The following is a 55,964-nucleotide window of genomic DNA, read 5'->3' as shown; positions in this document are numbered from 1 at the left end:
AAGAAGTCGGCGACCGGTGTCCTGCCGACGCCGTACGGTCAGCCGCACGACTGGACGCTGGCGGCGGGTATCCTGCCCACGCCGTACACGCAGCCGCACGTGCAGAAGCCTGCGGGTCGCGGCTTCGCGCCCGTCGCGGTCTGACGTGTTCCCGAGGCCCCCGGCGCGCCGCGCGCCGGGGGCCTCGTCGCGCGTCTGTCGCGTGCCGCGGTTTGGAGCACCCGCCGTCGTCCCGTACGATGGGCGTGTACCCAAGACCGCCGGTCGTCCGACGCTGCCCGCAGACTCCGTCTGCAGGACGTGACGGATCGAAGTCCCACCACGAGGTGGAGGCCAGCGCAGGTAGCGAATCGACGACGTCCGCCCGGCCCCGCCGTGCGTGCGACTGCGAGCCCCGCGCCTGCGCGGGGCTCTTTCTCGTTCCGGGACGGACGCCGGTGGTACCACCACCGGAAGGATTGCCATGGCGAGGCCGGACAAGGCAGCCGCAGTCGCCGAGATCTCGGACAAGTTCCGCGACTCGAACGCTGCCGTGCTGACCGAGTACCGCGGGCTCACCGTCGCGCAGCTCAAGCAGCTGCGTCGGTCGCTCAGCGGCAACGCAACCTACGCCGTGGTGAAGAACACGCTGACCGCTATCGCGGCCAAGGAGGCCGGTGTCGAGGGACTCGACGCCGACCTGCAGGGCCCGTCGGCAATCGCCTTCGTCACCGGGGACCCGGTCGAGGCTGCCAAGGGTCTGCGTGACTTCGCCAAGGCGAACCCCGCGCTGGTCATCAAGGGTGGTGTCCTCGACGGGCGCCCCCTGACCGCCGCGGAGGTCACGAAGCTCGCGGACCTCGAGTCCCGCGAGGTCCTGCTGGCCAAGGCGGCCGGCGCGATGAAGGCCAAGCTCTTCCAGGCTGCCTACGTCTTCACCGCGAACACCGCCCAGGCCGCCCGCGTCATCGATGCCCTGCGTCAGAAGCAGGAATCGGAGGGCGCTGCCGCCTGATCCCGCGCCCGGGGCTCGCCCCGGTCTCGTGATCCACGCAGCGCAAGCACACACCCCGCTTCTGGCAGGCCCGCACCGGGCCGCTGCCGAGCACCGACCGAAAGGAACGCCATCATGGCGAAGCTCAGCACCGACGAGCTCATCGAGCAGTTCAAGGAGCTCACCCTCATCGAGCTCAACGAGTTCGTGAAGGCCTTCGAGGAGACCTTCGAGGTCACCGCCGCCGCCCCCGCCGCCGTCGCGGTCGCCGCCCCCGCGGGTGGCTCGGGCGACGCCCCGGCCGAGGAGGAGAAGGACGAGTTCGACGTCATCCTCGAGGCTGCCGGCGACAAGAAGATCCAGGTCATCAAGGAGGTGCGCGCGCTCACGTCCCTCGGCCTGAAGGAGGCCAAGGACCTCGTGGACGGTGCCCCGAAGCCGGTCCTGGAGGGCGCGAACAAGGAGACGGCCGAGAAGGCCAAGGCTGCCCTCGAGGGCGCCGGCGCCACGGTCACCCTCAAGTGATCTCGCCGGTCCCGTCCTGACGGGACCGGTCAGCACGCCGCACGACGGCGTGGGTGGGCCGGGGAGCGCGGTGCAGACGTGGACGTGCACGTCGTCGGGCACCCGGGCGGGCGCACCGGCTTCACGGAACGGCCACGAGTGTGCCACCATGTGCGGGTCGACGACGCAGGACAGCGAGGTCGACGGCAGCAGGTTCGCGACCCGCGAGACGGGTCGGAGGCGGGCGACGAGGCCCGCACGAGTACCGGCGGGGCGCGCAGGCGTCTGGGGCCGGGCGGGGGAGTGCGCCCCGGGGTTGTGTGGCGACGCCTTCTTGGGGTATGCTCACGCTTTGCGCTGTCCTGTGCCCCCGATCTCAGATACCCCCGACCCCCTCGTCGACGTACGTGCGCGTCCGCGAGGTGTCGTGGCGGCGGTGATCGTGTCCAGCCCGGCGGTGCAGCGTTCTTTCGATCTGCAGGGAAGGACCCCTCTTGGCTGCCTCGCGCACCCCTTCTGCTCCGACCGCCGACGCCATCGCGAACCGCACCGCATCGCGTCGCCTCTCCTTCGCCAAGATCTACGAGCCCCTCGAGGTCCCCGACCTGCTGGGCCTCCAGACCGAGAGCTTCGACTGGCTCCTCGGCAACGAGGCGTGGCAGGCGCGTGTCGCCGCCGCGGCCGCGGCCGGCCGCCAGGACGTGCCCTCGACGTCGGGTCTCGAGGAGATCTTCGAGGAGATCTCCCCGATCGAGGACTTCGGGTCCTCGATGTCGCTGTCGTTCTCCAACCACCGTTTCGAGCCGCCGAAGTACACGGCCGACGAGTGCAAGGAGAAGGACTTCACGTACGCCGCGCCCCTCTTCGTCACCGCGGAGTTCGTCAACTACAACACCGGTGAGATCAAGAGCCAGACGGTCTTCATGGGCGACTTCCCGCTCATGACCGAGCGCGGCACCTTCATCATCAACGGCACCGAGCGCGTCGTCGTCTCCCAGCTCGTCCGCTCGCCCGGCGTCTACTTCGAGCGCGCGGCCGACAAGACGAGCGACAAGGACATCTTCTCCGCGAAGATCATCCCCTCGCGCGGCGCCTGGCTCGAGTTCGAGATCGACAAGCGCGACGCCGTCGGCGTGCGCGTCGACCGCAAGCGCAAGCAGTCCGTCACGGTGCTGCTCAAGGCGCTCGGTCTGACCGAGTCGGAGATCCGCGAGCAGTTCGCCGACTTCCCGTCGGTGCTCGACACGCTCGAGAAGGACCACGTCCACACCCAGGACGAGGCCCTCGTCGACCTGTACCGCAAGATCCGCCCGGGCGAGCCGCCGACCGTCGAGGCCGGCCGCGCGCTGCTCGAGAACTTCTACTTCAACCCCAAGCGCTACGACATGGCGAAGGTCGGGCGCTACAAGGCGAACAAGAAGCTCGGCATCGACGCGCCGCTCACGGACTCCACGCTCTCCGTCTCGGACGTCGTCGCGACGATCAAGTACCTCGCGGCCCTGCACGCCGACCACGCGTCCATCCCGGGCACCCGGAACGGCGAGGCCGTCGAGGTGCGCGTCGAGACGGACGACATCGACCACTTCGGCAACCGTCGCATCCGCGCCGTCGGCGAGCTCATCCAGAACCAGGTCCGCACGGGCCTGTCCCGGATGGAGCGCGTCGTGCGCGAGCGCATGACGACGCAGGACGTCGAGGCGATCACGCCGCAGACGCTCATCAACATCCGCCCGGTCGTGGCGTCCATCCGCGAGTTCTTCGGCACGTCGCAGCTCTCGCAGTTCATGGACCAGAACAACCCGCTCGCGGGCCTGACGCACAAGCGTCGTCTCTCGGCCCTCGGCCCGGGTGGTCTGTCGCGCGACCGCGCCGGCATGGAGGTCCGTGACGTCCACCCGTCGCACTACGGCCGCATGTGCCCGATCGAGACCCCTGAAGGCCCGAACATCGGTCTGATCGGCTCGCTCGCGTCGTACGGGCGCATCAACCCGTTCGGCTTCATCGAGACGCCGTACCGCAAGGTCGAGGCGGGCAAGGTCACCGACGAGGTCGTCTACCTCACGGCCGACGACGAGGACCGCCACGTCATCGCGCAGGCGAACCAGGTGCTCAACGTCGACGGCTCCTTCGCGGACGAGCGCGTGCTCGTGCGCACCAAGGGCGGCGAGGTCGAGATCGTGCCCGGCGCGCAGGTGGACTACATGGACGTCTCGCCGCGCCAGATGGTGTCGGTCGCGACCGCGCTCATCCCGTTCCTCGAGCACGACGACGCCAACCGCGCCCTCATGGGCGCCAACATGCAGCGCCAGGCCGTGCCGCTGGTCCGTTCCGAGGCCCCGCTCGTCGGGACCGGCATGGAGTGGCGCGCGGCGGTCGACGCGGGCGACGTCGTCGTCGCGACGAAGCCCGGTGTCGTCACCGAGGTCTCGGCCGACCTCGTGCTCGTCGCGAACGACGACGGCACGACCGGCAGCTACCGCATCGCGAAGTTCCGCCGCTCCAACCAGGGCACGAGCTACAACCAGCGCGTGCTCGTCGACGAGGGCCAGCGCATCGAGCCCGGCTCCGTCCTCGCGGACGGCCCGGCGACGGACGAGGGCGAGCTCGCGCTCGGCCGCAACCTGCTCGTGGCGTTCATGTCGTGGGAGGGCCACAACTACGAGGACGCGATCATCCTCAGCCAGCGTCTCGTGCAGGACGACGTGCTCTCCTCGATCCACATCGAGGAGCACGAGGTCGACGCGCGCGACACCAAGCTCGGCCCCGAGGAGATCACGCGGGACATCCCGAACGTCTCCGAGGACGTCCTCGCGGACCTCGACGAGCGCGGCATCATCCGCATCGGTGCCGAGGTCGGCGCGGGCGACGTCCTGGTCGGCAAGGTCACCCCGAAGGGCGAGACCGAGCTGACCCCGGAGGAGCGCCTGCTCCGCGCGATCTTCGGCGAGAAGGCGCGCGAGGTGCGCGACACGTCCCTCAAGGTGCCCCACGGCGAGTCCGGCACGGTCATCGGCGTGCGCGAGTTCAACCGCGAGGACGGCGACGAGCTGCCCGCGGGCGTGAACCAGCTCGTGCGCGTCTACATCGCGCAGCGCCGCAAGATCACGGACGGCGACAAGCTCGCCGGCCGTCACGGCAACAAGGGCGTCATCTCCAAGATCCTGCCCGTCGAGGACATGCCGTTCCTCGCGGACGGGACGCCGGTCGACGTCGTCCTCAACCCGCTGGGCGTCCCCGGTCGTATGAACGTCGGCCAGGTCCTCGAGACGCACCTCGGGTGGGTCGCGAAGCAGGGCTGGGACATCTCGCTGGCCGAGGGCAAGGACCTCTCCTGGCGGGAGAACGTCCCGGAGATCGCCGCGACGTCCGAGCCCGGTCGCCCCGTGGCGACCCCGGTGTTCGACGGCGTCCACGAGGACGCGCTCACGGGCCTGCTCTCGACGACGATCCCGAACCGCGACGGCGACCGCATGGTCGGCGCCGACGGCAAGGCGCGCCTCTTCGACGGCCGCTCCGGCGAGCCGTTCCCCGAGGCCGTGTCGGTGGGCTACATGTACATCCTCAAGCTGCACCACCTGGTCGACGACAAGATCCACGCGCGCTCGACCGGACCGTACTCGATGATCACGCAGCAGCCGCTGGGTGGTAAGGCGCAGTTCGGTGGACAGCGCTTCGGCGAGATGGAGGTGTGGGCCCTCGAGGCGTACGGCGCGGCCTACACGCTCCAGGAGCTCCTCACCATCAAGTCGGACGACGTCCCCGGCCGCGTCAAGGTCTACGAGGCGATCGTCAAGGGCGAGAACATCCCCGACTCGGGCATCCCGGAGTCCTTCAAGGTCCTCCTCAAGGAGATGCAGTCGCTGTGCCTGAACGTCGAGGTGCTCTCGAGCGACGGCGTGTCCATCGAGATGCGGGAGTCGGACGACGACGTGTACCGCGCAGCAGAAGAGCTCGGCATCGACCTGTCGCGCCGCCCCAACGCGGCGTCCAGCGTCGACGAGATCTGATCTCGGGCAGGCGGGAGCGGGTCACCCCGCTCCCGCCGACGACCCCCACACCAACCGTCTTTATGGCGTCGGCACCGGCCCCGGCCGGTCCCGGCAGACGAAGGAAGTAGGACAACTTGCTCGACGTCAACGTCTTCGACGAGCTGCGCATCGGCCTGGCCACGGCCGACGACATCCGTGCGTGGTCGCACGGAGAGGTGAAGAAGCCCGAGACCATCAACTACCGCACCCTCAAGCCCGAGAAGGACGGACTCTTCTGCGAGAAGATCTTCGGCCCCACCCGGGACTGGGAGTGCTACTGCGGCAAGTACAAGCGCGTGCGCTTCAAGGGCATCATCTGCGAGCGCTGCGGCGTCGAGGTGACGCGCTCGAAGGTGCGTCGTGAGCGCATGGGCCACATCGAGCTCGCCGCGCCCGTCACGCACATCTGGTTCTTCAAGGGTGTGCCCTCGCGCCTCGGCTACCTGCTCGACCTCGCCCCGAAGGACCTGGAGAAGGTCATCTACTTCGCGGCGTACATGATCACGTCGGTCGACGACGAGGGTCGTCAGGAAGACCTCCCCAACCTCCAGAACGAGATCGACCTGGAGAAGAAGGAGATCGCGGACGCTCGCGACAACGACATCAACTCGCGTGCCCAGAAGCTCGAGGCCGACCTGGCCGAGCTCGAGGCCGAGGGTGCCAAGGCCGACGCGCGCCGCAAGGTCCGCGACTCGGCCGAGCGCGAGATGGCGCAGATCCGCAAGCGCGCGGACGCCCAGCTCGACCGCCTCGACCAGGTGTGGGACCGCTTCAAGAACCTCAAGGTCGCCGACCTCGAGGGCGACGAGATGCTCTACCGCGCCCTCCAGGACCGCTACGGCACCTACTTCGAGGGCTCGATGGGCGCCGCGGCGATCCAGAAGCGTCTCCAGGACTTCGACCTGGAGGCGGAGGCCGAGTCCCTGCGCGAGACCATCCGCTCGGGCAAGGGGCAGCGCAAGACGCGTGCCCTCAAGCGCCTCAAGGTCGTCAACGCGTTCCTCACGACGACGAACTCGCCCACCGGTATGGTGCTCGACGCCGTCCCGGTCATCCCGCCGGACCTGCGCCCGATGGTGCAGCTCGACGGTGGCCGCTTCGCGACGAGCGACCTGAACGACCTGTACCGCCGCGTGATCAACCGGAACAACCGCCTCAAGCGCCTGCTCGACCTGGGCGCCCCGGAGATCATCGTCAACAACGAGAAGCGGATGCTCCAGGAGGCCGTGGACTCGCTGTTCGACAACGGCCGTCGTGGTCGTCCGGTCACGGGCCCGGGCAACCGCCCGCTGAAGTCCATCTCGGACATGCTCAAGGGCAAGCAGGGTCGTTTCCGTCAGAACCTGCTCGGCAAGCGCGTCGACTACTCGGGCCGTTCGGTCATCGTCGTCGGCCCGCAGCTCAAGCTGCACCAGTGCGGCCTCCCGAAGCAGATGGCGCTCGAGCTGTTCAAGCCGTTCGTCATGAAGCGGCTCGTGGACCTCAACCACGCGCAGAACATCAAGAGCGCCAAGCGCATGGTCGAGCGTGCTCGCCCGGTCGTGTGGGACGTGCTCGAAGAGGTCATCACCGAGCACCCCGTGCTGCTCAACCGTGCGCCGACGCTGCACCGCCTGGGCATCCAGGCGTTCGAGCCGCAGCTCGTCGAGGGCAAGGCGATCCACCTGCACCCGCTCGTGTGCGCCGCGTTCAACGCGGACTTCGACGGTGACCAGATGGCCGTCCACCTGCCCCTGAGCGCGGAGGCGCAGGCCGAGGCCCGCATCCTCATGCTCTCGAGCAACAACATCCTCAAGCCGTCGGACGGTCGTCCGGTGACCATGCCCTCGCAGGACATGATCATCGGCCTGTACCACCTGACGAGCGACCGCAAGGGTGCCGAGGGCGAGGGTCGTGCGTTCGGCTCGGTCGCCGAGGCGATCATGGCGTTCGACCAGGGCACCCTGGACCTGAACGCCGAGGTGAAGATCCGCACGACGGACCTCGTCCCGCCGGTCTCCGGCTTCGAGGCTCCCGAGGGCTGGGAGGAGGGTCAGCCGATCCTCTTCGACACCACGCTCGGTCGCGCGCTGTTCAACGAGACGCTCCCCGTCGACTACCCGTACGTGAACTCGGTGGTCGACAAGAAGCGCCTCTCGGCGATCGTCAACGAGCTCGCGGAGCGCTACCCGAAGGTCGAGGTCGCGGCGTCGCTCGACGCGCTGAAGGCCGCCGGCTTCCGCTGGGCGACCCGCTCGGGCGTCACGATCGCGATCTCCGACGTCGCCACCCCGGCGGCGAAGGCGGAGATCCTCGAGCAGCACGAGGAGCGTGCGCTCAAGGTCCAGCAGCAGTACGACCGTGGTCTCATCACGGACGACGAGCGTCGTCAGGAGCTCATCGAGATCTGGACCCAGGCGACGGACAAGGTCGCCTCCGTCATGCGCGAGAACCTCGAGGCGAACGACCGCAACACCGTGTACCGCATGGTCGGCTCGGGTGCCCGTGGTAACTGGATGCAGGTCCGTCAGATCGCCGGTATGCGCGGTCTCGTGGCGAACCCGAAGGGCGAGATCATCCCGCGCCCGATCAAGTCCAACTACCGCGAGGGCCTGTCCGTCCTCGAGTACTTCATCGCGACGCACGGTGCCCGCAAGGGTCTGGCGGACACCGCGCTGCGGACCGCCGACTCGGGCTACCTCACGCGTCGTCTCGTGGACGTGTCGCAGGACGTCATCGTCCGCGAGGAGGACTGCGGCACCGAGCGCGGCCTGACCCTGCCGATCGCGGAGGAGCTCGGGGGCATCCTCGTGCGTCACCCGAAGGTGGAGACGAGCGTCTACTCGCGCACCCTGGCGGCCGACCTGGTCGACCCCGACGGGAACGTCGTCGGCAAGGCCGGCGACGACGCGGGCGACGTCCTCATCGACGCCGCGGTGGCCGCGGGCGTGCGCGAGGCCAAGGTGCGCTCGGTCCTCACGTGCGAGTCGCGCGTCGGCACGTGCGCCAAGTGCTACGGGCGCTCGCTCGCCACGGGCAAGCTCGTCGACATCGGCGAGGCGGTCGGCATCATCGCCGCCCAGTCGATCGGTGAGCCGGGCACCCAGCTGACGATGCGTACCTTCCACACGGGTGGTGTGGCCTCCGCGGACGACATCACGCAGGGTCTGCCGCGTGTCACGGAGCTCTTCGAGGCCCGCACCCCCAAGGGTGAGGCGCCCATCGCGGAGTTCTCGGGCCGCATCGCGATCGACGACTCGGAGCGCTCGCGCCGTCTGGTCCTCACGCCCGACGACGGCTCGGAGGAGATCGCGTACCCGGTGACCAAGCGTGCCCGCCTGCTCGTGCAGGACGGCGACCACGTGAACGTCGGCACGCAGCTCGTCCAGGGTGCGGTGGACCCCAAGAAGGTCCTGCGCATCCTCGGCCCGCGCGCCACGCAGAAGCACCTGGTGGACGAGGTCCAGGAGGTCTACCGCTCGCAGGGCGTGGACATCCACGACAAGCACATCGAGGTCATCGTGCGGCAGATGCTGCGTCGCGTGACCGTGCTCGACTCGGGCGACTCGCACCTCCTGCCGGGCGAGCTCGCCGAGCGCGGCCGCTTCGAGGACGCGAACCGTCGCGCGGTGGCGGAGGGTGGCCAGCCGGCCTCCGGCCGTCCCGAGCTGATGGGCATCACGAAGGCGTCGCTCGCGACGGACTCGTGGCTGTCGGCGGCCTCCTTCCAGGAGACGACGCGCGTGCTCACCGAGGCGTCGATGAGCGGTCGTCGCGACCCGCTCCTCGGCCTCAAGGAGAACGTCATCATCGGTAAGCTCATCCCGGCCGGTACCGGTCTGCCCCGGTACACCAAGGTCCAGGTCGAGCCGACCGAGCAGGCCAAGACGGAGCTCTACCCGAGCTTCGGCTACGACGAGATCGACTTCCCGGCGCTCGGCATGGGCTCCGGCGAGGCGATCCCGCTCGAGGACCTGGACTTCGGCGACTACCGCTGACGTTCCTCGACAGCCGGACGGGTGCCCGACGGCGTCCCGCACCTCGGGTGCGGGCGCCGCGTGGCACCCGTTCGGCGTCCCGGGGGAGCGCACCGCCCACCGACGGCGGGCGGTGACCTGCTCCTTTGACTACCTGCCGGGCGGCAGGTAACCTGGTAAACCGTGCCCGCGCCGTCGGGCCCTCCGTGATGTCCCTGGCGGGGCGGTGTCAGCGAGCGATCGCTCCCACCTCCGCGCAGCGGGCTCCGGACGGGCCGATGTGAGTGCCCGGGCACTCCGGATCCCGGTCCATGCGGCGCCTTCGTGCCCGCGGGCGGGGGACGGACCATCGAGCCGGTGGTAGGTGGCTGCTGCAGCGTGTCTCGCGCTGCGGGTGCCTCGTGCGATCGGCTCCAGCAGCCAGCACGACCACCATCGGGGATAGCCCCGGTAGCTCGAGAAGACACGGAGACGTAGTGCCTACGATCCAGCAGCTCGTCCGCAAGGGGCGGACCTCGAAGGTGGGGAAGTCGAAGACCCCCGCCCTCAAGGGCTCCCCGCAGCGGCGCGGTGTGTGCACGCGCGTGTACACCACCACCCCGAAGAAGCCGAACTCCGCGCTGCGCAAGGTCGCTCGCGTGAAGCTCTCCTCCCAGGTCGAGGTCACGGCCTACATCCCCGGCGTCGGCCACAACCTCCAGGAGCACTCCATCGTGCTCGTGCGCGGCGGTCGTGTGAAGGACCTCCCGGGTGTGCGCTACAAGATCGTGCGCGGCGCGCTCGACACGCAGGGCGTGAAGAACCGCAAGCAGGCCCGCAGCCGCTACGGCGCCAAGAAGGAGAAGAGCTGATGCCTCGCAAGGGCCCGGCCCCGAAGCGGCCGCTCATCGTCGACCCCGTCTACGGGTCGCCCGTCGTCACGCAGCTCATCAACAAGGTGCTGCTCGACGGCAAGAAGTCCACCGCCGAGTCGATCGTCTACGGCGCCCTCGAGGGCGTCCGGGCGAAGACCGACGGCGACCCGGTCGTCGTCCTCAAGCGTGCGCTCGAGAACGTCCGCCCCGCGCTCGAGGTCCGCTCGCGCCGCGTCGGTGGTGCGACCTACCAGGTCCCCGTCGAGGTGCGTCCCGCGCGTGCCACGACGCTCGCGCTGCGCTGGCTCACGGACTACTCGCGCGCGCGTCGTGAGAAGTCGATGACGGAGCGCCTCATGAACGAGATCCTCGACGCGAGCAACGGCCTCGGCGCCGCGGTCAAGCGTCGCGAGGACATGCACAAGATGGCGGAGTCCAACAAGGCCTTCGCCCACTACCGCTGGTAGTCCGCCCGACCGGCCTCGGGGACCTCACGGTCCCCGGGGCCGTCGGCGGGTCTCCGGCCGGCCACCCCGGTCCGAGCAGCGCCCCCGACTCAACCCACCTAGCGAGGGAAACAGACCGTGGCACTTGACGTGCTGACCGACCTGAACAAGGTCCGCAACATCGGCATCATGGCCCACATCGATGCCGGGAAGACCACGACCACCGAGCGCATCCTGTTCTACACGGGTGTGAACTACAAGATCGGTGAGACGCACGACGGCGCGTCGACGATGGACTGGATGGAGCAGGAGCAGGAGCGCGGCATCACGATCACGTCGGCCGCGACGACCTGCTACTGGAAGAACAACCAGATCAACATCATCGACACGCCCGGCCACGTCGACTTCACGGTCGAGGTCGAGCGCTCCCTGCGCGTGCTCGACGGCGCCGTCGCCGTCTTCGACGGCAAGGAGGGCGTGGAGCCGCAGTCGGAGACGGTGTGGCGCCAGGCGGACAAGTACAACGTGCCGCGCATCTGCTTCGTCAACAAGATGGACAAGCTCGGTGCGGACTTCTACTTCACCGTCGACACCATCATCAACCGCCTCAAGGCGAAGCCGCTGGTCATCCAGCTCCCGATCGGCTCGGAGAACGACTTCACCGGCGTCGTCGACCTGCTCGAGATGAAGGCCCTCGTCTGGCACGGGGAGACCAAGCTCGGCGAGGCGTACGACACCGAGGAGATCCCGGCCGACCTTCTCGAGAAGGCCGAGCAGTACCGCAGCGAGCTCATCGAGGCCGTCGCGGAGGCCGACGAGGAGCTGCTCGAGAAGTACCTCGGTGGCGAGGAGCTGACGATCGCGGAGATCAAGTCCGGGATCCGCAAGCTCGTCATCGCCGGCGAGGCCTTCCCGGTCCTGTGCGGGTCCGCGTTCAAGAACAAGGGCGTGCAGCCCATGCTCGACGCGGTCATCGACTACCTGCCGTCGCCGCTCGACGTCCCCGCGATCGAGGGCCACGACGTCAAGGACGAGGAGAAGATCGTCGAGCGTCACCCCGACGCCACCGAGCCCTTCTCCGCGCTCGCGTTCAAGGTCGCGTCGCACCCGTTCTTCGGCAAGCTCACCTACGTCCGCGTCTACTCGGGCAAGGTCGCGCAGGGCGCCCAGGTGCTCAACTCGACCAAGGGCAAGAAGGAGCGCATCGGGAAGCTCTTCCAGATGCACTCCAACAAGGAGAACCCGGTCGAGGAGGCGAGCGCGGGTCACATCTACGCGTTCATCGGCCTCAAGGACGTCACGACGGGTGACACGCTGAGCGCGCTCGACGCGCCCGTGATCCTCGAGTCGATGACCTTCCCCGAGCCCGTCATCGACGTGGCGATCGAGCCGAAGACGAAGGCCGACCAGGAGAAGCTCTCGACGGCGATCCAGAAGCTCGCCGAGGAGGACCCGACGTTCCGCGTCAAGCTGGACGACGAGACCGGCCAGACCGTCATCGGCGGCATGGGCGAGCTCCACCTCGACATCCTCGTCGACCGCATGCGTCGCGAGTTCAAGGTCGAGGCGAACGTCGGCAAGCCGCAGGTCGCGTACCGCGAGACGATCCGCCGCAAGGCCGAGAAGATCGAGTACACGCACAAGAAGCAGACCGGTGGTTCCGGGCAGTTCGCCAAGGTCCAGGTGACCTTCGAGCCGCTCGACACGGCCGAGGGCGAGCTCTACGAGTTCTCCAACGCCGTCACCGGTGGTCGCATCCCGCGCGAGTACATCCCGAGCGTCGACGCCGGTATCCAGTCCGCGATGGAGCTCGGCGTGCTCGCCGGCTTCCCGCTGGTCGGGGTCAAGGCGACGCTGCTCGACGGCGCCTACCACGAGGTCGACTCCTCGGAGATGGCGTTCAAGATCGCCGGCTCGATGGTCCTCAAGGAGGGCGTCAAGCGGGCGGACCCGGTTCTGCTGGAGCCGGTGATGGCGGTCGAGGTGCGTACGCCCGAGGAGTACATGGGCGACGTCATCGGCGACCTGAACTCACGTCGTGGAATGATCCAGTCCATGGAGGACGCGACGGGTGTGAAGGTCGTCCGGGCCCAAGTACCGTTGTCAGAGATGTTCGGGTACATCGGTGACCTCCGGTCCAAGACCCAGGGTCGTGCCGTGTACTCGATGCAGTTCGACAGCTACGCCGAGGTTCCTCGGAACGTTGCCGAAGAGATCATCAAGAAGACCCGGGGCGAGTGAGTCCCCACAGGTCGAAGACCCGCACAACCATCAACCTGTAGGAAAACCGCAACGCCCCGCGGATGTAGGATCTCTCGGTCGACATTCGCAACGTTCGGCACATCTACCCAAGTCCCAGGAGGACCCCAGTGGCTAAGGCCAAGTTCGAGCGGACCAAGCCGCACGTCAACATCGGCACCATCGGTCACGTCGACCACGGTAAGACGACGCTGACGGCGGCGATCTCGAAGACGCTCGCGGACACGTACCCGGACCTGCCGGCGAACGTCCAGCGCAACTTCGACGAGATCGACGCGGCTCCCGAGGAGAAGCAGCGCGGTATCACGATCAACATCGCGCACATCGAGTACGAGACGCCGAAGCGCCACTACGCGCACGTCGACGCCCCGGGTCACGCCGACTACATCAAGAACATGATCACCGGTGCCGCCCAGATGGACGGCGCGATCCTCGTGGTCGCCGCGACCGACGGTCCGATGGCCCAGACGCGCGAGCACGTCCTGCTCGCCCGCCAGGTCGGCGTTCCCTACCTGCTCGTCGCGCTGAACAAGTCCGACATGGTCGACGACGAGGAGATCCTCGAGCTCGTCGAGATGGAGGTGCGCGAGCTCCTCTCCTCGCAGGAGTTCGACGGCGACAACGCGCCGGTCGTGCGCGTGTCGGGTCTCAAGGCGCTCGAGGGCGACCCCGAGTGGACCTCGAAGATCATCGAGCTCATGGAGGCCGTCGACGAGAACGTGCCCGAGCCCGTCCGCGAGCTCGACAAGCCGTTCCTCATGCCCGTCGAGGACGTCTTCACGATCACCGGTCGTGGCACCGTCGTCACCGGCAAGGTGGAGCGTGGCACGCTCGACCTCAACTCGGACGTCGAGATCGTCGGCATCCGCTCGCCCCAGAAGACCACGGTCACGGGCATCGAGACGTTCCACAAGCAGATGGACCAGGCGCAGGCCGGCGACAACACCGGTCTGCTCCTGCGCGGCATCAAGCGCGAGGACGTCGAGCGCGGCCAGGTCGTCGTGAAGCCGGGCTCGATCACCCCGCACACGCAGTTCGAGGCGCAGGTCTACATCCTGGGCAAGGACGAGGGTGGCCGTCACAACCCGTTCTACTCGAACTACCGTCCGCAGTTCTACTTCCGTACGACGGACGTCACCGGCGTCATCACGCTGCCCGAGGGCACCGAGATGGTCATGCCCGGCGACAACACCGAGATGACGGTCGAGCTCATCCAGCCGATCGCCATGGAGGAGGGCCTCGGCTTCGCCATCCGTGAGGGTGGCCGCACCGTCGGCTCGGGCCGCGTCACCAAGATCCTCAAGTGATCTGACGCTGCCTCCGCAGCACTCGTCGAAGGCCCGGTCCCGTCCGCGGGGCCGGGCCTTCGGCCTGCACCGTCCCTGCGGTCACCGTCACAGTGCCCGTCCCGGTCTCGACTTGGCCCGGGCGGCCTTCGTGTGGCAGACTGTTCAGGTTGCCTGTTACGGGTGCGCTCTTTCACGTGTCGAACAGTGTGTTGAACCGGTCCTCTCGAGGAGGACCAGGACCCCGGGGCCTCGTCCCGGGTCTGCGGGTTGAGCTCTCTGTCGCCATGGATCGAGTACCCCGCGGAACACATGTTCCGACCAGGCTCGCACAAACGTTGTGGTCCGCTCCGCGGAGCCGTGCGTCAGCACGGTGCGGACGGTGGATCACATATCCAACGGCCCTGCGCCTCTCGGCGTGTGCGCCCAGGTGCGTCGCGACTACGCGACACGCCCGAGCGCGGGGGTCGGACAGCTAGCGGTTCGAGAGAGAGAGTCAGACGACGCCATGGCGGGACAGAAGATCCGCATCCGGCTCAAGTCCTACGACCACGAGGTCATCGACAGCTCGGCGCGCAAGATCGTCGACACGGTGACGCGCGCTGGTGCAACGGTCGTGGGTCCGGTGCCGCTGCCGACGGAGAAGAACGTCTTCTGCGTCATCCGGTCGCCTCACAAGTACAAGGACAGCCGCGAGCACTTCGAGATGCGCACGCACAAGCGGCTGATCGACATCATCGATCCCACGCCGAAGGCCGTCGACTCGCTCATGCGTCTCGACCTGCCTGCCGACGTGAACATCGAGATCAAGCTCTGAGGCTGGAGGACATCATGACTATTCCCCAGCAGAACGCGCGTCCGGTCACCGCGGTGCTCGGCACGAAGCTCGGGATGACGCAGCTCTGGGACGAGGCCGGTCGCCTCGTGCCCGTGACCGTCGTCGCCGTCGGCACGAACGTCGTGACGCAGGTGCGCACGGCCGACGCCGACGGGTACGCCGCCGTGCAGCTCGCCTACGGGCAGATCGACCCGCGCAAGGTCACGAAGCCGCTCAAGGGCCACTTCGAGAAGGCCGGCGTCACGCCGCGCCGCCACGTCGCCGAGGTCCGCACCACCGACGCCGCCGAGTACGCGCTCGGCCAGGAGATCACCGCGGAGGCCTTCGAGGCCGGCGCCGTGGTCGACGTCGTGGGCACGACCAAGGGCAAGGGCACCGCCGGTGTCATGAAGCGCCACGGCTTCTCCGGCGTGGGCGCCTCGCACGGTGCGCACCGCAACCACCGCAAGCCGGGCTCGATCGGTGGGGCCTCGACCCCGTCGCGCGTGTTCAAGGGCCTGCGCATGGCCGGTCGCATGGGCAACGCCCGCCAGACCACCCAGAACCTGACCGTCCACGCGGTCGACGCCGAGAAGGGTCTGCTGCTCGTCAAGGGCGCGGTTCCCGGCCCCAAGGGCGGCGTCGTCCTCGTGCGCAGCGCCGCGAAGGGAGCGTGAACACCATGTCCGCTCTGACCGTTGACGTGCTGGACCCCAAGGGCAAGAAGGCCGGCACCGCCGAGCTCCCCGCCGAGGTGTTCGACGTCGAGCTCAACGTCCCGCTGATCCACCAGGTCGTCGTCGCCCAGCGTGCCGCTGCACGCCAGGGCACCCACGACACCAAGAGCCGCGGCGAGGTCCGCGGTGGTGGTCGCAAGCCGTACAAGCAGAAGGGCACCGGCCGCGCCCGCCAGGGTTCGACCCGTGCGCCGCAGTTCGCCGGCGGTGGCACCGTCCACGGCCCGACGCCGCGCTCGTACGACCAGCGGACGCCCAAGAAGATGAAGGCCGCCGCGCTCCGCGGTGCCCTCTCGGACCGCGCCCGCAACGGCCGTGTCCACGTCGTGACCGGCTTCGGCGTCGACGGCCTGCCGTCGACCAAGACCGCCGTCTCGACGCTCGCCAAGCTCTCCGAGCGCAAGCACGTCCTGGTCGTCACCGAGCGTGGCGACGAGCTGACGATCAAGTCGCTGCGGAACGTCGAGCAGGTCCACCTCCTGGTGGCCGACCAGCTCAACACCTACGACGTGCTCGTCTCCGACGACGTCGTCTTCACGCAGGGCGCGCTCGACGCGTTCCTGGCGGGCCCGGCCACGGGTCGCTCCGCGAAGGCCGTCGCCACCTCCACCGAGGCGGACGAGACTGCTGCCGAGGAGGCCGCGAAGTGACCACCGTGACCAAGGACCCCCGTGACGTGATCCTCGCGCCGGTCGTCTCCGAGAAGAGCTACGGCCTGCTCGACGAGGGCAAGTACACGTTCGTCGTCGACCCGCGGGCCAACAAGACCGAGATCAAGATCGCCGTCGAGCAGATCTTCTCGGTCAAGGTCGCCTCGGTGAACACGATCAACCGCAAGGGCAAGACGCGTCGCACGCGTTTCGGCCTGGGCAAGCGCAAGGACACCAAGCGTGCGATCGTCACCCTCCGCGAGGGCACGATCGACATCTTCGGCTGAGCCGACGAGAGCAGATTGAGGACAGATCCCCATGGGAATCCGTAAGTACAAGCCGACGACGCCCGGCCGCCGCGGCGCGAGCGTCGCCGACTTCGCCGAGATCACGCGCTCGCAGCCGGAGAAGTCTCTGGTCCGCCCGCTCTCGAAGAGCGGCGGCCGCAACAGCTCCGGCCGGATCACCACCCGTCACAAGGGTGGTGGCCACAAGCGTGCGTACCGCGTGATCGACTTCCGTCGCCACGACAAGGACGGCGTGCCCGCCAAGGTCGCGCACATCGAGTACGACCCCAACCGCACGGCGCGCATCGCGCTCCTGCACTACGCGGACGGCGAGAAGCGCTACATCATCGCGCCGGCCAAGCTCAAGCAGGGCGACGTCGTCGAGAACGGTGCGGGCGCGGACATCAAGCCCGGCAACAACCTGCCGCTGCGCAACATCCCGACCGGTACGGTCATCCACGCCATCGAGCTCAAGCCCGGTGGCGGCGCGAAGATCGCCCGCTCGGCCGGTGCGTCCGTGCAGCTCGTCGCCAAGGACGGGCCGTACGCGCAGCTGCGCATGCCCTCCGGCGAGATCCGCAACGTCGACCTGCGCTGCCGCGCCACGGTCGGCGAGGTGGGCAACGCCGAGCAGTCGAACATCAACTGGGGCAAGGCCGGCCGCATGCGCTGGAAGGGCAAGCGCCCGACCGTCCGTGGTGTCGCCATGAACCCGATCGACCACCCGCACGGTGGTGGTGAGGGCAAGACGTCCGGTGGTCGCCACCCGGTGAGCCCGTGGGGCCAGCCGGAGGGTCGTACCCGCCGTCCGAACAAGCCGAGCGACAAGCTGATCGTGCGTCGTCGCCGTACCGGCAAGAAGCGCTGATAGGAGCCTGGAGACATGCCTCGTAGCCTGAAGAAGGGCCCCTTCGTCGACGGCCACCTGCAGAAGAAGGTGGACGCTCAGAACGAGAAGGGGACCAAGAACGTCATCAAGACCTGGTCCCGTCGGTCGGTCATCACGCCCGACTTCCTCGGTCACACGTTCGCCGTGCACGACGGTCGCAAGCACACGCCGGTGTTCGTCACCGAGTCGATGGTCGGCCACAAGCTCGGCGAGTTCGCTCCCACGCGGACCTTCCGCGGCCACGTGAAGGACGACAAGAAGGGTCGTCGCCGCTGACCCCCGGGTCAGTCTGGTGACGACCTGGACGGTCAAGAGACAAGAAGGCAGGACAGCAATGGAAGCCAAGGCGCAGGCGCGGTTCGTCCGTGTCACGCCCCAGAAGGCCCGGCGCGTCGTGGACCTCATCCGTGGCAAGCAGGCCTCCGAGGCCGTCGCGGTGCTGAAGTTCGCACCGCAGGCGGCGAGCGAGCCCGTCCGCAAGGTCGTGGAGAGCGCGATCGCCAACGCCCGGGTGAAGGCAGACCGTGCGAGCGAGGCGTTCGAGGAGCAGGAGCTCGTCGTGCGTGAGGCGTTCGTCGACGAGGGCCCGACCCTCAAGCGTTTCCGCCCGCGGGCCCAGGGCCGTGCGAACCGCATCCTCAAGCGCACCAGCCACATCACCGTGGTCGTCGCTCCGCGTGAGAACACGAAGGGAAGTGCCCGATAGTGGGACAGAAGGTTCACCCGCACGGGTACCGCCTCGGCATCACCACCGACCACCGGTCGCGCTGGTTCGCCGACAGCACCAAGCCCGGACAGCGGTACCGCGACTACGTCCGCGAGGACGTCCAGATCCGCAAGCTCATGAGCACCGGTCTCGAGCGCGCAGGTATCTCCAAGGTCGAGATCGAGCGCACCCGTGACCGCGTCCGCGTGGACATCCACACGGCACGCCCGGGCATCGTCATCGGCCGCCGTGGCGCCGAGGCCGACCGCATCCGCGGCGAGCTCGAGAAGCTCACGGGCAAGCAGGTGCAGCTCAACATCCTCGAGGTGAAGAACGCCGAGACGGACGCGCAGCTCGTCGCTCAGGGCATCGCCGAGCAGCTCGCGAGCCGCGTCTCGTTCCGTCGTGCGATGCGCAAGGGCATCCAGTCGGCCCAGCGCGCCGGTGCCAAGGGCATCCGCGTGCAGGTCGCCGGCCGCCTCGGCGGCGCCGAGATGAGCCGGTCGGAGTTCTACCGCGAGGGTCGTGTGCCGCTGCACACGCTCCGTGCGTACATCGACTACGGCTTCTTCGAGGCCCGCACGACCTTCGGCCGCATCGGCGTGAAGGTCTGGATCTACAAGGGCGACGTCACCGAGAAGGAGTTCGCCGCGCAGCAGGCCACGGCCGCTCCGCGCCAGGGCCGTGGCGGCCCGCGCGGTGAGCGCGGCGGCGACCGTCGTGGTGGTGGCCGTCGTCCCGAGCGTTCGGCCGAGCGGACCCCCGCGTCCGAGTCGCCGGCGGCGCCCGAGCAGGCTGCTCCCGCCGCAGAGGCGAAGGCCCCTGAGACCGGAACGGAGGCCTGAGTCATGCTGATCCCGCGCAGGCTCAAGCACCGCAAGCAGCACCACCCGTCGCGTTCCGGCGCGGCGAAGGGTGGCACGCAGATCGCGTTCGGCGAGTACGGCATCCAGGCTCTCGAGCCGGCGTACGTGACGAACCGCCAGATCGAGGCTGCTCGTATCGCGATGACCCGCCACATCAAGCGTGGCGGCAAGGTCTGGATCAACATCTACCCGGACCGTCCCCTGACCAAGAAGCCTGCCGAGACCCGCATGGGTTCCGGTAAGGGTTCGCCCGAGTGGTGGGTCGCCAATGTCAAGCCGGGCCGGATCGTCTTCGAGCTGGCCGGTGTCCCGGAGGACCTGGCTCGCGAGGCGATGCGCCGCGCGATCCACAAGCTCCCGATGAAGTGCCGTTTCGTGGTGCGCGAGGGTGGTGGCAACTGATGGCAATCGGAACGAAGGGGCTCGCCCCCGTCGACCTCGACGCCATGGACGACGAGACGCTCGTCGCCGAGCTCAAGAAGGTCAAGGAGGAGCTCTTCAACCTCCGCTTCCAGTCGGCCACCGGCCAGCTGGAGAGCCACGGGCGCCTCAAGGCCGTCCGCCGCGACATCGCGCGGATCTACACGATCCTGCGTGAGCGCGAGCTCGGCATCCGTACCGCGCCGAGTGCCGAGTGAGTGAGGCTGGAATGAGCGAGAACGCAACGAACGCACCCGAGGCGGCCGAGGAGCGCGCGAACCGCAAGACGCGCCGCGGCTACGTCGTGAGCGACAAGATGGACAAGACCGTGGTGGTCGAGGTCGAGGACCGGGTCAAGCACCCGCTCTACGGCAAGGTCATCCGCCGCACGAGCAAGGTCAAGGCGCACGACGAGCAGAACTCTGCCGGCGTGGGCGACCTGGTGCTCATCATGGAGACCCGCCCGCTGTCCGCGACCAAGCGGTGGCGCCTCGCGGAGATCCTCGAGAAGGCCAAGTGATCCACCGGTCGTGACGGGCGGGCCCCGGCTCGCTCGTCACGACCGCTCTCGTGCCGCACCGCGGTGCGGCAACCAGTGAGGACAGGTCGGGCGGGTCCACCGCCCGGTCCTGGCCGGTTCACCCGCGAGGGACCCGGCACTGACAGCTATCCGTTCGGCAAGGCTCGCCTCGCGCGAGAACCGGCTCGACGACAGGAGTTCATTACATGATCCAGCAGGAGTCGCGACTTCGTGTCGCCGACAACACGGGTGCCAAGGAGATTCTCTGCATCCGTGTTCTCGGTGGCTCGGGCCGTCGCTACGCCGGAATCGGCGACGTCATCGTCGCAACCGTCAAGGACGCGATCCCGGGCGGCAACGTGAAGAAGGGCGACGTGGTCAAGGCCGTCGTCGTCCGCACCGCCAAGGAGCGCCGTCGTCCGGACGGTTCCTACATCAAGTTCGACGAGAACGCCGCCGTGATCCTCAAGAACGACGGCGAGCCGCGCGGGACGCGCATCTTCGGCCCGGTCGGGCGCGAGCTGCGCGACAAGCGGTTCATGAAGATCATCTCGCTGGCTCCGGAGGTGCTCTGACCATGGCCAAGATCAAGAAGGGCGACCTCGTCGTCGTCATCGCCGGCAAGGACAAGGGCAAGCAGGGCCGCGTCCTCGAGGTGCTCACCGACCGTGACCGCGTCATCGTCGAGGGCGTCCAGCGCGTCACCAAGCACACCAAGGTCGGCCAGTCGCAGCGCGGCACGCGGACCGGTGGGATCGAGACCGTCGAGGCCCCGATCCACATCAGCAACGTGATGGTCGTCGACCCGGAGACCAAGAAGGGCACCCGCGTCGGGTACCGCACCGAAGAGGTCGAGCGTGACGGCCGCAAGCGCACCGTGCGCGTGCGTGTCGCCAAGCGCTCCGGGAAGGACATCTGATGAGCACCGAGATCGTCGCCCCCGAGGTGCCCCGTCTGAAGCAGCGCTACCGCGAGGAGATCGTCTCCGGTCTGCGCGAGGAGTTCGGGCACGAGAACGTCAACCAGGTCGCCCGCGTCACGAAGATCGTCGTGAACATGGGTGTCGGTGACGCCGCCAAGGACTCGAAGCTCATCGAGGGCGCCATCCGCGACCTGTCCGCGATCACCGGCCAGAAGCCGCAGGTGACCAAGGCCCGCAAGTCCATCGCGCAGTTCAAGCTGCGTGAGGGCATGCCGATCGGTGCGCACGTCACGCTGCGCGGCGACCGCATGTGGGAGTTCCTGGACCGTCTCCTGTCGATCGCCCTGCCGCGCATCCGCGACTTCCGCGGCCTGTCGCCCAAGCAGTTCGACGGGCACGGCAACTACACGTTCGGTCTCACGGAGCAGTCGATGTTCCACGAGATCGACCAGGACAAGATCGACCGTGTCCGCGGTATGGACATCACGATCGTGACCACGGCGACGACCGATGACGAGGGCCGCTCCCTGCTGCGCCGTCTCGGCTTCCCCTTCAAGGAGAACTGACATGGCGAAGAAGGCCCTGATCAACAAGGCGGCCGCCAAGCCCAAGTTCGCGGTCCGCGCCTACACCCGGTGCCAGAAGTGCGGTCGTCCGCACTCGGTGTACCGCAAGTTCGGCCTGTGCCGCATCTGCGTGCGCGAGATGGCCCACCGTGGTGAGCTTCCCGGCGTCACCAAGAGCAGCTGGTAACAACTACGTCGTAGGTCCTGGCGGAGCGCGCCGCACGGCGCGCCTCCGCCCGGATACCACGTCGAGGAAGGGCTAGAGCCCGATGACGATGACCGACCCGATCGCAGACATGCTGACGCGTCTGCGGAACGCGAACTCGGCTTACCACGAGACGGTGACCATGCCGTACTCGAAGCTGAAGTCGCACATTGCCGAGATCCTCCAGGCCGAGGGCTACATCTCCGGCTGGAGCGTCGAGGACGCGACGGTGGGCAAGAACCTCACCATCCAGCTGAAGTTCGGCCCGAACCGTGAGCGCAGCCTCGCCGGCGTGCGCCGCGTGTCCAAGCCGGGCCTGCGCAAGTACGTCAAGTCCACCGAGCTGCCGAAGGTTCTCGGCGGCCTGGGCGTGGCGATCCTGTCCACGTCCTCCGGCCTGCTCACCGACAAGCAGGCCGCCACGAAGGGCGTGGGCGGCGAAGTCCTCGCCTACGTCTGGTAATCGGAAAGGAGATACGCCATGTCTCGAATCGGCAAGATCCCCGTTCCGGTTCCCGCCGGAGTGGACGTCACCATCAGCGGCGCGCTCGTGACCGTGAAGGGCCCCAAGGGCTCGCTCGAGCACCACGTGCCCGCCCCCATCCAGGTCGCCCAGGAGGACGCCACGCTCGTGGTGTCGCGCCCGGACGACGAGCGCGAGTCCCGCGCGCTGCACGGCCTCACGCGCACCCTCCTGGCGAACATCGTCGAGGGCGTGACGCAGGGCTACGAGAAGAAGCTCGAGATCGTCGGCACCGGTTACCGCGTGACGGCCAAGGGCTCGGACCTCGAGTTCGCCCTCGGCTTCAGCCACCCGGTCGTCGTGACGCCGCCCGCGGGCATCACGTTCGCGGTCGAGAGCCCGACGAAGTTCTCGGTCTCCGGCATCGACAAGCAGCAGGTCGGCGAGGTCGCAGCGAACATCCGCAAGATCCGCAAGCCCGAGCCGTACAAGGGCAAGGGTGTGCGTTACGCCGGCGAGGTCGTCCGCCGCAAGGTCGGAAAGGCTGGTAAGTAACGATGGCTCTGAAGGTTCTCGGCAAGGGCAAGGCCGTCGCGCGTCAGCGCCGCCACCTGCGCCTGCGCAAGAAGATCAAGGGGACCGCCGCTCGTCCGCGCCTCGTGGTGACGCGCTCCACGCGCCACATCACGGCCCAGGTCGTGGACGACACGATCGGTCAGACGGTTGCGTCGGCCTCGTCGCTCGAGGCGGACCTGCGTGCGCTCGACGGCGACAAGAGCGCCAAGGCCCGCAAGGTCGGCGAGCTCGTCGCCGAGCGTGCGAAGGCCAAGGGCGTCGACGCGGTCGTCTTCGACCGTGGCGGCAACAAGTACCACGGTCGGGTCGCTGCGGTCGCCGACGGCGCCCGCGAGGGCGGTCTGTCCCTGTGACGACGCCGACCATCCCCACACGGAAGCAAAGGATTCTCTGATGGCTGCAGGGCAGCGCAGCAACACCGGCGCCCCCACGGGTGCCGCCAACGAGTCGAGCGACCAGAACGCGCGCGGGGGGCGCCGCGACGACCGTCGCGGTGACCGTCGCGACGGTCGCCGTGGCGACGCAGCCGAGAAGAACGCCTTCGTCGAGCGCGTCGTCACCATCAACCGCGTCTCCAAGGTCGTCAAGGGCGGCCGCCGCTTCAGCTTCACCGCGCTGGTCGTGGTGGGCGACGGCGACGGCACCGTCGGTGTCGGCTACGGCAAGGCGAAGGAGGTGCCCGCGGCGATCGCCAAGGGTGTCGAGGAGGCCAAGAAGAACTTCTTCAAGGTCCCGCGCATCCAGGGCACCATCCCGCACCCCATCCAGGGTGAGGCCGCCGCCGGCGTCGTGTTCCTCCGCCCGGCCGCTCCCGGTACCGGTGTGATCGCCGGTGGTCCGGTGCGCGCCGTGCTGGAGTGCGCGGGCATCCACGACGTGCTGAGCAAGTCGCTCGGCTCGTCCAACGCGATCAACATCGTGCACGCGACCGTCGAGGCCCTGCGCAACCTGGAGCAGCCTGAGGCTGTCGCCGCGCGCCGTGGTCTCCCGCTCGAGGACGTGGCCCCGGCCGCGCTCCTGCGTGCCCGTGCTGCGGGGGTGAACGCCTGATGGCCAGGCTCAAGGTGACCCAGACGAAGTCCGCCATCGGCGGCAAGCAGAACCAGCGCGACACGCTGCGCACTCTGGGCCTCAAGCGGATCGGCGACACCGCCGTGAAGGAGGACCGCCCGGAGATCCGCGGCATGGTCGCGACGGTGGCGCACCTCGTCACCGTTGAGGAGGTCGAGTGACCATGGCTGAGAAGGCCACCAAGGAGACCGCCGAGGCTCCGAAGAAGAAGGCTGCTGCGAAGGCCCCCGCGAAGGCGGAGTCCGCGACTGCTGCGAAGCAGTCGGGCAAGCAGACCGAGGGTGCCGGCGGCACGCTCAAGATCCACCACCTGCGTCCGGCTCCCGGCGCCAAGAAGGCCAAGACCCGCGTGGGTCGTGGTGAGGCGTCGAAGGGTAAGACGGCGGGCCGCGGTACCAAGGGTACGAAGGCTCGTTACCAGGTTCCCGAGCGCTTCGAGGGCGGGCAGATGCCTCTGCACATGCGCCTCCCGAAGCTGCGCGGCTTCAAGAACCCGTTCCGCACCGAGTACCAGGTCGTGAACCTGGACAAGCTCGCGGCGCTGTACCCCGAGGGTGGCCAGGTCACCGTCGAGGACCTCGTCGCGAAGGGCGCGGTCCGCAAGGGCCAGCTCGTCAAGGTGCTCGGCACGGGCGAGATCACCGTCAAGCTCGAGGTCGCGGTCGACGCCCTCTCGGGCGCCGCTCGCGAGAAGATCCTCGCGGCCGGCGGTTCGGTCTCGGAGGACTGACACCCCTGGACAGGGCCGATGGCGCGCTCGCGCCGTCGGCCCTGTCCGCGTCTGGGGAGGCCCTCCCGCACGACCCGTGGTCCGTCCGGCAGCGCGCCACGGTTAGACTCTCCGACGGTTGTCTCCCCGCACCCCCGGGGTGACCGCCGTCACTCGCAGGTCCGCGGTCGGTCCGTCCGGTCGTCGGGACCGACTTGCCGTTCGACGCGGCGCTACGGCTAGGGTGCCTCTTGGCGCCGGTGCCGTGCGTCACACCTCGCCGGGCCTCCCGGCGACACGACATCCCGCCTCGGCGGGCCAGGAGGATAGGTGCTCAGCGCATTCGCCCGGGCTTTCCGGACGCCCGACCTGCGGCGCAAGCTGCTGTTCACGATCGCGATCATGGCGATCTTCCGGGTGGGGTCGTTCATCCCCACGCCGGGTGTGGACTACCCCAACGTGCAGCAGTGCATCGCGGAGACCGCCGACGGCAACGACCTGCTCGGCCTCGTCAACCTCTTCAGCGGCGGCGCACTGCTCCAGCTGTCGATCTTCGCGCTCGGCATCATGCCGTACATCACCGCGAGCATCATCGTCCAGCTGCTGCGCGTCGTGATCCCTCGCTTCGAGGCGCTCCACAAGGAGGGCCAGTCGGGCCAGGCGAAGCTGACGCAGTACACGCGCTACCTGACGATCGCGCTCGCCATCCTCCAGTCGACGACCGTCATCACGACGGCGCGCAACGGCCTGCTCTTCCAGGGCTGCTCGGTCGACGTCATCCCCGACGGCAGCTTCGTGACGATGGCGCTCATGGTCATCACCATGACCGCGGGCACCGGGCTCATCATGTGGCTCGGCGAGCTCATCACCGAGCGCGGCGTCGGCAACGGCATGTCGCTCCTCATCTTCACGTCGATCGCCGCGAGCTTCCCGACCGCGCTGTGGTCGATCGCCGGTGGTGCGAACGGCGCGACGAACTTCATCATCATGATCGCGGTCATCGTGGTCGTCATCGGCCTGGTCGTGTTCGTCGAGCAGTCCCAGCGCCGCGTGCCGGTCCAGTACGCCAAGCGCATGGTCGGGCGCCGCATGTACGGCGGCTCGAGCACGTACATCCCGATCAAGATCAACATGGCCGGCGTCATCCCGGTGATCTTCGCGGCCTCCCTGCTCGCGGTCCCGGGCCTCATCGCGCAGTTCGGCGACCAGAGCGCCGACTGGGTCATCTGGGTCAGCACGAACCTCGCCGACCCGGCCGCGCCGCTGCACATCGTGCTGTACGTGCTGATGATCCTGTTCTTCTGCTTCTTCTACACGTCGATCACGTTCAACCCGGACGAGGTCGCGGACAACATGAAGAAGTACGGCGGCTTCATCCCGGGCATCCGTGCCGGCCGGCCGACCGCCGAGTACCTCGACTACGTCATCACCCGCATCACGTCCGCGGGCTCCATCTACCTCGCGCTCGTCGCCCTGCTGCCGACGCTGGTCCTCATCGGGCTCGGCGTGAGCACGAACATCCCGTTCGGTGGCTCCTCGATCATCATCGTCGTCGGCGTCGGCCTGGAGACGGTCAAGCAGATCAACTCCCAGCTGCAGCAGCGCCACTACGAAGGGTTCCTCCGTTGAGCAACGCCACCGACGGCCAGTCCGCCGCGCGTCCCGCGCGCCTCGTCATCATGGGCCCGCAGGGCGCGGGCAAGGGGACGCAGGCCGCCCGGCTCGCCGAGCAGCTCGCCATCCCCGCGATCTCGACCGGAGACATCTTCCGGGCGAACATCAAGGGCGGCACGGAGCTCGGCCGGCTCGCGCAGGAGTACACCGCGAAGGGCGACCTGGTCCCCGACTCGGTGACGAACGCGATGGTGCGCGACCGCCTCGCCCAGGACGACGCGGCGCAGGGGTTCATCCTCGACGGCTACCCGCGCAACGCTGCCCAGGTCGTCGAGCTCGACACGATCCTCACGGACCTGGGCGTCGCCCTGGACGGCGTCGTGGAGCTCACGGCGGACCGCGACGAGCTCCTCGCCCGGCTGGCGAAGCGTGCGGAGATCGAGGGCCGCGAGGACGACACCGAGGAGGCCATCGCGCGCCGCCTCGACATCTACGCGGAGCAGACGGCACCGCTCACGTCCGCGTACGACGAGCGCGGCCTCCTCGTCCGTGTCGACGGCATCGGCGACGTCGACGAGATCACCGGGCGCATCGTCACGGCGCTGACCGCGCTCGTCGGCTGAGCGCCGGTCGTTCGTCCGTCAGGTTCTGGGGAGCAGCAGGGTGTTCGGTCGCGAGCGCATCGAGTACAAGACGCACGACCAGGTCCGGTCCATGCGCAGTGCCGGTCTCGTGGTCGCGCGAGCGCTCGAGACGGTCCGCGAGACGGTCCGTCCGGGCATGACGACGTCCGACCTGGACGCGCTCGCCGCGGCGGTGATCGCGGACGCCGGCGCGACGCCGTCGTTCCTCGGCTACGAGGGTTACCCGGCGTCGCTGTGCGTGTCGGTGAACGACGAGGTCGTGCACGGCATCCCCGGTCCGCGTGAGCTGCGCCCGGGCGACATCGTCTCCGTCGACTGCGGGGCGATCGTCGACGGCTGGCACGGCGACTCGGCCGTCTCCTTCGTCCTCGGCGAGGGCGAGCCGCGGGACGAGGCCCTCGTGGAGGCCACGCGGCGTGCGATGTGGGCGGGTATCGCCGCGCTCGCGACGAGCGAGCGGCTCGGCGACGTCGGTGCCGCGATCGAGGACTCGGTCCGGGTCTCGGGCGAGGCCGACGGCGTCTCCTACGGGATCGTCGAGGAGTACGTGGGCCACGGTATCGGCTCCGCGATGCACCAGCCGCCCGACGTCCCGAACTACCGCACGCGCGAGAAGGGCCCGCGGCTGCGCCCGGGCATGTGCCTCGCGATCGAGCCGATGCTGACGCTCGGCGACCGGTTCACCGAGGTCTGCGAGGACGACTGGACGGTCGTGACCGACGACGGTGCTCGTGCTGCGCACTGGGAGCACAGCGTCGCGATCCTCGACGAGGGGATCTGGGTCCTCACCGCACCCGACGGCGGGGCGGCCGAGCTCGCGGAGCTCGGCGTCCGTGTCGCACCGCTCGCGGCCTGAGCTCTCGGTTCGCCCGACGCGTCGGCCCGCCCCGGGCCCGGCGGGGGAGTGACGCGACGCACGGTTCCCGACGCACGCCCCGGTTTCGCGACTCTTGTCGGATGCCGTAGGATGGTCCGTCGGGTGTAGTCCGTGCACGTCGTTCAACCGGCCCCCGTCCCTCGGGACCCGGGCGACCGACCCCGCACGCGGCTCCACGCACCTCCCACGAACGGACGACCCGCGGGTCGGTCGTGCGCGGGAGTACCAGCAGTTCAGACGAGAGTTAGCGGAGGACATGGCAAAGAAGGACGGTGTCATCGAGATCGAGGGCAGCGTGGTCGAGGCCCTGCCGAACGCGATGTTCCGCGTGGAGCTGGCCAACGGTCACAAGGTTCTCGCGCACATCTCGGGCAAGATGCGCCAGCACTACATCCGGATCCTCCCCGAGGACCGGGTCGTGGTCGAGCTGAGCCCGTACGACCTGTCCCGCGGCCGGATCGTCTACCGCTACAAGTAGTCGCCACGCGTCCACCCACTCACCCGCCTCGCCACCCGGATCCCGGGACCGCTCGTCGGTCGCGCCCGGAGCGGGGCACCACTGAGGGAACGAAGATGAAGGTCAAGCCCAGCGTCAAGAAGATCTGCGACAAGTGCAAGGTGATCCGCCGGCACGGTCGCGTCATGGTGATCTGCGACAACCTGCGGCACAAGCAGCGCCAGGGCTGAGCCCGCGCCTGCGCCACGGGTGACGGTCCCTCGGGACCGCGGTCACCAGGCCGCCCGTCACGACGACGGCCGGCCACCAGCGCACCACCACGAACCTGCTCGGCACCCCGGACGCGAGTCCGGGAGGAGAACGCCACAGGCAGGGGAACCCCCGGCTCGGAGGCCGGGGCCCACGGAGCTCCCCGTGGGAGGGCGGTGCGACAGACCTCCGACGAAGCACGAGGAGCCGAAAGGCACATGGCACGTCTCATCGGCGTCGACCTCCCCCGCGACAAGCGGCTCGAGGTCGCGCTCACCTACATCTACGGCGTCGGCCGTACCCGCGCCCAGCAGACGCTGGCCGCGACCGGCATCAGCCCGGACGCGCGCGTGAAGGACCTCGGCGACGCCGAGCTCGTCGCGCTCCGCGACTACCTCGAGGGCAACTACAAGCTCGAGGGTGACCTCCGTCGTGAGGTGGCCGCCGACATCCGCCGCAAGGTCGAGATCGGCACCTACCAGGGCCTGCGTCACCGCCGCGGCCTGCCCGTGCGCGGTCAGCGCACCAAGACCAACGCGCGTACGCGCAAGGGACCCAAGCGCACCGTGGCCGGCAAGAAGAAGGCCCGCTGAGCCAGTCCGCAGGGCGGGCCCCGCTCGGGCGCTGACGTCGGCCGTACGGTCCACGTCGTCCCGGTCGGAGATCCCCGCGGTCAGACCACCTCAGACCAGGAGAGAAACGAAAGATGCCTCCCAAGACTCGCGCCGCCGCTGGGCGCAAGCCTCGCCGCAAGGACAAGAAGAACGTCCCCGCCGGCCAGGCGCACATCAAGAGCACGTTCAACAACACGATCGTGTCGATCACGGACCCGTCGGGCGCCGTGATCGCGTGGGCCTCCGGCGGCGACGTCGGCTTCAAGGGCTCGCGCAAGTCGACCCCCTTCGCCGCCGGCCTCGCGGCCGAGGCTGCTGCCCGCAAGGCGCAGGAGCACGGCATGAAGAAGGTCGACGTCTTCGTCAAGGGCCCGGGCTCCGGTCGCGAGACCGCGATCCGCTCGCTGCAGTCGGCCGGCCTCGAGGTCGGCTCGATCCAGGACGTCACGCCGCAGGCGCACAACGGGTGCCGCCCGCCCAAGCGTCGTCGCGTCTGACCCTCGTCGTCGGCGTGCCGTCGACGGGCCGCCCGGTCACCGACCGGCCGAGCCCGTCGACGGCGCCCGTCACGGGGCAGACGCCTCCTGACGGGGTCGACGCACCCTCCCGGCCGGGTGGACAGAGTCCCGGCCGGGGCCGCGTGCCGCAGGCGCGCACCTCGCCTTGAACCGTGCAGCGTCATATGGCGGACGCTCGCCGAAAGGAAACCACCAGTGCTGATCGCACAGCGCCCCACCTTGACCGAAGAGGTCATCTCGGAGAACCGTTCGCGCTTCTCCATCGAGCCGCTGGAGCCCGGCTTCGGCTACACGCTCGGCAACTCGCTGCGTCGCACGCTGCTGTCGTCCATCCCGGGCGCGGCGGTCACCTCCATCCGCATCGACGGTGTGCTCCACGAGTTCACCACCGTGCCGGGTGTGAAGGAGGACGTGACCGAGGTCATCCTCAACATCAAGAACCTCGTCGTCTCCTCGGAGAACGACGAGCCCGTCGTGATGTACCTGCGCAAGCAGGGTGCTGGTGCGGTCACCGCGGCGGACATCGTCCCGCCCGCGGGTGTGGAGGTCCACAACCCCGAGCTGCACATCGCCACGCTCAACGACAAGGGCAAGCTCGAGATCGAGCTCACCGTCGAGCGCGGCCGTGGTTACGTCTCGGCCTCGCAGAACAAGTCGTTCGACGCCGAGATCGGGCGCATCCCGGTCGACTCGATCTACTCGCCGGTCCTCAAGGTGACCTACAAGGTCGAGGCGACGCGTGTCGAGCAGCGCACGGACTTCGACAAGCTGGTCGTGGACGTCGAGACGAAGCCGGCGATCTCGCCGCGCGACGCGCTCGCGTCGGCGGGCAAGACGCTGGTGGAGCTCTTCGGCCTGGCCCGTGAGCTCAACGTCGAGGCCGAGGGCATCGAGATCGGCCCGTCGCCGACGGACGCGGCTCTCGCCGCGGACCTGGCGCTGCCGATCGAGGAGCTCAACCTCACGATCCGCTCGTACAACTGCCTCAAGCGCGAGGGCATCCACCAGGTGGGCGAGCTCGTCGCACGCAGCGAGGCGGACCTGCTGGACATCCGCAACTTCGGTGCGAAGTCCATCAACGAGGTGAAGGAGAAGCTCGCCGAGCTCGGCCTGTCCCTCAAGGACTCGCCGCTCGACTTCGACCCGTCGGCCGCCGCGTACTACGACGGCGACGACGACGAGGCGACGTTCTCGGACACCGAGCAGCAGTACTGAGCCTGCGGCTCTAGACACCTCAGCGCGTCCGGGTCCGCACCTGCGGCGCGAACACTTCCCAAGGAGCACATCCCATGCCTACCCCCGCCAAGGGCCCCCGGCTCGGCAGCGGACCGGCTCACGAGCGTCTGATGCTCGCGAACCTGTCCACCCAGCTCTTCGAGCACGGCCGCATCACGACCACCGAGACCAAGGCGAAGCGCCTGCGCCCGGTGGCCGAGCGCCTCATCACGTTCGCGAAGCGTGGCGACCTGCACGCGCGTCGTCGCGTCCTGCGCGTCGTGCGCGACAAGTCCGTCGTGCACACGCTGTTCACCGAGATCGCCCCGCAGATGGCGGAGCGTGAGGGCGGCTACACCCGCATCACGAAGGTCGGCACGCGCAAGGGCGACAACGCGCCCCTCGCCGTGATCGAGCTCGTGACCGAGCCCGTCAGCCCCAAGCAGGCCGTCGTCCGCGAGGCGGAGAAGGCCGCGGAGAAGGCGAGCAAGAAGAAGGCTGACAAGCCGGCCAAGAAGGCCGACGCGGTCGAGGACGCGCCCGTCGAGGACGCTCCCGCCGCCGTCGAGGACGCTCCCGCCGAGGACGTCCAGGACGCGCCCGTCGAGGACGCCGCCGAGGAGAAGAAGGAGGCCTGAGCCTCCTCGATCGACTCTCGGGGTCCTCCGCGACCCCACGCCGCAGGGCCCGGGACCGTACGGTCCCGGGCCCTGCGGCGTTCTGCCGTCCCGACGGCTTCCGCGTGCGTCCGGCCACGAGGGCGGCCGCGTGAGATCGACCCGCACGACCGAGATCGACCTTCAGAGGGCCGATCTCGCGACGTACGGGTCGATCTCGCGGCGGGGAGGGCCTACCGTCGAGACGTGACGAGTGTCGACTCCTCCCTGGCCGCGTGGCCGCCCGTCGTCCTCGTGCACGGGTCGCGCACGTCGCGGTCGATGTGGCGCGACCAGCTCGCGGCCCTGCGCCGTGCGGGGGTCGGCGCCCTCGCCGTGGACCTGCCGGGGCACGGGGCGCGGCGCGGCGAGGCGTTCACCCTGGACGGTGCCGTGGAGGCCGTCGCGGCCGGGATCGACGACGTGGGCGGTCGCGCGCTCGTCGTCGGTCTGTCGCTGGGCGGCTACGTCGCGATCGAGACGCGGGCGCGGCACCCCGAGCGCGTCGTCGGCCTCGTGGCTGCCGCCTGCTCGACCCCGCCTGCCACGCGGCTGCGCGGGGGCTGGCTCCTCGTCGCGCGCGGCATCGAGCGGCTGCCCGACGGCGGAGCGGGGCTCAACCAGGCGCTCGTCGACCGCGCGCTCACGCCGCAGGGCGCGGCCGACCTCGCGGCGGGCGGCTTCGCGCTCGACGTGATGAGCGCGATCCTGCGCGAGGTCGAGGCGGTCGACCCCGTGACGGCCCTCGCCGCCACGGACTCGCCCGTCTGGCTGGTCAACGGCCGGTGGGACCACTTCCGGTTCGGCGAGCGCGGCTTCGTGGAGGCGGCCCGGCGCGGGGGAGCGCCCGTGCGGCTCGTGGTCGTCCCGGGCGCTCGGCACCTCGTGAGCCTCGACGCGCCCGTCGCGTTCAACCGGGTCCTGCTCGACGCCCACCGCGCGGTCGCGACGGGTGGTCCGGCGCCCGGGGCTGATGGGCCGGCGCCCGCGGGGGTCGCGCCGCGCCGCGCCGTCGCGCGCTGAGGCGGTCAGGCCGGCGGCAGCTCCCAGGCGCGTGCCCCGCCGACGAGCGCCGCCGAGTTGGGCACGACGACGACGTCGTCGCCGAGGCGGTCGAGGACGCTCGGGGTGATCTGGCGCGAGTTCCCGCCGCCCAGGTACAGCCGGTCCCACCAGAAGACGGGCCGCAGTCCCTCGACGACCGCGAGCACGCGCCGCGACCAGAGCCCGTTGCCGAGCCGGCGCCGCTCGGGCTCGCCGACGTACTCGTCGTAGGTGGTGCCGCGGCGCACCGGTGCGCGGGACCACTCGAGGTGCGGCGCGAGCCGTCCGCCGTGGAACAGCGCCGAGCCCAGCCCCGTCCCGAGCGTCAACACGAGCTCCAGCCCCGACGCCGCCACGACGCCGGCGCCGTGCACCTCGGCGTCGTTGAGCACGAGCGCGGGCACGCCGAGGCGTGCGGCCACCGCGGCCTGGACGTCGAAGCTCGTCCAGGCCTCGAGGAGAGCCGGGTCCACGCGCGAGCGCGGGCCGCTGCGCGTGACGTAGTGCGGCGTGTGCACGACGACGCCGCGCCGGATCATGCCGGGCATGCCGACGGTGACCCGGTCGGCCGGGGGCAGCGCGGCCGCGATCTCGGCGATCGTCTCGACGAGCAGCTCCGGCGGTAGCGGGTACGGCGTCGGGACGCGGACGGCGGCGGCGTGCGCGGTGCCCGACGCGTCGAGCACGTTCGCCTTGATCCCGCCGCCGCCGCAGTCCACGGCGAGGGTGCGGACGTCTGCGCGGTCGCCGGTCATGGGCGGCAGCGTAGGCACGACGGCGAGCGCGCCGCACGGCCGGGCGACTACGGTGAACTCCCGTGAGCGACGCCCCTGCCCCCGACGCACGCCCCGACGACCCCGCACCCGACGCGCCGGGCGGGGACGCGGCCTCCGGGTCGAGCGTGCGGCAGGACCCGCCCGACGGCGTCGTGCGCGTCCGCCTCGACCTCGCCTACGAGGGAACGGAGTTCGCCGGCTGGGCCCGCCAGCCCGCGCTGCGCACCGTCCAGGGCGCGATCGAGGACGGCCTGGCGACGCTCCTGCGCGGCCCGGCGCCGCGCCTCACCGTCGCGGGGCGCACGGACGCGGGGGTGCACGCGCGCGGGCAGGTCGCGCACGTCGACCTCACGCTTGACCAGTGGGCGGCCCTCCCCGGGCGCTCCGACCGCGCCCCCGGCGACGCACTCGTCGCGCGGCTCGGCGGGGTGCTCCCGGGGGACGTCGTCGTCCACCGCGCGGCGCCCGCGCCCGCGGGCTTCGACGCGCGGTTCTCCGCGCTGCACCGCGCGTACACGTACCGGGTCGCGGACGACCCGACGCGGCGCGACCCGCTGCGGCGGGCGTGGGTCCTGTGGAACCGGCGCCCGCTCGACGTCGCCGCGATGGACGCCGCCGTGCGGCCGCTGCTCGGGGTGCGCGACTTCGCCGCGTTCTGCAAGCCCCGGCCCGGGGCGACGACGATCCGCGAGCTCCAGCACCTGTCGTGGTCGCGGCCGGTCGACGGGCCCGACGCGGGCCTCGTCGTCGCGCACGTCCGCGCGGACGCGTTCTGCCACAACATGGTGCGCGCGCTCGTCGGCGCGTCGCTCGCCGTGGGGGAGGGCCGACGCGGGGTCGACTGGCCCGCGCAGCTCCTCGCGAGCCGCCGTCGCGACGCGGGGGCCGGCGTCGTCCCCGCCCACGGGCTCGTGCTCGAGGAGGTCACGTACCCGCCCGACGACGAGCTGGCCGCCCGGGCCGACCGGATCCGCGCGGTCCGGAACGAGGAGGACGTCTGGGACGAGGGCGCGTCGCGCGACCCGGGCTGACCACCGCGGGACTACGCCGTCACGGCTCCTCGACGACGTGCACGGCGGCCTCCTCGGCGCCCGCGGCGCCCCCGGAGATGCCCTCGTCGTCCGCGTAGGTGTCGTTCTGGCGGCCGTCCAGCGCGTCGGGGTCCGCCACGAGGCGGCCCGAGCGGGTCGCGTCCGGTCGGTCGAGCGGGTCCCGGTCCCACTCCTCGGGCTCCTCCTCGGCGAGGCGCTGGTCGAGCGTCTCGCCGTGCACCTCTTCCCACGGCGTCTCGCCGAAGTGGTTGGTGCGGGGGCGGTCGGGCGGGGAGTACCCCTCGTCGAGGACGTCGTCCACGCCGCGGTCGAGCAGCGTGTCCTCGGCCTGGAGCTGGTCGTTGTCGCCCTCGGCGCCGGTCTCCGGGTCCGGGCTGGTGCCGGTGGTGTCTTCGCTCATGCGTCCACAGTGGCACCTCGTGCGGTCGGACGCAGCATCTGCGCGCCGACCTGCACCGACGTGCCGCCGGCGATACCGTGGGACGGGTCGCGTGCGCCGCGGCCACCACGTGAACGAGCCCGAGAACCGAGGACCACCATGGCCGGCATCGACGACATCCTGTCCACCATCCCGCTCGACCAGCTCGCCGGCCGGCTCGGCGTCGACGAGGCGACGGCGCAGCAGGCCGTGGGCGCGGCCCTCCCCGCCCTGCTGGGCGGGCTCCGGGCGAACGCGCAGGACCCTGCGGGCGCGGCGTCGCTCGGCAAGGCCCTCACGCAGCACGACCCGTCGCTCGTCGAGGGCGGCGTGAACCTCGACGACGTGGACACGGCCGACGGCGAGAAGATCGTCCGCCACGTGTTCGGGTCGAACGAGGAGGCCGTCGTCGCGCAGCTCGCCGACTCGACGGGCACGCAGCAGGGCCTGCTGTCGAAGGTGCTGCCCGCGCTCGCGCCGATCGCGCTGGCGTTCCTCGCGAAGCAGCTCGGGGGCAAGGACTCCGGCGCGGGGTCCGCCCCGGCGGCGCAGGAGGGCGCAGGCGGCGCACTGGGCGACCTGCTCGGCGGTCTCCTGGGCGGCGGCTCCGGCGGCTCCGGGGGCGGCCTCGGGGACCTGCTGGGCGGCCTGGGCGGCCTCCTCGGGGGCGGCCGGCGCTGAGACCGGGGTCGACGACGGTCCTCCCGCTCGGGGCGCGTCGACGTCGGAGCGGTCGGGCGCGCGCGGAATCCGCGTGACCCGGCGGGTCCGGCCGGGAGACGATGGCCTCGTGGGACACCTCGACCTCAGCGACGTCACGTATCACCTGCCCGACGGGCGCACGCTCCTCGACGGCGTGAGCCTGCGCGTCGCGGACGGCGCGCGGGTCGCGCTCGTCGGGCCGAACGGCGTCGGCAAGTCGACGCTGCTGCGCATCGTCACGGGCGACGTCGCGCCGCACGGCGGGGCGGTCGTGCGCAGCGGGGGCCTCGGCGTCATGCGGCAGGACGTGGGGCGCATCGACGACGACCGCACGGTGCGCGACCTGCTCGTGGAGCTCGCGCCGGCCGCGGTCAAGGAAGCGGCGCTCGAGCTCGCCGCGGCGGAGCACGGCATCATGACGGTCGACGACGAGCCTGCCCAGCTCCGGTACGCCCAGGCGCTCGTCGACTGGGCCGACGTCGGGGGCTACGACGCCGAGACGGCGTGGGACGAGGTGACCGACGAGGTCCTGTCCGTCCCGTTCGAGAAGGCGCAGTGGCGTGACGTGCGCACGCTGTCCGGCGGCGAGCAGAAGCGCCTGGCGCTCACGGCGCTGCTCCGCGGGCCCGAGGAGGTCCTGCTGCTCGACGAGCCCGACAACCACCTCGACGTGCCGACCAAGCGCTGGCTCGAGGAGCGGCTCGTCGCGTCGCCCAAGACGGTCCTCTACGTCTCGCACGACCGCGAGCTGCTGTCCCGCACGGCGACGCAGGTGGCGACGCTCGAGCCGACGCCGGGCGGCGGGACGGTCTGGGTGCACGGCGGCGGGTTCGCGACCTACGGGCAGGCGCGCGCCGACCGGCGCGAACGGCTCGCCGAGCTCGCGCGGCGCTGGGACGAGGAGCACGCCAAGCTGCGCGAGCTCGTGCAGACGCTCAAGACGAAGGCCGCCTACAACGACGGGCTCGCGAGCCGGTACCAGGCGGCGAAGACGCGCCTGCGCAAGTTCGAGGAGGCGGGCCCCCCGGAGGTGCTCGCGCGCGAGCAGCGCGTCACCGTGCGTCTCGCGGGCGGGCGCACGGCGAAGCGTGCCGTGACGTGCCGGTCGCTCGAGCTCACGGGGCTCATGAAGCCGTTCGACCTCGAGGTGTTCTTCGGCGAGCGCGTCGCGGTGCTGGGCTCCAACGGGTCGGGCAAGTCGCACTTCTTGCGGCTCCTCGCCGCGGGCGGGAGCGACCCCGAGCCCGGGGTGGTGCCCGACCCCGCGACTTCCGACGGCGTCCGGCCCGACCCGGTGGCGCACACGGGTCGCGCGGTGCTCGGCTCGCGCGTGCGGCCCGGCTGGTTCGCCCAGAACCACGACCACCCGGAGCTGCGCGGGAGGACCCTCCTGGAGATCCTCCATCGCGGCGACGGGCACCGGGCCGGCATGGGCCGCGAGGGCGCGAGCCGCGCGCTCGACCGCTACGAGCTCGTCGGCCAGGCGGAGCAGCGCTTCGAGACCCTCTCGGGCGGGCAGCAGGCGCGGTTCCAGATCCTCCTGCTCGAGCTCGACGGCGCGACCCTCCTGCTGCTCGACGAGCCGACGGACAACCTCGACCTGCACTCGGCCGAGGCGCTCGAGGCCGGTCTCGCGGCGTTCCAGGGCACGGTGCTCGCCGTGACGCACGACCGGTGGTTCGCGCGCGGGTTCGACCGCTACCTGGTGTTCCGTGGGGACGGCGAGGTCGTCGAGGCGTCGGAGCCGGTCTGGGACGTCGAGCGCGTGCAGCGGGCGCGCTAGCCGCCGCGTGCTGGGGGCGGGCACCGCCGTCCCTATCCTGGTGGGCATGGCCGTCCACAAGATCGTGCTCTTCTACGCCTTCACGCCGCTGCCCGACCCCCGCGCGGTGCAGCTCTGGCAGCGGGCGCTGGGGGAGCGGTGGAACCTCACGGGACGCGTGATCGTCGCCGAGCACGGGATCAACGCGACGCTGGGCGGGACGGTCGAGGACCTCAAGCAGTACGTGAAGACGACCCGGCAGTACCCCGGGTTCGCGGGCATCGACGTCAAGTGGTCCGACGGCACGGGCCGGGACTTCCCGCGCCTGTCCGTGAAGGTGCGTCCCGAGCTCGTGGCGTTCGGCGTCCCCGACGAGGTCGTGGTCGACGAGAGCGGCGTCGTGGGAGGCGGCACGCGGCTGAGCCCGCAGGCCCTGCACGACCTCGTGGCCGAGCGGGGCGACGACGTCGTGATGTTCGACGGCCGGAACGCGTTCGAGGCGGAGATCGGACGTTTCCGCGGGGCGGTGGTGCCCGACGTCGCCACGACGCGCGACTTCGTCGCCGAGATCGACTCGGGCCGCTACGACGACCTCAAGCAGCGGCCGGTCGTCACGTACTGCACCGGCGGCGTGCGGTGCGAGGTGCTGTCCGCGCTCCTGACCGCCCGCGGCTTCGAGGAGGTCTACCAGCTCGACGGCGGCGTCGTGCGGTACGGCGAGGCGTTCGGGTCGCAGGGGTTGTGGGAGGGATCCCTCTACGTGTTCGACGAGCGCATGCACGTCGACCTCGGCCCGGGGTCGACCCCGCTCGGTGCGTGCACGGGGTGCGGGGCGGCGACGGCGAAGTACGAGAACTGCGTCGACCCGAGCTGCCGGACGCTGCGCCTGTACTGCCCGGACTGCGTGCACGTCGCGCGCTCGACGCGGTGCGAGACGTGCGTAGGTGAGCGCCCCGCCGCCGACCTGCGCACCAGCCCGGCCGCTTTGACCGGTGGCCTGCCCCGCGGGTAGTCTGGTGAGTCGTTGTGCTCATCTCACGACGCCCGTGTCGCTAGCGCGCCCACTCGCTGCCGGCCAAGGAGCGGGTGTCGACCGAGCCCGCCGCGCAACGACCTGCCCTCTCGGCCGCACGCTTCAGCGGCCGAAGAAGACATTCTGAGACAGAAACGAAGGCTACGACCGTGCGTACGTACACCCCGAAGCCCGGCGACGTCCAGCGCGACTGGTACGTCATCGACGCGACCGACGTCGTCCTGGGCCGCCTGGCCACCCACGTGGCCACCCTGCTGCGCGGCAAGCACAAGCCGACCTTCGCTCCGCACGTCGACGGCGGTGACTTCGTCATCGTCATCAACGCCGGCAAGGTCGCCCTGAGCGGCAACAAGCGCGAGCAGAAGATGGCCTACAACCACTCCGGGTACCCGGGTGGTCTGCGTGCCGTCGCCTATGGCGACCTGCTCGACAAGCACCCCGAGCGTGCTGTGGAGCGGGCCGTGCGCGGCATGCTCCCCAAGACCACCCTCGGTCGCGCCCAGTTCGGCAAGCTCAAGGTCTACGCGGGTGCCGAGCACCCGCACGCCGCGCAGCAGCCGAAGCCGTTCGAGATCACCCAGGTCGCGCAGTAATCGCCGCCCAGGCGTAGCGCACAGAGAGACGCGAGGACACCACCCGTGGCCGAGACCACCGTCGACACCGACACCCTGGGCGACGAGACGCCCAGCACCTACACCTCTGAGTCCGCTGCCCCCACGGGCCGCGGCCAGAGCATCACCGCCCCCGGCCAGGCCCTGGGCCGCCGCAAGGAGGCCGTGGCGCGCGTGCGCCTCGTCCCCGGGACCGGGCAGTGGAAGATCAACGGGCGCTCGCTCGAGGACTACTTCCCGAACAAGGTTCACCAGCAGCTCGTGAACTCCCCGCTGAAGCTGGTCGACGTCGAGGGCCGCTTCGACGTCGTCGCCCGCATCAGCGGCGGCGGCACCTCCGGCCAGGCCGGTGCGCTGCGCCTCGGCATCGCGCGTGCGCTCAACGCGATCGACGCCGAGCACAACCGCCCCGCGCTGAAGAAGGCCGGCTTCCTCACTCGCGACGCCCGCGTCGTCGAGCGCAAGAAGGCCGGTCTCAAGAAGGCCCGTAAGGCACCGCAGTACTCCAAGCGCTGATCCGCGCTGTGCGCTCGTCGGCCCCGGTGGACCTCGTCCACCGGGGCCGACGTCGTTTGTGAGGGACGGTGACCAAGCCCCGTCGAGGGCGTGGCAGGGCAGGCGGTCGTACGGTCGACGTACGGCCGGTCGAGGAAGGACTTTCCATGGGACGGCTTTTCGGCACCGACGGGGTGCGCGGGCTGGCGAACGGCAACGTGACGGGCGAGCTCGCGCTCGACCTCGGCGTCGCGGCGGCTCGCGTGCTCGCGAGCGGGCAGGAGGAGGGGCACCGTCCGCGCGCGGTGGTGGGGCGTGACACGCGGGTCTCGGGCGAGTTCCTGGGCGCGGCGCTCATCGCCGGGCTCGCGAGCGCGGGCGTCGACGTGAAGGACGTGGGCGTGCTGCCGACCCCGGCCGTCGCGTACCTGACGAGCACCATGGACGTCGACTTCGGCGTCGTGATCTCGGCCTCGCACAACCCGATGCAGGACAACGGGATCAAGTTCCTCGCGCGCGGGGGCGTCAAGCTCGACGACGCGGTCGAGGACCGGATCGAGAGCCTGCTCGGGCAGGAGTGGCAGCGCCCGACGCACGGCACGGTCGGACGCATCTCGCCCGACCGTGGTCGCGCGGGCGGTGCGTACGTCGAGCACCTCATGGCGAGCATCGGCGCCGACGAGGACCACAAGCCGCTCGCCGGCCTGCGCATCGCGGTCGACTGCGCGAACGGCGCGGCGAGCGACGTCGGCCCCGCGGCGCTGCGTGCGGCCGGCGCGGACGTCGTCGTCATCAACGCGAGCCCCGACGGCCGCAACATCAACGCCGCGTGCGGCTCGAACCACCCGGAGCAGCTCCAGGCCGTCGTCGTGGCGTCCGAGGCGGACTTCGGCGTCGCGTTCGACGGCGACGCCGACCGCTGCATCGCGGTCGACCACGGCGGCACCGTCGTCGACGGCGACCAGATCATGGGCGTCCTCGCGCTCGCGCTCAAGGACGAGGGCGAGCTCCCGCACGACACGCTCGTCGTGACGGTGATGAGCAACCTGGGCCTCCTGCTCGCGATGCGCGACGCCGGGATCACGACCGTCCAGACGGCGGTCGGCGACCGGTACGTCCTCGAGGAGATGCGGGCCCACGGGTACGGGCTCGGGGGCGAGCAGTCGGGGCACATCGTGCTGTCGCGCTACGCGACGACGGGGGACGGCGTGCTCACGGCCCTCCAGCTCGCGGCGCGCGTCCGGGCGACGGGCCAGAAGCTCGCCGACCTGGCGAGCGTCGTGCAGCGCCTGCCGCAGACGCTCCTCAACGTCTCCGGCGTGGACAAGGCGCGCGCGTCGAGCGACGAGGCGCTGCTCGCCGCCGTCGCGGACGCGGAGCGGACCCTCGGCGAGACGGGTCGCGTGCTGCTCCGCCCGTCGGGTACCGAGCCGCTCGTGCGCGTCATGGTCGAGGCCGCGACGCAGCAGCAGGCCGACGCCGTCGCCGCCCGGCTCGCGGGCGTCGTGCGGGACCGGCTCGCGCTGTGAGCGCGACGGGGCGGACGACCGGCGTGCGGCAGGGGGTCGACGAGACGCTGCGCGAGCACGTCGTCGCGCTCCTCGACGCGTACGACGACGGCGTCCTGCCGATCGTGCAGGCGGGTCAGCCCGTGCTGCGCACGCCGGCGGTGCCGTACGCCGGGCAGCTCGGCGACGTGCTGCCACGGTTCCTCGAGGCGATGCGCGCGACGATGCACGCGGCGCCCGGGGTGGGCCTCGCGGCGCCGCAGGTCGGGATCGGCCTCGCGGTCGCCGTCGTGGAGGACCCGGGCGCCCCCGACGCGGACGACGAGCGCGAGCGCCCGCCGCTCGCGTTCCGGGTGCTCGTCAACCCGCGGTACGAGGCCGTCGGCGACGAGACCAGGACGTTCTTCGAGGGATGCCTGTCCGTGCACGGCTGGCAGGCGGAGCGGACCCGCGCCCGCTCGGTGCGTCTCACCGGGCAGGACGAGACGGGCGAGCCGTTCGACGACGTGCTCACCGGGTGGGCGGCGCGGATCGTCCAGCACGAGACCGACCACCTGCGCGGCGAGCTGTACGTCGACGGGGCCGACCTGCGCACCCTCTCGTCCACGCTCGGGGTCGCGCGGCTCCCGGGCGCCTCCCGCGAGGCGGGCTGACCGACCACGCGGTCCTGAGCGGCGCGGCACGGGAGCGAGCGTCGGCGCGGGAGACTACGGGGGTGGACCCGCTCAGTCGACTCCTCGCCGCGCCGCCCGACCTGCCGGTGGGGCACCACCTCCCCGAGGTGGTCGCCGCGGTGCGGGCGGCGGGCGCCGTCGTCGTGCAGGCACCGCCCGGCACGGGCAAGACGACCCTCGTGCCGCCGGCCCTCGCCGTCGCTCTGGGGGGCGCCCCGGACCGGCGCGTCGTCGTGACGCAGCCCCGGCGGCTCGCGGCCCGGGCGGCGGCCCGGCGGCTCGCGACGCTGCTCGGCGAGGACCTCGGAGGCACGGTCGGCTACACCGTGCGGGGCGAGTCGCGCACGTCGCGCCGCACCCGGGTCGAGGTCGTCACGACGGGCACGCTCGTCCGCCGGCTCCAGCGCGACCCCGAGCTGCCGGGCGTGGCCGGCGTCGTGCTCGACGAGGTGCACGAGCGTCACCTCGACGACGACCTCGCGCTCGCGCTCCTGGCCGACGTGCGCGAGAACCTGCGCGACGACCTCGCGCTCGTCGCGATGTCCGCGACGGTCGAGGCCGGGCGGACCGCCCGGGCGCTCGCCACGGGATCGCGGTCGGTGCCGGTCGTCGAGGTCGAGGGCGGGCTCCACCCGGTCGACGTCGTCTGGTGCCCCGGGCGCGGTCCACGCACCGACGCGCGGGGCACCGCGCCCGCGCTGCTCGACCACGTCGTCGCGACGACGCACCGCGCGCTGCGCGAGCGGACGGGCGACGTCCTCGTGTTCGTCCCCGGCGCGCGCGAGGTGGACACCGTCGCGGGCCTGCTGGCACGCGGGCTGTCCGACGTGGACGTGCGCCCGCTGCACGGCCGCCTGCCCCTGCGCGAGCAGGACCGGGCGCTCGAGCGCGGGCCCCGGCGCCGGGTGGTGGTCTCGACGGCGGTCGCGGAGTCGTCCCTCACCGTCCCGGGCGTGCGGGTCGTCGTGGACGCCGGCCTCGCGCGCGAGCCGCGCACGGACGTGCGGCGGGGACTGCCCGGCCTCGTGACGGTGGCCGTCAGCCGCGCGGGCGCCGAGCAGCGCGCCGGCCGTGCCGGGCGCGAGGGCCCGGGGGCGGTGTACCGGTGCTGGTCGGAGGGCGACCACGCACGGCTCGCGCGGCACCCGGAGCCGGAGATCCGCACGGCCGACCTCACCGGGTTCGCGCTCGAGCTCGCGTGCTGGGGCAGCCCCGACGGCGCGGGGCTCGCTCTGCTGGACCCCCCGCCACCGGCGGCCTGGGCCGCCGCGCGTGACGTGCTGCACGGCCTGGGGGCCGTGGGGGCCGACGGGGTGACGCCGCTCGGGCGCCGCATCGCCGCCGTCCCCGCCGACCCGCGGCGCGCGCGGGCGCTGCTCGACGCCGTCCCCGAGGTGGGGGCGGGGCTCGCCGCGGAGGTCGTGGCGCTGCTCTCGGAGGACGTGCGCGTGCCGGGGGCCGACCTGCCGGCCGCGCTGCGTGCGCTGCGCCGCGGGGGTCCGGGTTCCGGCGCGTGGGCCGCGCAGCGCGACCGGCTCGAGGGGGTGGCGCGGGCCGCCTCGGCCGAGGACGCCGCCGCCTCGGGATCGCGCCCGGCCGCACGGGGCAGGCCGGCGGACGACGCCGCCGTCGGGCACGTCGTCGCGCTCGCGCACCCCGACCGGTTGGCCCGCCTGCGGCCCGGCGGCGAGACGTACCTCCTGGTCTCGGGAGCCGGCGCACGGCTGCCGCCGGGTTCGCCCTTGCAGGGTGCGCCGTGGCTCGCGGTGGCGGACGTGGACCGCGCGGCGGGCCGGGCGGACGCCGTCGTGCGGTCCGCCGCGCCCGTCGACGAGGCGACGGCGCGGGCCGCCGCGGCGCCCGAGCTGCGGTCGACCGGCATCGCCGAGTGGTCGGGCGGGCGCGTGCGCGCCGCCCGGGTGACCTCCCTCGGCGCGATCGAGCTCGCGCGCGAGCCGTGGCGCGACCCGCCCGCGGACCTCCTGGCGGCGGCGGTGCGTGACGGGCTGCGCCGGGACGGTCTCGACAGCCTCCCGTGGCCCGACGGCGCGCGCCGGCTGCGCGACCGCCTGCGGTTCCTGCACCGCGTCCTGGGCGACCCGTGGCCCGACGTCGGCGACGAGGCGCTCCTGGACCGCCTGGACGCCTGGCTGGGCCCCGACGTCCCCGCCGTCGCCCGGGGGAAGCGTCCGGACCTCGGGGGTGCGCTGCGCCGTCTGCTGCCGTGGCCGGAGGCGGCGCGCCTCGACGCGCTCGCGCCCGAGCGGCTCGAGGTCCCGAGCGGGTCCCGTGTCGCGGTGGCCTACGACCAGGACCAGCCGGTGCTCGCGGTCCGCCTCCAGGAGACGTTCGGCTGGGCGAGCACGCCGCGCGTCGCGGACGGGCGCGTGCCCGTGCTGCTGCACCTGCTCTCCCCGGCGGGTCGCCCGGCCGCGGTCACGGCCGACCTGGCCTCGTTCTGGGTGCAGGGCTATCCGCAGGTGCGCGCCGAGCTGAGGGGCCGCTACCCCAAGCACGCGTGGCCGCAGGACCCGGGCACCGCCCAGCCGCTGCGGGGGACGCCGCGCCCGCGCCGGCGCGACGCCTGAGCCGGCGGAGGGCCCTGGTCCTCACGACGTACGCTCTCGTCGCGAGAAGTCGTTCGTCGGGATGACGCGTCGTCGGCCGCGGCACGGAAGACTCGTCACCGGGCGCGGCGCTGCCGGGCGGGAATCCTCAGGGGCGAACCGGGGGTTTCCCTGATGGTCGACGTCGTCGCGCTCCGTAGGCTTGTCGTGGCGCAGGACGCCCGACCTGCCGCCGCCGCCAGCCTGGCCTCCCCGCCAGCCGACGAACGAGGACGCCGTTGCCCGACGCCGTGTCGACCTTCCTGGAGAATCTGGAGACCTGGATTCTCGCCCTCGCGGCGTCCGCGTGGATCTACCCCGCGCTGTTCGGCTTCGCGACGATCGACGGGTTCTTCCCGCCCATCCCGAGCGAGTCCGTCGTCATCACGCTCGCGGTGTCCGCCCACGCGACCGGCGAGCCGAACCTGCTGCTCGTGCTCCTGGTCGCCGCGGCGGGCGCGTGGACGGGCGACCAGATCGCGTTCTCGATCGGCCGCGCCATCGGCACCGACCGCGTCCGGTTCCTGCGCTCGCCGCGGGGCCGCAAGGCCGTGGCCTGGGCGGAGCGAGCCCTCGCGCACCGCGGGGCGTCGTTCATCCTCGCCGCACGCTACATCCCCGTCGGCCGCGTCGCGGTGAACATGACGGCCGGCGCCGTGGGCTACCCGCGCCGCCGCTTCATGGCGTTCTCCGGGATCGCGGCCGTCACGTGGGCGGTGTACTCGGTCCTCATCGGGCTCGTCGCCGCCCAGTGGTTGGGCCACGAGCCGCTCCTCGCGATGGTCGTCGGCGTCGTCCTCGGGGTGGCCACCGGCTTCGTCATCGACCGCGTGCTCATGATGCGCGCACGGCACCGGGGCGAGCTCCCGGTGGTGGTCCCCGTGCCCGCGGCGCCGACGACCGGCGACCCGGCCCCGCGGGGCACGAGCGCGGACGCGAACGGCACGCCGGTGGCCGGCACGGAGGTGACCGGCACGGAGGTGACCAGCACCGACGAGGGCGTGTCGTCCGGGGCGCCGGGGGCGACGCCGTCGGGGAGCACGGGCGGGCCGGGCGCGCCGCGCACCCCGGGCGCGGCACCCCGCGGCTGAGCCCAGCCGCCGCGGGACGGGACCCGGTGACGGGCCTCGCGCGCCACGACGTCGCGCGGGCTCAGAGCTTGCGCAGCCGCACGCGCTGGACGGAGTGGTCCGACCCCTTGGTGAGGACGAGCGTCGCGCGGCCGCGCGTCGGCAGGATGTTCTGCTCGAGGTTCGGGGCGTTGATCGCGTCCCAGATCGACTTCGCCTTCTCGACCGCCTGCTCGTCCGTGAGGTCGGCGTAGCGGCGGAAGTACGACTCGGGCCGGGCGAACGCCGTGCGGCGCAGGGCGAGGAACCGGTCGACGTACCACTGCCGGATGTTGCGCGTACGGGCGTCGACGTAGATCGAGAAGTCGAAGAAGTCGGAGACCGCGACCGTGGACTCGTCGTGCGCGCTCGGCCGGGCCGGCTGGAGGACGTTCAGCCCCTCGACGACGAGCACGTCGGGCTTGCGCACGACCGCCTCCGCCCCGGGCACGATGTCGTACGTGAGGTGGTCGTAGACGGGCGCCTTCACCTCGGCGTGGCCCGCCTTGACCTTGGACAGGAACCGGATGAGCGCGCGGCGGTCGTAGGACTCGGGGAAGCCCTTGCGGTCCATGAGGCCGCGGCGGGCCAGCTCCGCGTTCGGGTAGAGGAAGCCGTCGGTCGTGATGAGCTCCACGCGCGGCGTCTCGGGCCAGCGGGCCAGCATCTCGCGCAGGACGCGTGCGGTCGTGGACTTGCCCACCGCGACCGACCCCGCGACGCCGATGACGTACGGCGTGTTGCCCGTCTCCTCCCGGAGGAACGTCGACGTCGCCTCGTGGAGCCCCGACGTCGCGGTCACGTAGAGGTTGAGCAGGCGCGACAGCGGGCGGTAGACGGCGTCGACCTCCGCGAGGTCGATGGGGTCGCCCAGGCCGCGCAGCCGGGTGACGTCGTCGTCCGTCAGGGGGAGCGGCGTCGACTCCGACAGGCGGCTCCACACCGCGCGGTCGAGGTCGACGTACGGCGAGGACGACGGTGCCGCGAGATGGGCCGGCAGGAGGTCGGACGGGTCGTCGACGGGGAAGGACACCCGCCCGATTCTGCCGGATCCGCGGCGGTGCCGGTGCACGAGGGCCTTCGGGACCGTTTCCGGCCGCGCCGGCGCGGCACGGCGGGTCGGCCTCGGACGCACCTCCGGACCCGTCCGTCCCTGCGAACGTGCCGGGGCGGTGCTCAGCGTGGAGCGGTCCCCGCCCCGCGCTCCGGGCGCGCCGCGCGACGCCGGCGCGGCGCGGGCTCGACGGCGGGGCCCGGGCCGGCGAGCGCGAGGTCGGGCAGCCGTGTCATGAGGGCGAGCGCGTCGGCCGGGGCGTGCGCGTGGACGTCGTTGTCGAGGTAGACCTCGACGTCGTGACCGGCCTCGCACCAGGTCCGGACGCGCTCGGCCCACGCGTCGAGGACGCGTGGCCGGTAGCCGCTCGTGTACAGCTCCTCGTCGCCGTGGAGCCGCACGTACACGAGGTCGCTCGTGACCGCCTCCACGAGCGGCCAGTGGCCCGCACCGTCCGAGATCGCGAAGGCCACCCGGTGCCGTCGCAGCAGGTCGAGCGCCTCGGCGCTCGCGAACGACTCGTGACGCGGCTCGAGCGCGTGGACCAGCGGACGGTCGGCATCCACGTCGGTCCAGGCGGGTGCGCGCAGGCGGTCGTCGTGGTCGCCCGCGAGCCGGGCGGCCTCGGCCGTCGTCCGGGGCAGGAGGGCGAGGAACTCGTCGAGCAGCGCGGCGTCGAAGGTCGTGCGCGCCGGGAGCTGCCACAGCACGGGCCCGAGGCGGTCGCCGAGGGCGAGGACGCCGCTCGCGAAGAAGTTGGCGAGGGGCGTGCGCACGTCCCGCAGCCGCTTCATGTGGGTGACGAACCGCGGCCCCTTGACCGCGAACGTGAACCCTTCGGGCGTCTGCTCGCGCCACGCGACGAACGACGACGGACGTTGCAGCGAGTAGAACGACCCGTTGAGCTCGACCGCGGGGAACACGGAAGCGACGTGCTCGAGCTCACGACGCTGGGGGAGGCCGGGCGGGTAGAACGGGCCGCGCCAGTCGGCGTACCGCCATCCTGAGAGACCGATGCGAACGGTGGGCACGAGGTCCACCCTCACCGGCACGGGCGCCGTTCGCCCGCGGGGACGACTTTGGCAGCGGACCTCACGAAAAACCGCGGGATCGGGCGGCTCCGGAGTGGCGCACGTCCGTGGCTAGACTCGATCACCATGTGCGGAATCGTGGGCTACGTAGGCCCTGGAACCATGGTCGGAGAGGCCTCGGGGCGACCCCTCGACGTCGCTCTCGAAGGACTCGGCAGGCTCGAGTACCGCGGCTACGACTCGGCCGGGGTCGCGCTCGTCGCGCCCGGGATCGACGCTGTCGCGTTCGCCAAGAAGTCGGGCAAGCTCGCGAACCTCGTCGAGGAGATCGACCTGCACCCGCTCCCCGCGGCGACCGCGTCGATCGGTCACACGCGGTGGGCGACGCACGGCGGCCCGACGGACACCAACGCCCACCCGCACCTCGCGGACGACGACCGCCTCGCGGTCATCCACAACGGGATCGTCGAGAACTTCGCGACGCTCAAGTCCGAGCTGCTCGCCGAGGGTGTGCGGTTCCGGTCGGAGACGGACACCGAGGTCGCGGCGCAGCTCCTGGCCCGCGCCTACCGCGAGACCAAGGACCTCACGCTCGCGATGGGGCAGGTCGCCCGCCGCCTCGAGGGCACGTTCACGCTCCTGGCCGTCCACGCCGACTCGCCCGACACGGTCGTGGGCGCGCGGCACGACTCGCCGCTCGTCGTCGGGATCGGGGAGGGCGAGAACTTCCTCGGCTCGGACGTCGCGGCGTTCATCTCCCACACCAAGGAGGCGCTCGAGCTCGGGCAGGACCAGATCGTCACGATCACGCCGACGTCGGTCGAGGTGACCGACTTCGACGGGAACCCGGCCGAGGCCAAGCGCTACACGGTCGACTGGGACGCGGCCGCCGCGGAGAAGGGCGGCTTCTCGTCCTTCATGGACAAGGAGATCCACGACCAGCCGCACGCCGTCGCGGACACGCTGCTCGGCCGGACGGATTCCTCGGGCAAGCTCGTGCTCGACGACCTGCGCATCGACGAGGCCGTGCTGCGGTCGGTCGACAAGATCATCGTCGTGGCGTGCGGGACCGCCGCGTACTCGGGCCACGTCGCGAAGTACGCGATCGAGCACTGGTGCCGCATCCCGGTCGAGGTCGAGCTCGCGCACGAGTTCCGCTACCGCGACCCGATCGTCGACGAGAAGACGCTCGTCGTGGCCGTGACGCAGTCCGGCGAGACGATGGACACGCTCATGGCCGTGCGCCACGCGCGCGAGCAGGGCGCCAAGGTCGTCTCGATCGTCAACACGCACGGGTCGACCATCCCGCGCGAGTCCGACGCCGTGCTCTACACGCACGCCGGGCCGGAGATCGCGGTCGCCTCGACCAAGGCGTTCCTGTCGCAGATCACCGCGGCGTACCTCCTGGGCCTCTACCTCGCGCAGCTGCGCGGGAACAAGTTCCCCGACGAGATCTCGGCGATCCTCGAGGACCTGCGCGACATGCCGCGCAAGATCCAGACGGTGATCGAGCGCGGTGAGTACGTGCGCGCGACCGCCCGGTCGATGAAGGACGCGACGTCGGTCCTGTTCCTCGGCCGGCACGTCGGGTTCCCCGTCGCGCTCGAGGGCGCGCTCAAGCTCAAGGAGCTCGCGTACATCCACGCCGAGGGCTTCGCGGCGGGCGAGCTCAAGCACGGGCCGATCGCGCTCATCGACGAGGGCCAGCCGGTGTTCGTCGTCGTGCCGTCGCCCAAGGGTCGCGAGGGCCTGCACTCGAAGGTCATCTCGAACATCCAGGAGATCCGGGCCCGTGGGGCGCGGACCCTCGTCATCGCGGAGGACGGGGACGACGCCGTGCGCCCCTACGCGGACGAGATCTTCTGGGTCCCCGAGTCGCCGACGCTGCTCTCGCCGCTGCTGGCCGTCGTGCCGCTCCAGATCTTCGCGATGGCTCTCGCGACGGCCAAGGGCCTCGACGTCGACCAGCCGCGCAACCTCGCGAAGTCGGTCACGGTCGAGTAGCCCTCCGCCGCACCGTCGGACGCCCGATCAGGTGGTCCTGGTTCGTCCGGTCTCCCGGACGAGCCAGGACCACCTGCTCGTGGAGGGCCGACGGCCTGGTCGCCGTCGGCCGTAGGGTGGGCGCATGATCAAGGGCGTGGGGATCGACGTCGTGGACGTCGCGCGGTTCATGGAGACCCTCGAGCGGACGCCCCGGCTCCGGGAGAAGCTGTTCACGGACGCCGAGCGCGACCTGCCCCCCGCGTCGCTCGCCGCGCGGTTCGCCGCCAAGGAGGCCATCGCCAAGGCTCTCGGGGCTCCCGCGGGCATGCGCTGGCACGACGCGACGGTGCACCGCGTCGTCGGTGGCCCGCCGGAGGTCGAGATCACGGGCACGGTCGCGGCGCGCGCGGACGCGCTCGGCATCACCGCCTGGCACCTGAGCATCTCCCACGACGCCGGCATCGCCTCGGCCATGGTCGTCGCGGAGGGCTGACCGCCCGCCGCGCTGTGGGTATGAGAAGGGCCCGGTTCTCGGCCGAGAACCGGGCCCTTCTCACGCCCACACGGTGCGGCGGTCAGGACTGGAGGGCGGGGATGACCTGGCGCTGGAAGAGCTCGAGCTGGTCGCGGTCCGTCGCGGCGAACGGGAAGTAGCCGATCGCGTAGCCGAGGCCCTGGTCGCGCAGACCCGTGAGCGTCTCGACGATCTGCTCCGGCGTCCCGACGAGCGGGCCGCCCCGCCACGACGCGACGTTGTCGTCCGCCTTCTCCGGGAACCAGCGCCGCGCGTGCTCCTCGATCCGGTCCAGCCGGTCCGCGACGTCCTGCTCGGTCTCGCCGATGACGACGTTGTAGTTGGCCGAGCGCGTGATCTCGCCGAAGTCGCGGCCGAGGTCGCGGCAGTGCTGCTCGAGCACCGCGGACTTGTGGGCGAAGCCCTCGGGCGAGCCGTCGAAGTTCGTGTACTGGGCGTGCTGCGCCGCGATGCGCAGCGTCTTCTTCTCGCCGCCGCCGGCGATCCACAGGGGGATGCTCGGCTTCGCGCCCTCGCCGTCCACGACGACCCGCTGGAGGGGCTGCGGGTAGCAGAGCGCGCCGTCCACCTGGTAGCGCTGGCCCTCGAACGTGCCCGACGACCCGGTGCGCCACATGCGCGCCATGATCTCGACGCCCTCGTCGAGCGCGCGGAGGCGCTCGCCCGCGCTCGGGAATCCGTACCCGTACGCGCGCCACTCGTGCTCGTACCAGCCCGCGCCGATGCCCATCTCGAGCCGGCCGCCGGAGACGTGGTCGACGGTCGCGGCGACCTTCGCCAGGTACGTCGGGTCCCGGTACGCCATGCACGTGCACATCTGGCCGAGGCGCACGCGCTGCGACGCCGCCGCGAACGCGGCCATGAGCGTCCACGCCTCGTGCGTCGCCTCGGTGCTCGGGGTCGGCGTGGTGTGGAAGTGGTCGTAGACCCACACGCCGTCCCACGCGAACTCGCCGCCCGGCAGGGGCTCGCCCGCCGCGGCGTTGTCGGCGTAGTGCAGGAGGGAGAGCATGGTCTTCCAGTGGTCCTCGGGCGCGACGTCGACGAGGTCGTAGCGCCAGCCCTGGGGGATGAAGAGTCCGAATCGCATGGTCGTCACCCTATGCGGGGCCGCGCGGAGGCCCGCCCTGCGCCGTCCGCCGTCTCACCCTGCGGCCGTCCGCGCGGGCGACCGCGGCTCGGGGTCGGCAGGATGAGGTCATGATCGAAGCCTGGTCCGCGGCCGACGTGCGTGCCGCCGAGGAGCCCCTGCTCGCGGCGGGAGTCCCGCTCATGGAGCGAGCGTCGTTCGCGCTCGCGACGATCGTCGCGCGCGACCTCGCGCGACGGCGCTCGGTCGCCCTGCCCGACGGCGGGCGCCGGGACGGGCGCGTGACGGGCGCCCGGGCGGTCCTGCTCGTGGGGTCGGGCAACAACGGCGGGGACACCCTCCACGCGGGCGCGTACCTCGCGCGGCGGGGCGTCGAGGTGCTGGCCGTCCTCACCGGCGAGCACGCGCACGCGGGCGGGCTCGCGGCGCTCCGGGACGCGGGCGGGTCCGTCGAGGTGCTCGTCGGCAGTCCCGACGACACGACGCGCGCCGACCGGCCGCACGACCACCTGGACCCGCACGTCGCCGGCCGGGTCGCCGCGCAGGTCGCGCGCGCCGACGTCGTGCTGGACGGCCTCGTCGGCATCGGCGCCCGTGGACCGCTCCGCGGCGTCGCGGCGGACCTCGTGCGGCACGTCTCCGCGGTGCTCGACGGCGACGCGCACGCGGGTGGGGAGCCCGGCGGCGACGGCGTGCCCGGGGACGACGGCGGGCGTTCTCCCGGGCCCGGGTCCGGGGCGCGCGGGCGCCCCTGGGTCGTCGGGGTCGACACGCCGAGCGGGGTCGGCGTCGACGACGGCACGGTCCCCGGACCGGTGCTGCGGGCCGACCGCACGGTGACGTTCGGTGCGGCCAAGCCCGGTCTCCTCCTGCCGCCCGCGACGCACCTCGCCGGGCACGGCGCGGTCGTGGACGTCGGGCTGCGCCTGGGCGCCCTGGCCGAGGACGGCGCCGCGCCGCGGCCCGTCGTGCGGCGCCTCGAGCGTGCGGACGTCGCGGCGCGGTGGGTCGCGCCGGGGCCGACCGACCACAAGTACACGCGCGGCGTCGTCGGCGTCGTCGCGGGCACGCCGACCTTCCCGGGCGCGGCGGTGCTCGTCGTGGACGCCGCTGTCCGCACCGGCCCGGGCATGGTCCGCTACCGCGGGCCCGACGACGTCACACGCGCGGTGCTCGCGGCCCGGCCCGAGGTGGTGCCCGCCGTGGGCCGCGTGCAGTCCTGGGTGCTCGGACCCGGCGTGCCGCCCGTCCCCGGACCGGACGACGACCCCGTGGACGACGGCGGGCAGCACGAGCGGGTCCGGTACGCGCTCGCGGCCGCGACGGGCGAGCTCGCCGCAGACGTCGTGGGGGAGCGGGTGCCCGTGGTGGTCGACGCCGGGGCGCTGTCCCTGCTGCCCGACCGCTGCCCGCCGTCGGTCGTCCTCACCCCGCACGCGGGGGAGCTCGCGACGGTGCTGCGGTCGCGCGGCGACGACGTGACGCGCGCCGACGTCGAGGCCGAGCCGCTGCGGTGGGCGCGGCGCGCGCACGAGGCCACCGGGGCGACGGTGCTGCTCAAGGGATCGGCGACCGTCGTCGTCGGGCCGGAGGGCGCGTGGTCCCAGGCGGACGCGCCGGCCTGGCTCGCGACGGCGGGGGCGGGGGACGTGCTCGCCGGGATCCTCGGCACGGTGCTGGCGGCGCACGCCGCGCGGGTCGTCCGAGAGCCGGGGCTGGCCGCAGAGCTCGCTGCCGCGGCCGCCGTCGTGCACGGCCTCGCGGCGGAGCGGGCGAACCCGGGCGGCCCGGTCGCGGCGCTGGACGTCGCCGAGGCGGTCCCCGTCGTCGTCGCCGAGCTGCTCGCGGCGCGCTGAGCGCCGGACCCACGCCGGTACCGTGGAGGGCGTGGTCCCCCTCCCCGTGCGCGACGGCCTCAACCCGACGCGCCTCGTGCTGCCGCACGACGCCGACAGCGTCGCGCGGTACACGCGCACGCTCGACTACGTGCGCCACCGCTTCCCGGACGACGCCGCGCGCCTGGCGGAGAAGGTCGCGGCGGGCGAGGTGGTCGACGGGCGCGGCCGGCCGGTCGACGCGACCACCCCGTACGAGCCGCGCGGCTTCGTGTTCCTCTACCGGGACCCGCCGGTGGAGCCCGACGTGCCGTTCGAGGTCCGCGTGCTGCACCGCGACCGGGACCTGCTCGTCGTCGACAAGCCGCACTTCCTCGCGACGATCCCGCGCGGGTCGTACGTGGCGCGCTCCGTGCTCGTGCGGCTGCGGCGCGACCTCGACCTGCCCGACCTCAGCCCCGCGCACCGCCTCGACCGCGTGACGGCCGGCGTCCTGCTCCTCACGCTGCGCCCGCAGGTGCGCGGCGCGTACCAGGAGCTCTTCGCGCGGCGCGAGGTGCGCAAGACGTACGAGGCGGTGGCGCCGTGGGACCCGGCGCTGGAGCTGCCGGCGACCGTGCGCAGCCGCATCGTCAAGCGGCGCGGCGTCATGCGCGCCGAGGAGGTCGACGGCGAGCCCAACGCGGAGAGCCGCGTCGACGTGATCGAGGCCGACCCGGCGCGCGGTCTCGCGCGGTACCGGCTGGAGCCGCACAGCGGCAAGACGCACCAGCTGCGGCTGCACATGGCGCGCCTCGGGGTGCCGATCGTGCACGACAACTTCTACCCCGAGCCGTACGACGTCGCGCCGGAGGACTACACCCGACCGCTCCAGCTCGTGTCGCGCTCGCTCGCGTTCGTCGACCCGCTCACAGGCCGCGAGCGCCGCTTCGAGACGGACCGGACGCTCAGCGCCTGGTGAGCACGCCCCGGTGACCCGGCCCGGTGCGCCCGCCGGGCGGACTCGTCACAGGTGGAGCGCGACGCCCGGCGTCGGGACGCGCAGGACGTCGGACAGCCCGGCGGCCGCGAACGCTCGCTCGACGTCCGCGACCGACTCGCTGAAGTGCGCCCACCCGTCGGCGTGCACCGGGACGACGACGCGCGCCCGCAGGAGCCGCGCGACCTCGGCCACCCCTACGCCGTCGAGCGTGAGCGCCGCGCCGTCGAGGATCGCGGGGACGCGTGCGGCGCCGGCGTGGACGATCGCGACGTCGACGGGCCCGACGCGGTCGGGGATCTCCGCGACCAGCTCCGGGGCGGCGTTGTCGCCGGACAGGTAGACGCGGGGGAGCCCGTCGCCGTCGAGGACGAACCCCGTGACGTCGCCGAGCACGCGCTCCGCTCCCTCCGGGCCGTGCCGCGCGGGGACGCCGGTCACGCGCAGCGCGCCGCCGTCGGGCCGGCGCAGCACGGTCGCCTCCCAGGGGGCGAGCCCGACGACGCCGGGGACGTCGGGCGCGAGCCGCGCCGCGCCCGCGGGGGTCGTGAGGACGCGCGGGACGTCGGGCAGGAGCGCCCGCCCGCTGAGGTCGAGGTTGTCGACGTGCTGGTCGTGCGAGACGAGCGCGACGTCGAGCGGGCCGAGCGCGTCGGGGGCGACGGCCGGGCCGCGCAGGCGCGTGCTCGTGCCGCCGCCCGGGCGCGGGTAGTCGCGGGGCGCGTCGAACCCGGGGTCGGAGACGATCGTCAGCCCGCCGAGGCGGAGCAGGAGCGCCGGGCCGCCGACGTGGAGCAGCGTGAGCCCGCCGTCGTCGGGCGTCGTGCGCGCGGTCTCGTCGGGCCGGGGGACGGGGTGCGGTGCGGTGGTCATGGGTCGAGCCTCGCGCGCGGGACCGCGACGCGACAGTGGCCCGCAGGACGATGATCGGTAGGATCAGGCCATGACCGTCGTGGCAGCTCCCGTCGCGGGCGTCGTGGAGCCCCTGCGGGACCGCGTGCCCGCCCGCGAACCCTCCGGACGACCCGAGCGCGTCGCGGTCGTGGCGTTCGACGGCATCAGCCCGTTCCACCTGGCCGTCCCCAGCCTCGTCCTCGGCTCCGACGCGCTCACCGGGGGCGCGGGACCCGCGTACGACGTCGTGGTGTGCGCGCCGACGCCCGGTCGCCTCGCGACGTCGGCAGGCTTCGCGCTCCACGTCGACCACGGGCTCGAGGCGATCGAGGACGCGGCGACCGTCGTGCTGCCGAGCTGGCACCCCGACGTCGAGCCGCCGCCAGCGCTCCTGGCCACGGTCCGGGCCGCGCACGCGCGCGGCGCCCGCGTCGTGGGGCTGTGCCTGGGCGCGTTCCTCGTGGCGGCGAGCGGCGTGGCGGACGGGCGCGAGGTCGTGACGCACTGGCGCGCGGCCGAGCGGCTCGCCCAGGACCACCCGGCCGTCGCGGTCCGCAGCGACGTCCTGTGGGTCGACCACGGGGACGTCGTCACGTCGGCCGGGACCGCCGCGGCGCTCGACTGCTGCCTGCACCTCGTGCGGCAGGACCACGGCGCGCGGGTCGCGGCGCGGGTCGCGCGGGCGCTCGTGCTCGCGCCCCACCGCACGGGCGGGCAGGCGCAGTTCGTCCCCGCGCCGGTGCCGCCGCACGACACGGCCGACCCGGTGGAGCTCGCGATGGTCTGGGCGCGCGCGCACCTCGACGAGCCGATCTCGCTGGACGCGTGGGCGCGCGCGGCGGGGACGTCGCGGCGCACGTTCACCCGCCGGTTCGCGGCCCGCACCGGCCTCAGCCCGGTGCGGTGGCTGCTGGACCAGCGCGTCGACCGGGCGCGCGAGCTCCTCGAGACGACCGACCTCGCCGTGGACCGGGTCGCGGACGCCGCGGGCCTCGGCTCGGCGGAGTCCTTGCGCCACCACTTCCGGGCGCGCCTCGGGACCAGCCCGTCGCGGTACCGCGTCGAGTTCGGCGGCGCTCCCACGGGTCGCCCGGACGACCTCGACCCGGCGCGCCCGCTCGCCGGGCGGCGACGGTGAGAGAATCGTCCACCGTGAGCGACACCCAGCGCACGACCCCGGCCGGCTCACCCGCCGGCGCCCCCGGCCCCGCCGCGC

Annotated in this window: 61 protein-coding genes (1 of these 61 running past the window's edge); 55 read left to right on the top strand and 6 right to left on the bottom strand. The window is 71.8% G+C overall.

The genetic code is table 11. The features are described from left to right. The 40 genes from A0J59_RS08165 to A0J59_RS07970 form a co-directional block, all read left to right on the top strand. Window positions 1-144, top strand: partial view of a hypothetical protein gene (locus tag A0J59_RS08165; protein WP_064315761.1) — the end only. Its footprint begins 180 nt before the window's first position; the window shows 144 of its 324 coding nt (coding positions 181-324); its start codon lies beyond the left edge, outside the window; its stop codon occupies window positions 142-144. A gap of 319 nt (window positions 145-463) precedes the next feature. Then, window positions 464-994 (top strand): 50S ribosomal protein L10, encoded by a 531-nt coding sequence (rplJ, locus tag A0J59_RS08160; protein ID WP_021483443.1) that lies wholly within the window; start codon window positions 464-466, stop codon window positions 992-994. Window positions 995-1,108: 114 nt separating this feature from the next. After that, window positions 1,109-1,498, top strand: coding sequence for a 50S ribosomal protein L7/L12 (rplL, locus tag A0J59_RS08155; RefSeq protein WP_021483444.1), 390 nt, complete (start codon window positions 1,109-1,111; stop codon window positions 1,496-1,498). 473 nt (window positions 1,499-1,971) lie between these two features. Beyond that, complete coding sequence (rpoB, locus tag A0J59_RS08150; RefSeq protein WP_047233806.1) at window positions 1,972-5,484, top strand: DNA-directed RNA polymerase subunit beta; 3,513 nt, start codon at window positions 1,972-1,974, stop codon at window positions 5,482-5,484. 116 nt (window positions 5,485-5,600) lie between these two features. Then, window positions 5,601-9,482 carry a DNA-directed RNA polymerase subunit beta' gene (locus A0J59_RS08145; RefSeq protein ID WP_047233807.1) on the top strand — a complete coding sequence of 1,294 codons (3,882 nt, stop codon included), beginning with the start codon at window positions 5,601-5,603 and terminating at the stop codon, window positions 9,480-9,482. Window positions 9,483-9,937: 455 nt separating this feature from the next. Next, complete coding sequence (gene rpsL, locus A0J59_RS08140; protein WP_021479869.1) at window positions 9,938-10,312, top strand: 30S ribosomal protein S12; 375 nt, start codon at window positions 9,938-9,940, stop codon at window positions 10,310-10,312. Further along, complete coding sequence (gene rpsG, locus A0J59_RS08135; protein ID WP_047233808.1) at window positions 10,312-10,782, top strand: 30S ribosomal protein S7; 471 nt, start codon at window positions 10,312-10,314, stop codon at window positions 10,780-10,782. The genes rpsL and rpsG overlap by 1 nt, the downstream gene beginning before the upstream one ends. Before the next feature lie 117 nt (window positions 10,783-10,899). After that, a complete protein-coding gene (gene fusA / locus A0J59_RS08130; RefSeq protein ID WP_047233809.1) occupies window positions 10,900-13,002 on the top strand; it encodes an elongation factor G in 2,103 nt (700 codons plus the stop codon). A gap of 128 nt (window positions 13,003-13,130) precedes the next feature. Then, window positions 13,131-14,327, top strand: coding sequence for an elongation factor Tu (gene tuf, locus A0J59_RS08125; protein WP_047233810.1), 1,197 nt, complete (start codon window positions 13,131-13,133; stop codon window positions 14,325-14,327). 487 nt (window positions 14,328-14,814) lie between these two features. Further along, entirely contained in the window at window positions 14,815-15,123 is a 309-nt protein-coding gene (gene rpsJ, locus A0J59_RS08120) for a 30S ribosomal protein S10 (RefSeq protein ID WP_012867945.1), read from the top strand. Window positions 15,124-15,137: 14 nt separating this feature from the next. Further along, window positions 15,138-15,800, top strand: a complete 663-nt coding sequence (gene rplC / locus A0J59_RS08115) for a 50S ribosomal protein L3 (protein ID WP_064315760.1) — start codon at window positions 15,138-15,140, stop codon at window positions 15,798-15,800. A 5-nt stretch (window positions 15,801-15,805) separates the two neighbouring features. Continuing rightward, a complete protein-coding gene (gene rplD / locus A0J59_RS08110) occupies window positions 15,806-16,510 on the top strand; it encodes a 50S ribosomal protein L4 (RefSeq protein ID WP_047233829.1) in 705 nt (234 codons plus the stop codon). Then, window positions 16,507-16,797 (top strand): 50S ribosomal protein L23, encoded by a 291-nt coding sequence (gene rplW, locus A0J59_RS08105; protein ID WP_021479876.1) that lies wholly within the window; start codon window positions 16,507-16,509, stop codon window positions 16,795-16,797. The genes rplD and rplW overlap by 4 nt, the downstream gene beginning before the upstream one ends. 31 nt (window positions 16,798-16,828) lie before the next feature. Further along, window positions 16,829-17,665 carry a 50S ribosomal protein L2 gene (gene rplB / locus A0J59_RS08100; protein ID WP_047233812.1) on the top strand — a complete coding sequence of 279 codons (837 nt, stop codon included), beginning with the start codon at window positions 16,829-16,831 and terminating at the stop codon, window positions 17,663-17,665. 15 nt (window positions 17,666-17,680) lie between these two features. Beyond that, the gene (gene rpsS, locus A0J59_RS08095; protein WP_047233813.1) at window positions 17,681-17,962 is read left to right on the top strand and encodes a 30S ribosomal protein S19; all 282 of its coding nucleotides are present in this window, start codon (window positions 17,681-17,683) and stop codon (window positions 17,960-17,962) included. Between the two features lie 58 nt (window positions 17,963-18,020). Beyond that, the gene (gene rplV / locus A0J59_RS08090) at window positions 18,021-18,392 is read left to right on the top strand and encodes a 50S ribosomal protein L22 (protein ID WP_021479879.1); all 372 of its coding nucleotides are present in this window, start codon (window positions 18,021-18,023) and stop codon (window positions 18,390-18,392) included. Beyond that, a complete protein-coding gene (rpsC, locus tag A0J59_RS08085) occupies window positions 18,392-19,237 on the top strand; it encodes a 30S ribosomal protein S3 (protein WP_047233814.1) in 846 nt (281 codons plus the stop codon). The genes rplV and rpsC overlap by 1 nt, the downstream gene beginning before the upstream one ends. Window positions 19,238-19,240: 3 nt before the next feature. After that, window positions 19,241-19,660: a 50S ribosomal protein L16 gene (gene rplP, locus A0J59_RS08080; protein WP_047233815.1), complete on the top strand. Its 420-nt coding sequence runs from the start codon at window positions 19,241-19,243 to the stop codon at window positions 19,658-19,660. Then, entirely contained in the window at window positions 19,660-19,896 is a 237-nt protein-coding gene (gene rpmC, locus A0J59_RS08075) for a 50S ribosomal protein L29 (protein ID WP_021480429.1), read from the top strand. The genes rplP and rpmC overlap by 1 nt, the downstream gene beginning before the upstream one ends. Window positions 19,897-19,907: 11 nt before the next feature. Further along, complete coding sequence (gene rpsQ, locus A0J59_RS08070; RefSeq protein WP_047233816.1) at window positions 19,908-20,198, top strand: 30S ribosomal protein S17; 291 nt, start codon at window positions 19,908-19,910, stop codon at window positions 20,196-20,198. A 206-nt stretch (window positions 20,199-20,404) separates the two neighbouring features. Further along, window positions 20,405-20,773, top strand: coding sequence for a 50S ribosomal protein L14 (gene rplN, locus A0J59_RS08065; RefSeq protein ID WP_021480431.1), 369 nt, complete (start codon window positions 20,405-20,407; stop codon window positions 20,771-20,773). Between the two features lie 2 nt (window positions 20,774-20,775). Then, window positions 20,776-21,117: a 50S ribosomal protein L24 gene (gene rplX, locus A0J59_RS08060; RefSeq protein WP_021480432.1), complete on the top strand. Its 342-nt coding sequence runs from the start codon at window positions 20,776-20,778 to the stop codon at window positions 21,115-21,117. Next, on the top strand, window positions 21,117-21,686 hold the full coding sequence (gene rplE / locus A0J59_RS08055; protein WP_047233817.1) for a 50S ribosomal protein L5: 570 nt from the start codon (window positions 21,117-21,119) through the stop codon (window positions 21,684-21,686). The genes rplX and rplE overlap by 1 nt, the downstream gene beginning before the upstream one ends. Before the next feature lies 1 nt (window position 21,687). Beyond that, window positions 21,688-21,873 carry a type Z 30S ribosomal protein S14 gene (locus tag A0J59_RS08050; protein ID WP_021480434.1) on the top strand — a complete coding sequence of 62 codons (186 nt, stop codon included), beginning with the start codon at window positions 21,688-21,690 and terminating at the stop codon, window positions 21,871-21,873. Window positions 21,874-21,955: 82 nt separating this feature from the next. Then, window positions 21,956-22,354, top strand: coding sequence for a 30S ribosomal protein S8 (rpsH, locus tag A0J59_RS08045; protein WP_021480435.1), 399 nt, complete (start codon window positions 21,956-21,958; stop codon window positions 22,352-22,354). 18 nt (window positions 22,355-22,372) lie between these two features. After that, entirely contained in the window at window positions 22,373-22,909 is a 537-nt protein-coding gene (rplF, locus tag A0J59_RS08040) for a 50S ribosomal protein L6 (RefSeq protein ID WP_047233818.1), read from the top strand. Between the two features lie 2 nt (window positions 22,910-22,911). Further along, window positions 22,912-23,283, top strand: a complete 372-nt coding sequence (rplR, locus tag A0J59_RS08035; RefSeq protein WP_047233819.1) for a 50S ribosomal protein L18 — start codon at window positions 22,912-22,914, stop codon at window positions 23,281-23,283. Window positions 23,284-23,323: 40 nt separating this feature from the next. Further along, window positions 23,324-23,980: a 30S ribosomal protein S5 gene (rpsE, locus tag A0J59_RS08030; protein WP_021480438.1), complete on the top strand. Its 657-nt coding sequence runs from the start codon at window positions 23,324-23,326 to the stop codon at window positions 23,978-23,980. Then, the gene (gene rpmD / locus A0J59_RS08025) at window positions 23,980-24,162 is read left to right on the top strand and encodes a 50S ribosomal protein L30 (RefSeq protein WP_021480439.1); all 183 of its coding nucleotides are present in this window, start codon (window positions 23,980-23,982) and stop codon (window positions 24,160-24,162) included. Before rpsE ends, rpmD begins: the two co-directional genes overlap by 1 nt. A gap of 2 nt (window positions 24,163-24,164) precedes the next feature. Further along, entirely contained in the window at window positions 24,165-24,731 is a 567-nt protein-coding gene (gene rplO, locus A0J59_RS08020) for a 50S ribosomal protein L15 (protein WP_082141382.1), read from the top strand. Between the two features lie 309 nt (window positions 24,732-25,040). Then, complete coding sequence (gene secY, locus A0J59_RS08015; RefSeq protein ID WP_047233820.1) at window positions 25,041-26,339, top strand: preprotein translocase subunit SecY; 1,299 nt, start codon at window positions 25,041-25,043, stop codon at window positions 26,337-26,339. Between the two features lie 50 nt (window positions 26,340-26,389). Continuing rightward, window positions 26,390-26,947 (top strand): adenylate kinase, encoded by a 558-nt coding sequence (locus tag A0J59_RS08010; RefSeq protein WP_047233831.1) that lies wholly within the window; start codon window positions 26,390-26,392, stop codon window positions 26,945-26,947. 40 nt (window positions 26,948-26,987) lie between these two features. Beyond that, window positions 26,988-27,824 carry a type I methionyl aminopeptidase gene (map, locus tag A0J59_RS08005; protein ID WP_047233821.1) on the top strand — a complete coding sequence of 279 codons (837 nt, stop codon included), beginning with the start codon at window positions 26,988-26,990 and terminating at the stop codon, window positions 27,822-27,824. 277 nt (window positions 27,825-28,101) lie between these two features. After that, window positions 28,102-28,323: a translation initiation factor IF-1 gene (gene infA / locus A0J59_RS08000; protein WP_012867920.1), complete on the top strand. Its 222-nt coding sequence runs from the start codon at window positions 28,102-28,104 to the stop codon at window positions 28,321-28,323. Between the two features lie 95 nt (window positions 28,324-28,418). Next, complete coding sequence (gene rpmJ, locus A0J59_RS07995; protein ID WP_003956441.1) at window positions 28,419-28,532, top strand: 50S ribosomal protein L36; 114 nt, start codon at window positions 28,419-28,421, stop codon at window positions 28,530-28,532. 237 nt (window positions 28,533-28,769) lie between these two features. Further along, window positions 28,770-29,144 (top strand): 30S ribosomal protein S13, encoded by a 375-nt coding sequence (gene rpsM, locus A0J59_RS07990; RefSeq protein ID WP_021479758.1) that lies wholly within the window; start codon window positions 28,770-28,772, stop codon window positions 29,142-29,144. 113 nt (window positions 29,145-29,257) lie between these two features. Then, window positions 29,258-29,662 (top strand): 30S ribosomal protein S11, encoded by a 405-nt coding sequence (gene rpsK / locus A0J59_RS07985; protein WP_021479759.1) that lies wholly within the window; start codon window positions 29,258-29,260, stop codon window positions 29,660-29,662. A 216-nt stretch (window positions 29,663-29,878) separates the two neighbouring features. Continuing rightward, window positions 29,879-30,898 carry a DNA-directed RNA polymerase subunit alpha gene (locus A0J59_RS07980; RefSeq protein ID WP_021479760.1) on the top strand — a complete coding sequence of 340 codons (1,020 nt, stop codon included), beginning with the start codon at window positions 29,879-29,881 and terminating at the stop codon, window positions 30,896-30,898. Between the two features lie 74 nt (window positions 30,899-30,972). Beyond that, window positions 30,973-31,536, top strand: coding sequence for a 50S ribosomal protein L17 (rplQ, locus tag A0J59_RS07975; RefSeq protein ID WP_047233822.1), 564 nt, complete (start codon window positions 30,973-30,975; stop codon window positions 31,534-31,536). A gap of 225 nt (window positions 31,537-31,761) precedes the next feature. Next, entirely contained in the window at window positions 31,762-32,577 is an 816-nt protein-coding gene (locus A0J59_RS07970) for an alpha/beta fold hydrolase (RefSeq protein ID WP_064315759.1), read from the top strand. Window positions 32,578-32,582: 5 nt separating this feature from the next. On the opposite strand, the gene A0J59_RS07965 is transcribed toward A0J59_RS07970, so the two are convergent. After that, entirely contained in the window at window positions 32,583-33,353 is a 771-nt protein-coding gene (locus tag A0J59_RS07965) for an ROK family protein (RefSeq protein ID WP_047233823.1), read from the bottom strand. Between the two features lie 146 nt (window positions 33,354-33,499). Between A0J59_RS07965 and truA the strand changes: the two genes are divergently transcribed. Then, entirely contained in the window at window positions 33,500-34,405 is a 906-nt protein-coding gene (gene truA, locus A0J59_RS07960; RefSeq protein WP_064315776.1) for a tRNA pseudouridine(38-40) synthase TruA, read from the top strand. 19 nt (window positions 34,406-34,424) lie between these two features. Here the strand turns inward: truA and A0J59_RS07955 are convergent, their stop codons facing one another. Further along, window positions 34,425-34,826, bottom strand: a complete 402-nt coding sequence (locus A0J59_RS07955) for a DUF5709 domain-containing protein (RefSeq protein WP_047234567.1) — start codon at window positions 34,824-34,826, stop codon at window positions 34,425-34,427. A 138-nt stretch (window positions 34,827-34,964) separates the two neighbouring features. Between A0J59_RS07955 and A0J59_RS07950 the strand changes: the two genes are divergently transcribed. The 9 genes from A0J59_RS07950 to A0J59_RS07910 all read left to right on the top strand — a co-directional run bounded on the left by A0J59_RS07950 (window position 34,965) and on the right by A0J59_RS07910 (window position 45,326). Then, on the top strand, window positions 34,965-35,525 hold the full coding sequence (locus A0J59_RS07950; protein WP_064315758.1) for a DUF937 domain-containing protein: 561 nt from the start codon (window positions 34,965-34,967) through the stop codon (window positions 35,523-35,525). 109 nt (window positions 35,526-35,634) lie between these two features. Continuing rightward, window positions 35,635-37,329, top strand: coding sequence for an ABC-F family ATP-binding cassette domain-containing protein (locus tag A0J59_RS07945; protein ID WP_064315757.1), 1,695 nt, complete (start codon window positions 35,635-35,637; stop codon window positions 37,327-37,329). Between the two features lie 46 nt (window positions 37,330-37,375). Then, window positions 37,376-38,320 (top strand): rhodanese-related sulfurtransferase, encoded by a 945-nt coding sequence (locus tag A0J59_RS07940; RefSeq protein ID WP_082918847.1) that lies wholly within the window; start codon window positions 37,376-37,378, stop codon window positions 38,318-38,320. A 170-nt stretch (window positions 38,321-38,490) separates the two neighbouring features. Beyond that, window positions 38,491-38,934 carry a 50S ribosomal protein L13 gene (gene rplM, locus A0J59_RS07935; protein ID WP_047234564.1) on the top strand — a complete coding sequence of 148 codons (444 nt, stop codon included), beginning with the start codon at window positions 38,491-38,493 and terminating at the stop codon, window positions 38,932-38,934. 45 nt (window positions 38,935-38,979) lie between these two features. Continuing rightward, window positions 38,980-39,468 carry a 30S ribosomal protein S9 gene (gene rpsI / locus A0J59_RS07930; RefSeq protein ID WP_047234563.1) on the top strand — a complete coding sequence of 163 codons (489 nt, stop codon included), beginning with the start codon at window positions 38,980-38,982 and terminating at the stop codon, window positions 39,466-39,468. Between the two features lie 146 nt (window positions 39,469-39,614). After that, entirely contained in the window at window positions 39,615-40,976 is a 1,362-nt protein-coding gene (glmM, locus tag A0J59_RS07925; protein ID WP_053369630.1) for a phosphoglucosamine mutase, read from the top strand. After that, complete coding sequence (locus A0J59_RS22065) at window positions 40,973-41,608, top strand: peptide deformylase (protein WP_156532888.1); 636 nt, start codon at window positions 40,973-40,975, stop codon at window positions 41,606-41,608. The genes glmM and A0J59_RS22065 overlap by 4 nt, the downstream gene beginning before the upstream one ends. 62 nt (window positions 41,609-41,670) lie before the next feature. Continuing rightward, the gene (gene hrpB / locus A0J59_RS07915; protein WP_064315756.1) at window positions 41,671-44,217 is read left to right on the top strand and encodes an ATP-dependent helicase HrpB; all 2,547 of its coding nucleotides are present in this window, start codon (window positions 41,671-41,673) and stop codon (window positions 44,215-44,217) included. A 257-nt stretch (window positions 44,218-44,474) separates the two neighbouring features. Continuing rightward, window positions 44,475-45,326, top strand: a complete 852-nt coding sequence (locus A0J59_RS07910) for a DedA family protein (protein ID WP_082918845.1) — start codon at window positions 44,475-44,477, stop codon at window positions 45,324-45,326. Window positions 45,327-45,387: 61 nt separating this feature from the next. On the opposite strand, the gene coaA is transcribed toward A0J59_RS07910, so the two are convergent. Beyond that, complete coding sequence (gene coaA / locus A0J59_RS07905) at window positions 45,388-46,377, bottom strand: type I pantothenate kinase (protein ID WP_144425440.1); 990 nt, start codon at window positions 46,375-46,377, stop codon at window positions 45,388-45,390. Window positions 46,378-46,520: 143 nt separating this feature from the next. Next, a complete protein-coding gene (locus A0J59_RS07900) occupies window positions 46,521-47,429 on the bottom strand; it encodes a DUF72 domain-containing protein (protein WP_047234570.1) in 909 nt (302 codons plus the stop codon). A 126-nt stretch (window positions 47,430-47,555) separates the two neighbouring features. Between A0J59_RS07900 and glmS the strand changes: the two genes are divergently transcribed. Beyond that, complete coding sequence (gene glmS, locus A0J59_RS07895; RefSeq protein WP_064315755.1) at window positions 47,556-49,433, top strand: glutamine--fructose-6-phosphate transaminase (isomerizing); 1,878 nt, start codon at window positions 47,556-47,558, stop codon at window positions 49,431-49,433. A gap of 124 nt (window positions 49,434-49,557) precedes the next feature. Further along, complete coding sequence (locus tag A0J59_RS07890) at window positions 49,558-49,908, top strand: holo-ACP synthase (RefSeq protein WP_047234559.1); 351 nt, start codon at window positions 49,558-49,560, stop codon at window positions 49,906-49,908. 82 nt (window positions 49,909-49,990) lie between these two features. On the opposite strand, the gene A0J59_RS07885 is transcribed toward A0J59_RS07890, so the two are convergent. Continuing rightward, window positions 49,991-51,040 carry a TIGR03560 family F420-dependent LLM class oxidoreductase gene (locus A0J59_RS07885; RefSeq protein ID WP_047234558.1) on the bottom strand — a complete coding sequence of 350 codons (1,050 nt, stop codon included), beginning with the start codon at window positions 51,038-51,040 and terminating at the stop codon, window positions 49,991-49,993. Window positions 51,041-51,150: 110 nt separating this feature from the next. Here A0J59_RS07885 and A0J59_RS07880 point away from each other — a divergent pair, with 110 nt between their 5' ends. Both A0J59_RS07880 and A0J59_RS07875 read left to right on the top strand, forming a co-directional pair. Continuing rightward, window positions 51,151-52,896, top strand: coding sequence for a bifunctional ADP-dependent NAD(P)H-hydrate dehydratase/NAD(P)H-hydrate epimerase (locus tag A0J59_RS07880; RefSeq protein WP_064315754.1), 1,746 nt, complete (start codon window positions 51,151-51,153; stop codon window positions 52,894-52,896). Between the two features lie 31 nt (window positions 52,897-52,927). After that, window positions 52,928-53,836 carry a pseudouridine synthase gene (locus A0J59_RS07875; protein WP_064315775.1) on the top strand — a complete coding sequence of 303 codons (909 nt, stop codon included), beginning with the start codon at window positions 52,928-52,930 and terminating at the stop codon, window positions 53,834-53,836. Window positions 53,837-53,881: 45 nt separating this feature from the next. On the opposite strand, the gene A0J59_RS07870 is transcribed toward A0J59_RS07875, so the two are convergent. Continuing rightward, on the bottom strand, window positions 53,882-54,727 hold the full coding sequence (locus tag A0J59_RS07870) for an MBL fold metallo-hydrolase (RefSeq protein WP_082918844.1): 846 nt from the start codon (window positions 54,725-54,727) through the stop codon (window positions 53,882-53,884). A gap of 70 nt (window positions 54,728-54,797) precedes the next feature. On the opposite strand from A0J59_RS07870, the gene A0J59_RS07865 reads away from it, so the two are divergent. Continuing rightward, window positions 54,798-55,886, top strand: coding sequence for a GlxA family transcriptional regulator (locus A0J59_RS07865; protein ID WP_082918843.1), 1,089 nt, complete (start codon window positions 54,798-54,800; stop codon window positions 55,884-55,886). Window positions 55,887-55,964: the final 78 nt, after the last annotated feature.

Source organism: Cellulosimicrobium sp. I38E (assembly GCF_001647255.1).
GTDB classification, from domain to species: Bacteria; Actinomycetota; Actinomycetes; order Actinomycetales; family Cellulomonadaceae; genus Cellulosimicrobium; species Cellulosimicrobium cellulans_E.
This window is presented reverse-complemented; position numbering and strand designations above follow the sequence as displayed.

Coding starts and splice junctions, on each gene's coding strand:
- rpsE (WP_021480438.1), top strand. CDS start 23,324: ATGGCTGCAGGGCAGCGCAGCAACACCGGCGCCCCCACGGGTGCCGCC.
- A0J59_RS07885 (WP_047234558.1), bottom strand. CDS start 51,040: ATGCGATTCGGACTCTTCATCCCCCAGGGCTGGCGCTACGACCTCGTC.
- A0J59_RS08010 (WP_047233831.1), top strand. CDS start 26,390: ATGGGCCCGCAGGGCGCGGGCAAGGGGACGCAGGCCGCCCGGCTCGCC.
- A0J59_RS07950 (WP_064315758.1), top strand. CDS start 34,965: ATGGCCGGCATCGACGACATCCTGTCCACCATCCCGCTCGACCAGCTC.
- rplN (WP_021480431.1), top strand. CDS start 20,405: ATGATCCAGCAGGAGTCGCGACTTCGTGTCGCCGACAACACGGGTGCC.
- A0J59_RS08050 (WP_021480434.1), top strand. CDS start 21,688: ATGGCGAAGAAGGCCCTGATCAACAAGGCGGCCGCCAAGCCCAAGTTC.
- rpsS (WP_047233813.1), top strand. CDS start 17,681: ATGCCTCGTAGCCTGAAGAAGGGCCCCTTCGTCGACGGCCACCTGCAG.
- infA (WP_012867920.1), top strand. CDS start 28,102: ATGGCAAAGAAGGACGGTGTCATCGAGATCGAGGGCAGCGTGGTCGAG.
- rpsG (WP_047233808.1), top strand. CDS start 10,312: ATGCCTCGCAAGGGCCCGGCCCCGAAGCGGCCGCTCATCGTCGACCCC.
- rplC (WP_064315760.1), top strand. CDS start 15,138: ATGACTATTCCCCAGCAGAACGCGCGTCCGGTCACCGCGGTGCTCGGC.
- A0J59_RS07955 (WP_047234567.1), bottom strand. CDS start 34,826: ATGAGCGAAGACACCACCGGCACCAGCCCGGACCCGGAGACCGGCGCC.
- glmM (WP_053369630.1), top strand. CDS start 39,615: ATGGGACGGCTTTTCGGCACCGACGGGGTGCGCGGGCTGGCGAACGGC.
- rplD (WP_047233829.1), top strand. CDS start 15,806: ATGTCCGCTCTGACCGTTGACGTGCTGGACCCCAAGGGCAAGAAGGCC.
- rplP (WP_047233815.1), top strand. CDS start 19,241: ATGCTGATCCCGCGCAGGCTCAAGCACCGCAAGCAGCACCACCCGTCG.
- A0J59_RS07880 (WP_064315754.1), top strand. CDS start 51,151: ATGATCGAAGCCTGGTCCGCGGCCGACGTGCGTGCCGCCGAGGAGCCC.
- rpmC (WP_021480429.1), top strand. CDS start 19,660: ATGGCAATCGGAACGAAGGGGCTCGCCCCCGTCGACCTCGACGCCATG.
- rplO (WP_082141382.1), top strand. CDS start 24,165: ATGGCTGAGAAGGCCACCAAGGAGACCGCCGAGGCTCCGAAGAAGAAG.
- A0J59_RS07865 (WP_082918843.1), top strand. CDS start 54,798: ATGACCGTCGTGGCAGCTCCCGTCGCGGGCGTCGTGGAGCCCCTGCGG.
- rpmJ (WP_003956441.1), top strand. CDS start 28,419: ATGAAGGTCAAGCCCAGCGTCAAGAAGATCTGCGACAAGTGCAAGGTG.
- glmS (WP_064315755.1), top strand. CDS start 47,556: ATGTGCGGAATCGTGGGCTACGTAGGCCCTGGAACCATGGTCGGAGAG.
- rplJ (WP_021483443.1), top strand. CDS start 464: ATGGCGAGGCCGGACAAGGCAGCCGCAGTCGCCGAGATCTCGGACAAG.
- rplF (WP_047233818.1), top strand. CDS start 22,373: ATGTCTCGAATCGGCAAGATCCCCGTTCCGGTTCCCGCCGGAGTGGAC.
- rpsK (WP_021479759.1), top strand. CDS start 29,258: ATGCCTCCCAAGACTCGCGCCGCCGCTGGGCGCAAGCCTCGCCGCAAG.
- rplL (WP_021483444.1), top strand. CDS start 1,109: ATGGCGAAGCTCAGCACCGACGAGCTCATCGAGCAGTTCAAGGAGCTC.
- rpsJ (WP_012867945.1), top strand. CDS start 14,815: ATGGCGGGACAGAAGATCCGCATCCGGCTCAAGTCCTACGACCACGAG.
- rplX (WP_021480432.1), top strand. CDS start 20,776: ATGGCCAAGATCAAGAAGGGCGACCTCGTCGTCGTCATCGCCGGCAAG.
- rplB (WP_047233812.1), top strand. CDS start 16,829: ATGGGAATCCGTAAGTACAAGCCGACGACGCCCGGCCGCCGCGGCGCG.
- rpsQ (WP_047233816.1), top strand. CDS start 19,908: ATGAGCGAGAACGCAACGAACGCACCCGAGGCGGCCGAGGAGCGCGCG.
- A0J59_RS07870 (WP_082918844.1), bottom strand. CDS start 54,727: ATGACCACCGCACCGCACCCCGTCCCCCGGCCCGACGAGACCGCGCGC.
- rplE (WP_047233817.1), top strand. CDS start 21,117: ATGAGCACCGAGATCGTCGCCCCCGAGGTGCCCCGTCTGAAGCAGCGC.
- rplV (WP_021479879.1), top strand. CDS start 18,021: ATGGAAGCCAAGGCGCAGGCGCGGTTCGTCCGTGTCACGCCCCAGAAG.
- rpmD (WP_021480439.1), top strand. CDS start 23,980: ATGGCCAGGCTCAAGGTGACCCAGACGAAGTCCGCCATCGGCGGCAAG.
- rplR (WP_047233819.1), top strand. CDS start 22,912: ATGGCTCTGAAGGTTCTCGGCAAGGGCAAGGCCGTCGCGCGTCAGCGC.
- A0J59_RS07965 (WP_047233823.1), bottom strand. CDS start 33,353: ATGACCGGCGACCGCGCAGACGTCCGCACCCTCGCCGTGGACTGCGGC.
- A0J59_RS07940 (WP_082918847.1), top strand. CDS start 37,376: ATGGCCGTCCACAAGATCGTGCTCTTCTACGCCTTCACGCCGCTGCCC.
- rplQ (WP_047233822.1), top strand. CDS start 30,973: ATGCCTACCCCCGCCAAGGGCCCCCGGCTCGGCAGCGGACCGGCTCAC.
- rpsH (WP_021480435.1), top strand. CDS start 21,956: ATGACGATGACCGACCCGATCGCAGACATGCTGACGCGTCTGCGGAAC.
- A0J59_RS07890 (WP_047234559.1), top strand. CDS start 49,558: ATGATCAAGGGCGTGGGGATCGACGTCGTGGACGTCGCGCGGTTCATG.
- rpsM (WP_021479758.1), top strand. CDS start 28,770: ATGGCACGTCTCATCGGCGTCGACCTCCCCCGCGACAAGCGGCTCGAG.